Raw genomic sequence first — 56,176 nt, 5'->3', positions numbered from 1 at the left:
CATCCTACACAAGCCCGCGGCTTTTGGCCTGGGATCGTGCAAAGCAATGAAAACGCCGGCATTCGATGCTGGCGCCACAAGGGGGAGTAGACCACTGATCATCGGAAAAGTGCGAACAGTTGGTAATCATTCCTATCAAGCCGCAGTTGTCAGCCCGTTTGCCGGCGCCCGCTGGGTATCAGCGCGCCACCGCCTGGTTCGGTTTGTAGAACAGAAAATGCCTGGTCTGCGCCGTCCGGCGGTAGGCTTTGGCCCAGTCCGGGCGCACATTGCGATCATGGAAGTACAAGGCACCCCCGGTACGGTCTTTCAACTGCTGGTTGAGCGCCTTGCGCGCAATCTCCTTGGCAATGTCGTAGCGTTGCGCTTCTTCGACCTGGTCCGGGCGCCCGTCGCACCACCAGGAGAACTGGCAGGCCTTGCTTTCAACACCCTGCTTGACCACGCCACAGATGGTATCCGGGAAGCCATCGTGGCCCAGGCGGTTGAGCACGACGTTGGCCACGGCGGCCATGTCTTCGGCGTCGGCACCCTTGGCTTCCCAGTAGATGGTGCGGGCCAGGCAGGTGATGCTGTCATCCAGCGGCGCCTGGCCGGCCGGGTCCACTGCCTGCGCTTCGCCCGGCGTGAGGGTCTCGGCCTTTTTCGGGGGTGGTGTGTCATTCACCACTTTTTCCTCGAGCACCTCGGCCTTGTCCTCGGCGACGGCAGCCTTGGCCGGGGCGGCCGCGTGCAAGGGGCCTGCGAGCAGGGCCGAAACCAGGCCGATCACCATCCACGAAAAGCGCATGATGCAAGCTCCCGAACTGTGGGCTGGTTCACAGTCTAGCCAAGCGCAAGCATCAGCACCAAAGGCAGGGTGGCGGCGGCCAACACGGTCTGCAGGGCGATGATGGTGGCCATCAGCGGTGCGTTACCGCCCATTTGCCGAGCCATCACATAGGAAGACGACGCAGTCGGCAGTGCCTGGAACAGCACCGCCACCACCGCTGCCTGGCCACCCAGGCCAAGCAGGCGACACAAGCCCCAGGTGGTCAGCGGCATGACCAGGAACTTGAATGCCGACGCCGCCATCAGCGGGCGCACCTGCTGGCCCAGGCGGGCACCACCCAGGGCTGCGCCGACGCACAGCAGGCCCAGCGGCAGTGCGGCCTGGCCCAGGGCCTTGACCGTGGGTTCGATACCCGCTGGCAAGCCCAGCCCGCTGACGCGCAGCAGCAAGCCGCCAGCGCAACCGACGATCAAGGGGTTGGCGAAAATGGCCCGCAGCACCGTGGCCGGCGAGCTATGGCGGGCGCTGAAGCGGGCGAACACCAGCACGCAAAGCAGGTTGACCAGTGGCACGATGGCGGCGTTGGCCACCGCTGCCAGGGCGATACCGGCGCTGCCATAGATACCCGCTGCAAGGGTGGCGCCGATGTAGTTGTTGAAGCGGATGCCGCCCTGGAACACCGAGGTGAAGTCGGCACCGTCGTGGCTCATTGCGCCCTGGTACAGCATCAGCAGCACAGCCCCGGCCAGGGTCGAGAGCATCAGCACGCCGACCATGCCCAGCACCGGTACGCCATCGAGGTTGGCAGTGGCCAGGCCGTGGAGGAACAGCGACGGCAGCAGTACGTAATAGCTCAGGCGCTCGGCGCCGGGCCAGAAGTTATCGGCGAGGAAGCCGCGCAGGCGCAGGAAAGTGCCCAGGGCAATCAGCAGAATGATCGGTAGCAGGGTGGTCAGCAGCAGGTGGAGCATGATCGACGTTCCGTGGTCGGGTACGGGGCACAGACTACTGGTGCGGATCGATCTGTAAAAACGTTGTTTTCTGCACTGACCATTGAGGAAAAATGCATGTTTGCTCTGGGGGCGCTGTGCGCCCCTTTCGCGACACAAGGCCGCTCCCACAGGTTTGCCACTGCCTCCAAATGCAACGCGTTCGCTGTGGGAGCGGCCTTGTGTCGCGAAAGGGCCGCGCAGCGGCCCCGGCAATCTCAAGCCTCCAGCGCAGTCTTCAGCACCGCGCTCAAATGCCGCCGCTGGCTCTTCTCGTGCTCCAGCAACACCACCCGCCGGGTCAGCTGTGGGTCGCCAAACGGCAGGCATGTGGCCGGTGGCAAGCGTTGCAGGTCGTCATCGGCCATGGGGATGATCGCCACACCCAGGCCCATCACCGCCATGCGCGCCAGCGCTTCCTGGCTGTCCAGCTCCATCTGCTCGCTCACCTGCAAATGCTGCCGACGCAGTTCCTGTTCGATTTGTCGTCCGGCCCAGGCACGCTTGTCGAAACGCAGGAACGGCTGGCTGGCCAGCAACTGCGCCACGCTTTGCCCGGCCAGGTCGGGGCTGGCGATGGCCCAGAAGCGATCTTCGAACAACGGCGTGAAGTCCAGGCTTTGCGGGTAGGGGCTGACCGGCTCGGTGGTGATCGCCGCATCGAGTTCGCCGTCTTCCACCCGCCGTGCCAGTTCTGCCGACATGCCAGAGGCCACGCTGATGTGCAGCTGTGGGTGGTGCGCCTTGATCCACACCAGTGCCTTGGGCAGGCGTCGCGCCAGCACCGTGTGGATCGCCCCCAGGCGCAGGCGGCCGCGCAGGCTCGGGCCGCTGGCCAGGGCGTCGGCCAGTTCGTCATAGCTAGCCAGGATGGTCTCGGCGCGGGCCACCGCCAACTGGCCGGCTTCGGTCAGCGACACCTGCCTGCGGCTGCGGTCGAACAAGGTCACCTGCAGTTCGTCTTCGAGGGTCTTGATGTGCAGGCTCACCGCCGAAGGGGTGAGGCTGAGCAGGTCGGCGGCACGGGCGAAGGTGCCGTGGCGGGCGATGGTCACCAAGGTGCGCAGGGCTTTGAGGGACATGCGGTTGAGGTCCGGTTTCAAGCTGACAGGGCTGCATTGTCAGGCTCGGCCCTATCGCCGGCAAGCCAGCTCCCACAGGTACTCCGCCGGCGGTGGCCATTGTGGCAACCTGTGGGAGCTGGCTTGCCGGCGATAGGGCCGGAGCAGGCAGCACTGTTTCAACGTGCACCACGCCCATAGGCCTGGCTGATCCGGTCGATCACCATGGCCAGGGCGACGATCGCCAGCCCGGCCTCGACGCCCTGGCCGACATTCAGGGTCTGGATCCCCGACAGCACATCCTCGCCCAGCCCGCGGGCCCCGATCATCGAAGCCACCACCACCATCGACAGGGCCATCATCACCGACTGGTTGAGCCCGGCCATGATGCTCGGCAGCGCCAGCGGCAGGGCGATGCGCCGCAACCGCTGCCAGCGGCTGGCCCCCAGGCCATGGGCGGCTTGCAGCAGCGAAGGGTCGATCTGGCTCAGGCCCAGTTCGGTCAGCCGTACCAGCGGTGGCAGGGCATAGATCAGCGTGGCGAACACGGCGGGCACCTTGCCCAGGCCGAACAGCATCAGCACCGGGATCAGGTAAACGAAGGCCGGCAAGGTCTGCATCACATCCAGTACCGGCAACAGCAACCGCTTCGCCAGCGGCCGGGCAGCCAGCAGGATGCCCAGCGGCACGCCCACCAGCACGCAGAGGCCGGTACTGACCAACACCAACGCCATGGTCTGCAGCAGTTTGTCCCACAACCCGAGCATGCCGATCAGGGCCAGCAACGCCACCAGTACCGCGCTGCGCAGCACGCTGCGGCTGGCATGCCAGGCCAGCAGGCCGACCAGCAACAGCAGCAGCCACCATGGCAGCAGGCGCAGCAGGGTTTCCAGGCCGACCAGCAGTTGCAGCAACTGGTCCGAGACGCTGCGCAGGTGATCGCCGTAATGCAGCACCAGCCAGTCGACCAGCCGGTTGATGCTGCCGGCAAAGGAAAATTGCAGGGCTTGGGGGAAGCCGCCGCTCACAGGCTGGCCTCGACCTTGGCGGCAATGTCCGCAGGCAACCAGGCTTTCCACACCTTGCGGTTGTCGCGCAGGAAGGTGAGGGCAGCGTCACGGGGCGGCGTGCGCTTTTCGCTCATGTTGGCCAGTGCCTGGTTCAGTCGGTCGATGGGCAGGTCGACCCGCTCGAACGCGCTCACCAGCTCCGGGTAACCCTCGCGAAAGGCCTTGGATACGCCGATCGACAATTTGGCCGGCAGCGAACTGCTGCCCTTGGGGTCGGGGTTGCCGGCATCGGTGAGGGTGGCCCAGGCCTGGGCATCGAACGGTGGCTCTTGCAGGCGTATGAGTTTGTATCGCCCCATCAAAGGGGTCGGGTTCCAGTAGTAGAACAGCACCGGTTGGCCACGGCGGATGGCCGAGCCGATTTCGGCATCCATTGCAGCCCCGGAGCCGCTGCGGAAGTTGGTATAGAGATCATTAAGCCCGTAGGCCTTGAGTTTCTGGCTGTTGACGGTTTCGGATGTCCAGCCGCTGGGGCTATTCAGAAAACGCCCTTTGCCGGGTGACTCGGGGTCGCGGAACACCTGCGAATAACGCTGGAGGTCCTCGACGCTGCGCAGTTCCGGCGCCACGGGTTTCAGCTTGCGTGCGGCATCGCCCTCGATCACGTAGGCTGGCACCCACCAGCCTTCCTCGGCGTTCTTGACCGTGTCGCCCAACGCGAACACTTGGCCGGCCTGTTCTGCCTTGACCCAGGCGGGGCTGCGCCCGGCCCACTCCTCGGCGATTACTTGCAGGTCGTTGCGCGCCAGGGCCACTTCCATGCTGACGGTGCTGCCGGGCACGGTATCGGTGGTGTAGCCGTAGCCACGCTCCACGATCAACCGCAGGATCTCGGTGGTGAGGGCGCCGCTTTCCCAGCCTATGGCACCAAAGCGGATGGGCTCGCTGCGTTCTGCCGAGGCGGCGCTGTCGGTGCTGGCCAGGCCTACGGCGAGCAGCAGGCCGGCCAGCAACGTCGGGATCTTTTTCATGGGGCCTCTTGGAGTGGAGCTACTGAGTTGCCGCAAGTGTAGACGACCGGCTCCAGGCCCGGCAGGAAGGCCGCTGCACGCGATTGGCAGCGGCCTGCAGACGGCTCAGACGCGGAATTGGTCCATCAGCGCCTGTTGCTGGTTGGCCAGGCTGTTCAGCGACTGGCTGACCCGCGCCGACTCGTTGGCCTGCCCCGACAGCGACTCGGTGACATCCCGGATGGTTGCCACGTTGCTGTTGATTTCCTCCGCCACCGCGCTCTGTTCCTCGGCGGCCGAAGCGATCTGCAGGTTCATGTCGGTGATCACCGTCACTGCCTGGCCGATGCGCTGCAGCGCGGTGACGGCCTGGCCAACCTGCTGCACGCCGCCCTGGGCCTGGCGGTGGCTGTTGTCCATGGCCCCGACCACTTCGCGGGTGCCGTTCTGCAAGGCCTCGATAACCTGGCGGGTTTCTTCCACCGATTCCTGGGTCCGCTGGGCCAGGTTGCGCACCTCGTCCGCGACCACGGCAAAGCCACGGCCGGCTTCACCGGCGCGGGCTGCCTCGATGGCGGCGTTCAGCGCCAGCAGGTTGGTCTGTTCGGCGATCGAGCGGATCACCTCCAGCACCGAACCGATCTTCTCGCTGTTCTGCGCCAGGCCCTGTACCTCGGCCATGGCGTTGCTCATGTCGGCGGCCAGGGCATCGATGCTGTGGGTGGTGCGGTCGATCACCGCCAGGCCTTCGCGGGTGGCCTGGTCGGCGTCGCGGGCGGCCTGCGCGGCCTGGGCGGCGCTGCGGGCGACGTCCTGGGCGGTGGCACTCATCTCGTGCGAGGCAGTGGCCACCTGGTCGACCTGGCGGTACTGCTGCTCCATGCCAGCGCTGGTCTGGGTGGCAATTGCCGAAGACTGGTCGGCGGTGCCACGGGCTGCCTGCACCGAGCGTTTGACCTCGGCGATGGTCGGCTGCAGCTTGTCGAGGAAACGGTTGAACCAGCCGGCCAGTTCGCCCAGTTCGTCCTGCTTCTGATAGGTCAGGCGGCGGGTCAGGTCACCTTCGCCGCTGGCGATGTCCTTGAGCATGCTTGCCACGCCGAGGATCGGCCGGGTAACGCCACGGGCCATCAGCCACACCATCAGCAGGCCGGCAACCGCCGCCGCCAGGCCCAGGCCAAGTTCCAGCAGGGTGCCGCTGGTGTTCAGCGCGTCCAGTTCCTGTTTCAGCGCTTCGGCCGGCCCGGTCAGGGCGTTTTCCGGCACATCCAGCAGCACGCCCCAGGGCTGGGCATCCGGGATCGGCCGGAACGCGGCCAGCACTTTCAGGCGCTGCTGGTCGTGCACGATGGTCATCTTGCCGTCGGCCAGCTTGCGCACCAGTTCGGCACCTTTGGCGGTATCGACCTGGTCGAAGCGCTGGGCCAGCTTGCTGGCATCGGCGCTGTAGCCGGCCAGCAGGCCGACCGGGCTGAGAATGCCGACCGTGGTGCGGCCTTCGTACAGGCTGCGGCTGGCCTCCTGGCTCAGGGCCTGCAGGCTGTTGAGGTTGATGTCGATGGACAGGGTGGCGATCACCTTGCCGTCGACTGCCAGCGGGAAGACGATGCTGGTCATCAGCACCTGCTGGCCATCGATGTCGTAGAAGTAGGGCTCCACCACGCACACCTTGCCGGATGTGCGCGGGCACACCCACCAGGTATTGGCAGGCTGGCCGCTGGGGCCGATCTCGGTGTTGGCCATGTCATGTTCGGGCAGGGCCATGGCCGTCAGCTGGCCGACACGCGGCTGCGACCAGTACAGGGCGAAGCGCCCGGTTTCGTTGCTGCCCAGTTCGGCCTTGCCGACAAACAGGCTGTCCTTGTTGTCCAGGGCGTTGGGCTCGAATACCAGCGACAGGCCGAGCAGTTCGGGGTTGGCCTGCAGGGCGGCGCGCACCTGGCGGGTCATGTCCTCGCGCAGGTCGAAGGCATCGAGAAAGCGCTTTTCCGCCTGCTCGCGCAGGAACAGCACCTGGCGGGCGAAACCGGCGCCGTACTGGTAGGCGTCCATGAACTGGCGGCGGATGTTCAGCGCCTGCACCTCGCCCTGCGACTCGATGCGCGACTGCGCCGACTCGGTCAGCATCTGCATGCTGCTGGCCTTGACCAGGTCCGAGCTGTGGTCCATGCGGTACAGCGACAGGCCGACGAGCAGGGTGACGATGCCGGCCAGGCAGAGACCGGCGAGCAGGGTGATCTTCCACTGGATGGAAAGTTGTCGCAAAGGCATGGGGTGGGTCCCTTGTAATAAGAGTGTGGCTGACGAATGTGTCGGCTGGCGCGGGCTTTTCTTTATTCAAACGTTCAATTTAATCCGCAGGTCGCGCGAGGCGTTGGTAATCCGCCGCAACATGGCGCTTTTGACATCTGCTGCCCACTGCTTCACAGTGCGCGCTTTTTTTCTGTCGCAATGAGGTAAGCCAACCATGAATGCAGTGATCGCCGCGGTCGGCATCATGCTGATACTCAGCCTGTCCCGCGTGCACGTGGTCATCGCCCTGATCATCGGGGCCCTGGCCGGTGGGCTGGTGGGCGGCCTGGGTATCGAGGGTACGCTCAAGGCCTTCAACGGCGGCCTCGGCGGCGGGGCCACGGTGGCCCTGTCCTATGCACTGCTGGGCGCCTTTGCCGTGGCCATCGCCAAGTCCGGCCTGGCCCATGCCCTGGCCGACCGCGCCCTGGCCATGATCGACCGCCAGGGCCATGCCAATGGCGGCAAGGTCAAATGGTTGCTGGTCGGCCTGATGCTGGTGGTGGCGGTGTCGTCGCAGAACATCCTGCCTATCCACATTGCCTTCATCCCCTTGCTGGTGCCGCCGCTGCTGTACGTGCTGACCCGCCTGCGCATCGACCGCCGGCTGATCGCCTGCGTGATCACCTTCGGCCTGATCACCCCGTACATGTTCCTGCCGGTGGGCTTTGGCAACATCTTCCTCAACGAAATCCTGCTGGCCAACGTTGCCCGCGCGGGTGTAGACGTGAGTGGCGTGAATGTCACCCACGCCATGGCCATCCCGGCGGCCGGCATGCTGGCCGGCCTGTTGCTGGCGGTATTCATCAGTTACCGCAAGAAGCGTGACTACGACCTGGCGCGCATCGAGCAGGTGGAGCAGGTGAGCGTGCAGTACAACCCGCTGACCCTGCTGGTGGCCGGGTTGGCGATTGCCTCGGCGTTCATCATCCAGTTGTGGCTGGATTCGATGATTATCGGCGCGATGGTCGGCTTCCTGATCTTTTCGCTGTCGGGCATCGTGCGCTGGAAGGACACTGACGACCTGTTCACCGAAGGCATGAAGATGATGGCCATGATCGGCTTCATCATGATTGCCGCCTCGGGCTTTGCCGATGTGATGAAGGCCACCGGTGAGGTGAACAGCCTGGTGGAAACCTCGGCGCAGTGGATCGACCACAGCAAGGGCATCGGTGCCTTGCTGATGCTGCTGGTGGGCCTGCTGGTGACCATGGGCATCGGCTCGTCGTTCTCCACCGTGCCGATCCTGGCCGCGATCTTCGTGCCGCTGTGCGTGCAGTTGGGCTTCGACCCGCTGGTCACCGTGTGCATCGTTGGTACCGCCGGTGCGCTGGGCGACGCCGGCTCGCCTGCCTCGGACTCGACCCTGGGCCCGACCTCGGGGTTGAACGTGGATGGCCAGCACCACCATATCTGGGACACCGTGGTGCCCACCTTCATCCACTACAACCTGCCACTGCTGGCGTTCGGCTGGCTGGCGGCGATGACGCTGTAGGGGGAGGGCGTCAGCCCTTGTCGGGCGGCGGCGAGATGCGGTTGAGCACGGTGCTGCCGTCCTTGCTGCGGGTCAGGTAGACCGGCAGCACCTTGGGCAGGTTGTTGACCAGGCGCCCCACCTCGCGGGTGTTGTAGATGCCGCTGATGCGGATGCGGCCGGTACTGGCGTCGGCCAGCAGCAGCGGCGCATCGAGGTATCGGTTGATTATCGGCAGGGCCTGTTCCAGGCTCAGGTTGTCGAGCACCAGCTTGCCGTCGCGCCAGGCCAGGCTGTTGCCGTAGTCGTTGCTCTGCTCCAGTTGCGGCTCGAAGTCGCCCTTGTGATAACTGGCCTGCATCCCCGGGCCCAGGCGGTAGCCACCGGCGCTGCCGTCGCTGGATACCAGCACCGAACCTTCCACCAGGGTGACCTTGACCTGGTCCTGGTACTTCCACACGTTGAACTGGGTGCCGGTAACGCGGGTCTGGCCACTACCGGCATGCACGATGAACGGGTGGCTGCTGTCGTGTTGCACCTTGAAGAACGCCTCGCCACGCTTGAGCGTGACCTGGCGCTGGTCCTTGTAGTTGAGGTAGGTGAGCTCGGTGTTGAGGTTGAGCTGCACCGTGCTGCCGTCGCTCAGCTGCACGGTCTGCATGTGCGCACCGGCTTCGAAGTGCTGGTAGTGGTTGGGCAGCCAGCCTTGTTCCCAGCCCACCCAGCCGGCCAGCGGCAGCACCGCCAGGGCGATCGCGGCAGCGGATGCCAGCGGCCGCCAGTTGCGCGGGCGTGCGGCCTTTTGCATGGGCGGGTTGAAGTCGATGACGGTTGCATTGCGCGGCAGCAGGTCGGCGGTTTGCCAGATTTCCAGCATCGCCTGGTATTCCTCGGCATGCCGCGGGTCGGCCGCCAGCCAGCGAGCGAACGCCTCGCGCTCTGTCACCGTGCAATCTTCGGCGTGCAGGCGCATGCACCAGTGCGCGGCGGCGTCGGTGATGGCATCGTCTGGGCTGGGATTGAGGCGGTCGTGGTTCATTGCGGCTCCGGGTTTTGCGCATTCTACCCTTGCTGGAGGGCTCCCGAGAACCGAGGTAATGGCGAATGACTATCAGTTGTGCCGGTTTTCGTCGGATTGGTGATGGTTTTCCAGCGTTTGAGAACCCTTCGCGCAGGTAAATTCAGGCTGAAATCGTTGGGGCTGCTGCGCAGCCCTTTCGCGACACAAGGCCGCTCCCACAGGTACAGCGCTGCCCGATGGGTTGGTGCGATACCTGTGGGAGCGGCCTTGTGTCGCGAAAGGGGCGCATAGCGCCCCCAGCGGCTCATCAGAACTGTGCCGCCTCCAAACCATACAGGCTGCCACTACCCGCCCGGATACCGGCCTCCAGCCCCAACCCCCGCGGCAAGACCCGCTGGAAGAAGAACTCTGCACACGCAAGTTTGGCCCCATGAAACGCGGCATCCTCGTCACGCCTGGCCAATGCCACCGCCGCCATCCGCGCCCACATGTAGGCATACGCAGTCAGCCCGAACAGCTGCAAATATTCCACCGCCACCGCGCTGACCAGGTTGGCATCCTCGCCGGCCCGCGCCCGCAGCCAGGCGCTGGTGGCCTCAAGCCGCGCCAGGCTCGCTTGCAGGGCATCACGGTGCAATGGCGCATCCACGCTGAAGGCCCGCACCTCGGCGGCAAAGCTGGCCAGCGCCCGGCCACCGTCAGCCAGCACCTTGCGCCCGAGCAGGTCGAGGGCCTGGATGCCATTGGTGCCTTCATAGATCTGCGCAATGCGTACGTCGCGCACCCGCTGCTCCTGGCCCCATTCGCGGATGTAGCCATGGCCGCCGTACACCTGCTGGCCGAGTACGCAGCTTTCCAGGCCGTTGTCGGTGAAGAACGCCTTGGCCACCGGCGTCAGCAACGCCACCAGGCGCTGCGCATGTTCGCGCTCGCCAGCGTCTTCAGCGTAGCGCGCCAGGTCCAGTTGCTGGCCGACGTAGGCGGCAAACGCCCGCCCACCTTCGGTGAGGGTGCGCATGGTCAGCAGCATGCGCCGCACATCGCCGTGGTGAATGATCGGGTCGGCAGCCTTGTCCTGTGCCTGCGGGCCGCTGGCGGCGCGGCTTTGCAGGCGTTCGTTGGCGTAGCGGGCGGCGCTCTGGTAGGACGCCTCGGCACAGCCGATGCCCTGGATGCCGATGGACAGGCGCTCGTAGTTCATCATGGTGAACATCGCCGCCAGGCCCTTGTTCGGCTCGCCCACCAGGTAACCGACGGCACTGTCGAAGTTCATCACGCAGGTGGCCGAGGCCTTGATGCCCATCTTGTGTTCGATCGAGCCGCAATGGGCGGCGTTGCGCGTCCCCAGGCGGCCATCGGCCTCGACCAGGTACTTGGGCACCAGGAACAGCGAGATGCCCTTGGCACCGGTGGGTGCATCCGGCAGCTTGGCCAGCACCAGGTGGACGATGTTCTCGGTCAGGTCCTGTTCGCCGCCGGTAATGAAGATCTTGCTGCCGCTGATGCGATAGCTGCCGTCTGCCTGGGGTTCGGCGCGGCTGCGGATCAGCCCCAGGTCGGTGCCGGCATGGGGTTCGGTGAGGCACATGGTGCCGGCCCAGCGGCCCTCGTACAGGGGCGGCAGGTAGGTGGCCTTGAGCGTTTCGCTGGCGTGGGCGTCGATCGCCAGGCAACTGCCGGCGCTCAACGCCGAATACAGGCTGAAGCTGCAGTCGGCGGCATAGAGCATTTCCTCGAACAGCACCCCGAGCATTTTCGGCATGCCCATGCCGCCATGTTCGGGGTTGCCGCCCAGGCCGACCCAACCGCCTTCGCGGTAGGTGTGCCAGGCCTCGCGGAAGCCGTCAGGGGTGGTGACTTCGCCTGCGGCGAAGCGCACGCCTTGCTCGTCACCGTTGCGGCTGAGCGGGGCAATCAGCTGGCCGGTGACTTTGGCTGCTTCCTCGAGGATGGCATCGGCGGTATCGGCGTCGATGCGCTCGGCCAGGGCTGGCAGGCGGGCCCACAGGGCCGGGGCGTTGAACACATCATGCAGGACGAAGCGCATGTCGCGCAGGGGGGCTGTGTAGGTGGTCATCGGGGGCTCTTGGAATAATGGAAACATCGGCTGGCCTCCTTGCGGGCACGCCCGCTCCCACAGGTCAAGCACAGGGTTCGAGGCCGGTGCGGTCCCTGTGGGAGCGGGCATGCCCGCGAAGAGGCCACCACTGGATCAGAGGGCTTTGGCCCGGTCGCGCAGCACGTACTTCTGGATCTTGCCGGTGGAGGTCTTGGGCAGTTCGCCAAACACCACGGTCTTTGGCACCTTGAACCCGGCCAGGTGTTCGCGGCACCAGCTGGTGATGTCGGCTTCGCGGGTGTCTTCGCGGCCCGGCTTGAGGGCAATGAAGGCGCACGGGGTTTCCCCCCATTTTTCATCCGGACGCGCCACCACCGCGGCTTCCAGTACCGCCGGATGCTTGTACAGGGCATCCTCGACCTCGATGGTGGAGATGTTCTCACCACCGGAAATGATGATGTCCTTGAGCCGGTCCTTGATCTCGACATAGCCGTCGGCGTGCCACACGGCCAGGTCACCTGTGTGGAACCAGCCGCCACGGAAGGCTTCGACGGTGGCTTCGGGGTTCTTCAGGTAGCCCTTCATCACCGTATTGCCGCGCATGAAGATTTCGCCAAGGGTATTGCCGTCGCGCGGCACCGGCTCGAGGGTTTGCGGGTCGGCGACCATCAGGCCGTCGAGGGTCGGGTAGCGCACGCCCTGGCGGGACTTGATCCGCGCGCGCTCTTCCAGCGCCAGTTCATCCCATTCGTCATGCCAGGCACACACGGTCACCGGGCCGTAGACCTCGGTCAGGCCGTAGGTGTGGGTGACCCGGATGCCCATCTCTTCCACGGCGCCGATGACCTTGGCGGGGGGCGCGGCGCCGGCGACCATGGCCTGCACCGGGTGCTCGATGGCCGCCTTGGCCGCCTCGGGCATGTTGACCAGGGCGTTGAGTACGATCGGCGCGCCGCACAGGTGGCTGACCCGGTGCTCGCGGATCAGGGTCAGGATCTTCTGCGGGTCGACCCGGCGCAGGAACACATGGGTGCCTGCCAGCGCGGTGATGGTCCATGGGTAGCACCAGCCGTTGCAGTGGAACATCGGCAGGGTCCACAGGTACACCGGGCGATGGCCCATGCCCCAGACCATCTGGTTGCCCAGGGCGTTCAGGTAAGCGCCACGGTGGTGGTAGACCACGCCCTTGGGGTTGCCGGTGGTGCCGGAGGTGTAGTTGAGCGAGATCGCCTGCCACTCGTCATCGGGCCACTCCCAGGCAAAGTCCGGGTCGCCCTCGGCGAGGAACGCCTCATAATCCAGTTCGCTGACCGCACGGCCTTCGCCATACTCCGGGTCATCTACATCCACCACCAATGGCGGGTGCTCGAGCAAGGCCAGGGCCGCCTCGATGACAGTGTGGAACTCGCGGTCGGTGATCAGCACCTTGGCCTCGCCATGCTGCAGCATGAAGGCGATGGCTTCGGCATCCAGGCGGACGTTCAGGGTGTTGAGCACGGCGCCGGTCATGGGCACGCCAAAATGGGCTTCGAGCATGGCCGGAATGTTGGGCAGCATCACCGCCACGGTGTCGCCACGACCGATACCCCGGCCCACCAGGGCGCTGGCCAGGCGCCGGCAGCGTTGGTAGGTCTGCTGCCAGTTGCGGCGGATGGCACCATGCACTACCGCCGGATAGTCGCCGTATACGGCAGCGGTGCGTTCGATGAAACTCAGCGGGGTGAGCGCGACATGGTTGACGGCAGCGGGCATCAGGCCCTGGGCATAGATCGACATGCGGTAATCCTGTAGGGGAGGCAGGCACAACCTGTGCGCTTGACCCCCGGTGGCTGATTGTTAGCTCTGTTCAGGGTGCAGGGACGCGGGCGGTGGGCCGCTCCCCCTTGTCGCAGTTTTACGCGAGTCGCTATGGTATTAGGAATATCGACTATAGCAATATAGTAAAACTACTATAACAACGAGCCGCCTACCGTGGACAAAACAGCCTATCCCTTGCTCGCCAAGGACCCACAACCCAGCCTGATGCTGGCTGGCGACGCCAGGCCGTTGGCACTCAACCCGGCACTGCAGGCCTGGGTCGATGAAGGCCCGGCACTGGCCAGCTGGCTGCCGGGCAACTGCACCGCCCTGGTGCGCGCCTGCCTGCGCCAGCGCCGGGCGATCGCCGATGTCGAGGTGCAAGTGGGCGAACGCATCGTGCTGTGGAGCTTCATCCCTGACGACCAGGGCCAGCAGGTGCTGGCGCGTTGCCGCGACGCCAGTGACGAGCGCCATGGCGCACGCGAGGCCAGCCGCGCCCGGCGTCTGTACCGGCTGATCATCGAGAACACCACCGACCTGATCTCCCGGCACAGCCCTGACGGCCGTTTCCTCGATGCCTCGCCGGCGGCATTCCGCCTGCTTGGCCTGTGGCCCGAGCAACTGCGCGGCATGGCCGTGCATACCTTGCTGCACCCACGCGAGCGCCGCCAGGTGCTGCGCCAGGCCGCCGCCGCCCTGGACCAGGACGGCTACCACACCATGACCTGCCGGGTGCGCCAGGCCGCAGGCGGCTACCGCTGGTTCGAAATCGCCAGCCGGGCCATCCGCGAAACCTACACCGGCGCCGTGGTGGAGGTGGTCAGCGTGTCTCGCGACATCACCCTGCGCATCGAAGCCCAGGAAAGCCTGGCGCACAGTGCCCGGTTGGCCACCTTGGGCGAGCTGGCTTCGGGCATCGCCCACGAGATCAACCAGCCGTTGGCTGCAGTGGTCAACTACGCCAACGCCAGCCAGCGCTACCTGCAGGGCCTGGAGCGCGACCCGCAGGCCCGCGAGCGGGTGGGGCAGGGCCTGCAGCGCATCAGCGAACAGGCCACCCATGCCGCCGAAGTGATCCGCCGCCTGCGCGCCTTCCTGCGCAAGGGGCCACGCCGCCTGCAGGCGCTGGACGTGGCCGAGGTGGCCGGCGAAGCCATGCGCCTGTGCGCCTGGGAGGCCGCACGTGACCAGGTGGTGGTCGAGCTGCGCATGAGCGCGCAGCTGCCCTTGGTGTATGCCGACCGGGTACTGCTGGAGCAGGTGCTGTTGAACCTGCTGCGCAACGCCATCGATGCCAACCGCGAGCAGCATGGCGAGCGGCCGTCACGTATCCTGCTTGGCGCCGCGCGCGATGGCGATGGCGTGCTGGTCGAGGTGGCCGACCAGGGCCCGGGCGTGGCGCCCGAGCGCCTGGATGAAATATTCACGCCGTTCACCACCAGCAAGGCCGACGGCCTGGGTCTTGGCCTGAGCATGAGCCGCAGCCTGATCGAGGGCTTTGGCGGCAACCTGTGGGCGCGAGCCGGTGACAATGGTGGTCTGGTACTGTGCTGCCGCCTGGCGGTCAGCAGGGGATAAGGGGAGATGGCGGTGCAAGCGAAAGTGTATGTGGTGGATGACGACCAGGGTATGCGCGACTCGACGGTGTGGCTGCTGCAGTCGGTGGGCTTGCAGGCCTTGCCGTTCGCCGGTGGGCAGGCGTTTCTCGACGCCTGCGTCGACGATGGGCCGGCTTGCGTGCTGCTGGATGTGCGCATGCCCGGGCTGGGCGGGTTGGCGGTGCAGCAGGCGATGCGCGAGCGTGGCCTTGGGTTGCCGGTGATCTTCGTCAGCGGCCATGCCGATGTGCCGATCGTGGTGCGGGCATTCAAGGCCGGCGCCTGCGACTTCATCGAAAAGCCCTACAACGACCAGTTGCTGCTCGACAGCGTACAGGCCGCGCTTGAGAACGCCGGGCGGGCACGCCAGGACGACCAGGCGCTCGCCCAGGTGCAGGCGCGCATCGACGGCCTGACCCCGCGCGAGCGTGACGTGTTCGTGCCGTTGGCCCAAGGGTTGAGCAACCGCGAGATTGCCGAGCAGCTGGGCGTGAGCGTGAAGACGGTGGACCTGTACCGGGGGCGAGTGATGAAGCGGTTGCAGGCCGATAGCCTGGCGGAGTTGGTGGGCATGGCCATAGCCTGCGGGGCGGTGGAGGCATTGGGCCTGCGATTGCGGCAGTGACAGCAGTCACAGTTCCCTGTGGGAGCGGGCGTGCCCGCGAAGCAGGCACCGCGGAGGATGGCACGGGCTTCGCCCGTGTTCGCGGGCATGCCCGCTCCCACAAGGGCGCGCAGGTTTTCAGGTGTGCTTAAGCAATTCATGAAATTTTACATAGCAACCTAATCAAAGCTTTGACATTCACTGCCTAGGCAGTAATATTTTTACACAATTACTCGAGCAGCCTCCGATGGCCCATTTCTCCCCCGAAAACTTCCAGACCTGCGCCATCGGCATGCTGCTTGGCCGTGCGGCGATCCTCAAGGACCGCATTCTCGACTGGCACCTCGAATCGGAAGGCGTCACCGCCGCGCAGTTCAAGGTGCTGATCATCGTCACCCAGTACCAGGTGAACACCCCGGCCGAACTGTGCCGTTACCTGGGCCTGGACAGCGGCTCGATGACCCGCATGCTCGACCGCCTCGAGCAGAAGGAGCTGATCGTGCGCAACCGCTGCGCCGACGACCGCCGCCAGGTGCGTCTGGCCCTTACCGCCGATGGCCAGCGCCTGGCTGACCGCCTGCCGGAAATCGGCGCGGCGGCCATGAACGAGTTGTGCGGCGCGCTGGCAGCCGAAGAGCTCCAGACCCTGGAAGGCCTGCTGGCCAAGGTCCTGCTCGCTGCCGGCGACCCGTTGACGATCCGCCGCTTCGGCGATCGTTGATCCCTGTCACGAATTATCCAAGGTATTGTCATGGCCACTCCCGCAGACACCCCGACTCCCTCCGCCGCGCCCGAACCGTCGCGCAAGCGCAAGGCCTGGCTGCTTGGCCTGCTATTGCTGCTGATCCTTGCCGGCGCCGGTGCCTGGGCCTGGTACAGCCTGGTCGGGCGCTGGCACGAAAGCACCGACGATGCCTACGTCAACGGCAACGTGGTGGAGATCACCCCGCTGGTCACCGGCACCGTCACCAGCATCGGTGCCGATGACGGCGACCTGGTCCACGCCGGCCAGGTACTGCTGCAATTCGACCCGGCCGACAGCCAGGTGGCTTTGCAGTCTGCCGAAGCCAGGCTGGCGCGCAGCGTGCGCCAGGTGCGCGGGTTGTACAGCAACGTCGACGCGCTCAAGGCCCAGCTGGAAACCCGCCAGGCCGAACTGCGCAAGGCCCGGCAGGACTTCAATCGGCGCAAGGTGCTGGCCGACAGCGGTGCGATTGCTGCCGAAGAGTTGTCCCATGCCCGCGATGACCTGAGCGTGGCCGAGGCCGCCGTCAACAGTGCGCGCCAGCAGCTCAGCACCAGCGCCGCGCTGGTCGACGACACCGTGGTGTCCTCGCACCCCGAGGTGATGGCCGCCGCCGCCGACCTGCGCCAGGCCTACCTCGACCACGCCCGCACCACCCTTGTGGCACCGGTCACCGGCTATGTTGCCAAGCGTACCGTGCAGCTGGGCCAGCGCCTGCAACCGGGCACCGCGACCATGGCAGTGATCCCGCTGGACCAGGTGTGGATCGACGCCAACTTCAAGGAAACCCAGCTGCGCGACATGCGTATCGGCCAGCCGGTGCAGATCAGCGCCGACCTGTACGGCAGCGAAGTCAGGTACAGCGGCACGGTCGACAGCCTAGGCGCCGGCACCGGCAGCGCCTTTGCCCTGTTGCCTGCGCAGAATGCCACCGGTAACTGGATCAAGATCGTCCAGCGCGTGCCGGTGCGCATCCACCTCAGCCCCGACCAGCTCAAGGACCACCCACTGCGTATCGGCCTGTCCACCGTGGTCGAGGTCGACCTGCACGACCAGAGCGGCCCGGCCTTGGCCCAGCAGCCACCACAGCAGGCCAGCTACACCACCCAGGTGTATGACCGCCAGCTGGTCGAAGCCGACAACCTGATTGCCCGGTTGATCCACGAAAACAGCGCAACCGGCAAGACGGCCCAGCGATGAGCAACAACGCTGCTGCCCAGTTCACGCCGCCGAGCCTGCTGCTGACCACCATCGGCCTGTCACTGGCGACGTTCATGCAGGTGCTCGACACCACCATCGCCAACGTGGCCTTGCCGACTATTTCCGGCAACCTGGGGGTGAGCTACGAGCAGGGCACCTGGGTCATCACCTCGTTCGCGGTGAGCAACGCCATCGCCTTGCCGCTGACCGGCTGGCTCAGCCGGCGGTTTGGCGAGGTGAAGCTGTTCATCTGGGCCACGCTGCTGTTCGTGCTGGCCTCGTTCCTGTGCGGTATTGCCCAGTCGATGCCGGAGCTGGTCGGTTTTCGCGTGCTGCAGGGCGTGGTGGCCGGGCCGTTGTACCCGATGACCCAGACCTTGCTGATCGCGGTCTACCCGCCGGCCAAGCGCGGCATGGCCCTGGCGCTGCTGGCGATGGTCACGGTGGTGGCGCCGATTGCCGGGCCGATTCTCGGGGGCTGGATCACCGACAGCTACAGCTGGCCGTGGATCTTCTTCATCAACGTGCCCATCGGCCTGTTCGCCGCCGCCGTGGTGCGCCAGCAGATGCGCACCCGGCCGGTGGTCACCAGCCGCCAGCCGATGGACTACATCGGCCTGCTGACGCTGGTCATCGGCGTTGGTGCGTTGCAGGTGGTGTTGGACAAAGGCAATGACCTGGACTGGTTCGAGTCGTCGTTCATCATTGTCGGCAGCCTGATCTCGCTGGTGTTCCTGGCGGTGTTCGTGATCTGGGAACTGACCGACCGTCACCCGGTGGTCAACCTGCGCCTGTTCGCGCACCGCAACTTCCGCGTCGGCACCATCGTGCTGGTGGGGGGCTATGCCGGGTTCTTCGGCATCAACCTGATCCTGCCGCAGTGGCTGCAGACGCAGATGGGCTACACCGCTACCTGGGCCGGCCTGGCGGTGGCGCCGATCGGCCTGTTGCCGGTGCTGATGTCGCCGTTCGTGGGCAAGTACGCGCACCGCTTCGACCTGCGTGTGCTGGCCGGGCTGGCGTTCCTGGCGATCGGCAGCAGCTGCTACATGCGTGCCGGGTTCACCAGCGAGGTGGACTTCCAGCATGTGGCGCTGGTGCAGCTGTTCATGGGCATTGGCGTGGCGCTGTTCTTTATGCCGACCTTGAGCATCCTGCTGTCCGACCTGCCACCGCAGCAGATTGCCGATGGCTCGGGCCTGGCAACTTTCCTGCGTACCTTGGGCGGCAGTTTCGCAGCGTCGCTGACCACCTGGATCTGGATTCGCCGGGCGGACCAGCACCATGCCTACCTGAGCGAGCACATCAGCCAGTTCGACCCGGCCACGCGGCATACCCTCGAGCAGCTGGGTGGGGCCAGCCCGCAGAGCTATGCGCAGCTGGAGCAGATACTCAACGGGCAGGCGTACATGATGTCGACGGTGGACTACTTCACCCTGATGACCTGGGTGTTTGCCGGGTTGATCCTGCTGGTGTGGTTTGCCAAACCGCCCTTTACAGCCAAGGCCGGGCCGGCGTCGGCAGGGCATTGAGCCGGGCCAGAACAAGGCCCGGGCTCTAGCCCTTGCCAAATGCCATGTCAGGCACTCGCTGCTGTGTACCAGGGCCGCTGCATGCGCAGCACCAACCGGTCTATTTGCGGCACCAGCAGGTTGCCGGCCAGCACGGCGAAGCAGAGGCCATCGGCATACAGCCCGAATTCGCGAATCAGCTCGGTCAGCGTGCCGACGGTGACGCCGAAGAGAATGCGACCGGCGCGGGTATCGGGGCTGGTTACCGGATCGGTGGCGATGAAGAAGGCGGTGAAGAGATAGCCGCCTAGGCTGAGGTTATACACGGCTTCCTGAAAGCTGTGGCCGGCAGCCATGCACAGCAATACCGTGCTCGCTATCATCGCCAGCGGAATCTCGACCCGGATCACCCGCAGCGAAGCCAGCAGCAAACCGCCGGCAATGTAGCCGAACCCCGACAGGTTGTGGGTGACATGGGTGAACTCGTTCTGCGCCAGCTGAGTGGCGCCAGCGAACGCATCGAGATCCAGGCGCGGCACCAACTGTAGCTGTTGCAGCAGAACTGCCTTGGCATCCAGGGCTGCGGTCCAGGGGGCATGGTTCGATGGCGCGGGGTACAACTGCTGGTAAAAGCAGATGGCAACGATCCCCAGGCCAACCATGGCAGGGTTGAGGCGGTTGCGACCAAGGCCTCCACTGGCGTGCTTGCACAGTGCGAGCGCGGCAAAGCTGGCCAGGGCGATCATCCATAACGGCACCATCAGCGGCAATGCCCGCGCCAGTATCAGGCCCAGCACCAGCCAGCTGAGGTCGCTCAAACCCTCGCGTACGGCATGCCCGCGCAGGCGCAGCAGGGCGGCTTCGAAGCCCAGGGCGAACAGCACGCACCAGAAGGCCTGCAACCAGACCACGACGCCGAATTGCCAGGCATACAGGCCGGTGCCCGGCAGCAGGCACAGGACGACCAGCAGCATCACCGTGCGCAGCCGTTGCGGGGTGGGGTGGCGTACCAGGCTCATGCGCGGACCTCCGTCTTGCTCTGGCGGAAGCGTTCGCGCAGCGGGATATTGCTTGGGCAGATGCTGCTGCAGCTGCCGCATTCGATGCAGGCGTCCAGGCGCAGTTCCTGCAGGCTGGCCTTGTCCTGGCGTTCGGCGGCAGCATAGAGGTCCAGCGGCCTGAGCGACATCGGGCAGACATCCACGCAGCGCGTGCAGCGAATGCAACTGCTGGCGGGGCGAGCCGCTGGCAGGTAGCGCTCGGCGCCGAATATCAGGCAGCTGCTGGTCTTGCTGACGAAGGCGTTGGCGTCTGGTAGTGGCTGGCCCATCATCGGGCCGCCGACCTGGGTCAGCTGCCCAGTGGGGGACGCGCCAGCAATCGCGCGCAGTTCACTGACCGGGTAACCCACTGGCACCCGCACATTGCCTGGACGCTCGCAGTCACCGGTCAGCGTCAGCACGCGGCTGGTCAGTGGTTCGCCATGGAAGACGGCCCGGCCCAGTGCGTAGAGCGTTGCGACATTCAGCGCCAGCACGCCGATATCGGCAGGCCGGCTCCCCGGGGCCAGATTGCGGCCACTGAGGCTCTTGATCATCAGTGGTTGCCCACCTGCCGGGTAACGCTCCGGAAGTGGACAAATCTCGACCCGGGTACGCGCCTGGCGAGCGGCGGCACGTAGCGTGGCCATCGCTTCCGGCTTGTTGGTTTCTATGCCGAAACGGGTTGCCGTTATTCCAAGCAGTGCGGCGACATAGTCGGCGGCCTCGATCAACGCTTCGGCATTCTCGCGCATGAGGCGGTCATCGCAGGTAAGGAACGGCTCGCACTCGGCACCGTTGATCAGCAGCAGGTCGGGCTGCCGGGCGCCGGCCAGCTTGAGGGCTGTCGGGAAACCCGCACCACCCAGGCCGACTATGCCCATCTGCAATGCACGCTCGACCAGCGCATCTGGCGTTTGCGGCAGGCCCGGTGCCGGGCGTTCGATGCACTCATCCAGGCCATCTGCGTTCAGGATGACGGCCATGACCGGCTCGGCCGAGTCGGCCGCGAAGACGTGATCGATCCGTTCCACGGTGCCGGAGGTACTGGCATGCACCCAAGCGGTGGTGTTGTCGCCAATACCGATCACTTCGCCCTTGCGCACATGCTGCCCCGGCTGCACGCAAGGCTGGACAAACCGCCGACCCCGCCCGAGCGGGATCGCCAGCTGGATCTTTCCGACCGCGACCGGGGCAACTGGCGTGGCGTTGGACAGTTCCTTGTATCCCCTGAGCTCGATCCCTCCGTGCCAACTACGCTGAGAAGACGAGGCGATTGCCAGCAGACGGCGCCAGAAAGGCTTCTGTTGCGGCTGACGCTGGGCGCGGATGCGGCTCTGCAGGCGTTCGACGCTCTGCAACGAATGGCTAGACATTGACTGTCCTCCAATTTTTGGGCAAAGGACGCCCCTATGCGCTTATGCACATGATGGTTTTGTAAATTCCGGGACGTTAAGCGGAAAGGGAGGGGGGATGATTGATCACCCGCGCAGATAAGAGTGCTCGAGGAGGATTTTGTTCGGTTTTTGACCAGGTTTGCTGATGAACGGTAGGCCAATTGCCATCTCGCAATTCTGGTGAAATAACCTGTGCCGCGAACGGGCGGCCAGAGTCGGCGAGGTGTCGAATGATGCGCGCGAGTCTGCTGGTCATGCTGGTGACGCTGCTGTGTGGCTGCGGCGAAAGGATCGAACGCTTTGGCGGGCCGACCATGGGCAGCACTTATTCGGTCCAGTACGTACCCACCGCGCAGGCGCCCGCCGCGCAGCAGGTAAAGAGTGAAGTCGAGATGATTCTCGAGGCGCTCGACAAGCAGTTTTCCAACTGGCGCGGCGACTCCGTGGTTTCCCGCTTCAACGCTCTGCCGGCCGGCGCCTGTCAGGCAGTGCCGGAAGAGATGCAGCACTTGCTGGCGTACGGTGTTTCTCTGTTCCGCGAAAGCGGCGGGGCCTTCGACCTGACGGTTTTGCCATTGATGAACCTCTGGGGCTTTGGCCCGCAGTCACGAGGCAGGCAAGTGCCAGATTCCAGCACGCTGGCGCGTGAGCAGGCACGGGTAGGCCTGCAGCATTTGCACCTGCATGGAGAAAAGCTGTGCAAGGATGTGGCGGCCCAGTTGGATTTCGACAGCATGCTCGCCGGTTATGCAGTGGACCGGGTTGGTGACAGGCTTACGGCGTTGGGTATCCAGGCCTATCTGGTCGAGATCACCGGCGAACTCAAGGGGGTCGGCCGCAAGCCGGATGGCGCGCCCTGGCGTATTGCCCTCGAAGTACCAAGTGGCGAGGGCGAGCAGCAAGTGGAGCGCGCCATCGCCCTGGATGGCTACGGTGTTGCCACCGCCGGCGATTACCGCAACTATTTCGAGGAAGGTGGCCAGCGCTATTCGCATACCTTCGATCCACGTGTCGGCAAGCCGGTCAAGCACGCGCTGGCGGCAGTGTCGGTGGTCGACCCTTCCGTGCTGCGTGCCGATGCCCTGGATACGCTGTTGATGGTGCTCGGCCCGGAGGAAGGCTATGCCTTCGCCGAGCGGCATGAAATAGCTGCCTATTTCATCATGCACCAGGGGCTGGGTTTCGTTGCGCGGGCGACACCGCGATTCGAGACGTTGTTTCCCCGGCAGGGCAAGCCCAGGCAGTAAAAGGAAAGGTCATTCCCACGCGCAGCCTTTTCCCCTATTGTCGAAGCTCCCTTTCCAAACGATTGGCAGATCCATGGAGAAAGTCCTCGTCATCACCGGTGCCAGCCGCGGCATCGGCGCCGCCACGGCACTGCTGGCCGCCCGCCAGGGCTATCGCATCTGCATCAACTATCACACCGACGATCAAGCCGCCGATGACATCCTTGAACAGGTCCGCGCCTTGGGCGCCGAGGCTATCGCCGTACGCGCCGACGCCAGTGTCGAGGATGAGGTCATCCGGCTGTTCCAGCGCGTGGACGAAGAACTCGGCCCGGTCACCGCACTGGTCAACAACGCAGGTACCATCGGCCAGCAAAGCCGGGTCGAGGACATGTCCGAATTCCGTCTGCTCAAGGTCATGAAGACCAATGTCGTCGGCCCCATGCTCTGTACCAAGCACGCACTGCTGCGCATGGCGCGCCGGCACGGCGGGCAGGGCGGGGCCATCGTCAACGTGTCGTCGGTGGCCGCACGCCTGGGCTCGCCCAACGAATACGTGGACTATGCCGCTTCCAAGGGCGCCCTCGACACCTTCACCATTGGCCTGGCAAAGGAAGTGGCAGGCGAGGGTGTGCGGGTCAATGGTGTGCGGCCAGGCTACATCCATACCGGGTTCCACGCGCTGTCGGGCGACCCCGACCGGGTAAGCAAGCTCGAGCCCGGCTTGCCCATGGGCCGCGGCGGGCGCCCCGAGGAAGTGGCCGAGGCCATCCTCTGGCTGCTCTCGGACAAAGCCTCGTACTCCACCGGCAGCTTCATCGACCTGGGCGGCGGGCGCTGAGCGCGCCGCTCAATCCTCCAGCAGCGCGCGTATTCGGTCGGCCAGCACTGCCAGCTCGAACGGTTTGGTCAGTACCTGAGTACCTTGCAGCAACTGGCCGTCACTGAGCGCCGCACTTTCGTCGTAGCCGGTGATGAACAGCACCCTGAGGCCGGGGTGGCGCTCGCGGCAACGTTCAGCCAACTGGCGGCCATTCAGGCCGCCGGGCAGGCCGATATCGCTCAACAGCAGGTCTGGCCGCTCGCCATCTTGCAGGTAAGCGAGGGCGGCCGGGCCGTTCTCGAATGCATCGACCCGATAACCCAGTTCTTCCAGCACCTCGCAGACGACCACGCGCAAGGCGGCGTGGTCTTCGACCAGCAGGATACGCTGCGTGGCGCTGCTGCTTTTTTCCAGCAATGTGCGCGCTGGCCTGGAAGCGGGGGCTGCGGGGGGCTGGTGGTGGCGGGGAAGCAGCAGCTCGATGCGGGTGCCTTCGCCAAGTGTCGACAACACCCGTAGCTGCCCGCCCGACTGGCGTACGAAACCGTAGGCCATCGACAAGCCCAGGCCGGTGCCCTGGCCCATCGGCTTGGTGGTAAAGAACGGGTCGACGGCGCGTTCGGCCACCTCCGCCGACATGCCGTTGCCGTTGTCGCTGATGCACAGCCGTACGTATTCACCAGCTGGCAGTTCCAGTGCACGGGCTTGCTGGTCGTCGAGCTGCAGGTTGTCACCGAGGATATCGATCACGCCGCCGGCGGGCATGGCATCGCGGGCATTGATGCACACGTTGAGCAGGGCGCTTTCCAGTTGCGGCGGGTCGATGAAGGTCGGCCACAGCTGGCAGGGGAAATGGCTGGTCAGGGTGATGGAGGGGCCGATGGTGCGGCGCAACAGCTCTTCCATGCCGCTCACCAGCGTGGCCACCTGCGTGGAGCAGGGCTGCAGGGTCTGCTGACGGGAAAATGCCAGCAGCCGGTGTACCAGCGAAGAGGCCCGCTGCGCCGAGTCGCTGGACAGCTTCAGCAACGGCTCCAGGGCGTCGAAACGGGATTGCTCCAGGCGTTGGCGCATCAGCTCCTGGGCACTGAGGATGCCGCCCAGCAGGTTGTTGAAGTCGTGGGCGATGCCGCCACTGAGCTGGCCGATCGCTTCCATCTTCTGTGCCTGGCGCAGGGCCGCCTCGGCCTTGGCCTGTTCTGCCAGTGCCGTGTTGACTCGTTGTTCCAGCTCCTCGTTCAGGCGCCGCAGGGCCTCCTCTGCCCGTCGGCGTGCGGTGACGTCCTTGAACAGTACCGCCACCTGGCGCTTTTCGGCAGGCTCTACGCGGAAGGTGGTCACCGACAACACATGGCCGGTGGCGACCAGCTCCTGCTCGAAATGCAGCGGCTCGCCCGTGCGCAGCACCGCGCCATAACGAGCGACCCAATCGTCGGCCTCATCGGGCACCATCTCGCGCAGTTTCTGCCCGACCACGTTGGGGATGCCGGCGTGCTTGGCATAGGCCGCATTGGCCAGCACATGCACATAGTCGCTCAGCGGGCCGTGCGGGCCATCGAAGAACTCGATGATGCAGAAGCCTTCGTCCATGGTGTCGAACAGCGAGCGGTAGAAGTTATGGTCGTGTTGCTGATGGCTTGCCAGGCGGGCTTCCAGCAGCGCGTTCTGTTGCTGCAGGGCTTCGACTTGTTGGCGCAGTGAAAGCAGGTCGCGGGAGGGCATGCCGACGTCCGACAGTGGATGAAGCCCAGACTTTAGCGTGTTCGGCAACAGGCGAATAGCCAGTCAACGCGGGTGTGGCGCAATGCCCAGCAGCCGCTCGATCCGTTCGCCAAGGGTGCTCAGGTCGAAGGGTTTGTGCAGCAGTTCGGTGCGCCTGTCGGGCCGGGCAAAGTGCATCGTATCGGCAGCGTCGTAGCCGGTAATCAGCAATACCGGGGCATGCTCCACAAGGTTTTGGTAGGCCTCTGCGAGCTGATAACCGTCAACCCGCCCAGGCAGGCCGACATCGGTAATCAGCAAGTCCGGTGGCGGCCCTTCCTTCAACGATTCAAGCGCCGGGTGGCCGCCCTCGAATGCCTGCACCTGGTGGCCCAGCTCCGTCAGCACTTCGACCAGCACCAGGCGCAAGGCCGGTTGGTCTTCCACCAGCATGATCCGGCACCCGCGCGCCTGCAGGGGCGCGGTGGCGGATGTTGCTGGCTCGTCGTGGCAGGTTGCGGGAGCGCTCCGGTCCCGGGGCAGGTACAGGTGAACGCAAGTGCCTTGCCCGATGACGCTGTCGATCAGCAGCTGGCCCCCGGACTGGCGAACAAAGCCATAGACCATGGACAATCCCAGGCCAGTGCCCTGGCCCAGTGGCTTGGTGGTGAAGAAGGGTTCGAGGGCGCGTTGCAGCACCTCACTGGACATGCCCACGCCAGTGTCCTCGACTCGAATGTGCAGGTAGTGGCCTGGCGGCAGGTCCAAGCGCTTGGCGTCGGCCGCTTCGAGATCGGCGTTTTCGCAGCCGATCCGCAAGGTGCCGCCCAGCGGCATGGCGTCACGTGCGTTGATGCACAGGTTGAGCAGGGCGTTCTCCAGCTGTTGCGGGTCGATGCGGATCGACCATTGTGCAGCCAGCGTGCGGTCCTGGAAGTCGATGTGACGGCCGGTCGAGCTGCGGATCAGGTCATGCATGTCGGCAACCAGTCGCTGCACGTCCACCGCCTGTGGCATCAGCGTCTGCTGACGCGAAAAGGCCAGTAACCGCTGCACCAGGGCTGAGGCGCGCAGTGCGTTGCTACGGCCGAGCTCAAGCATGCGGGCGGTGTCGGCAAGGCGTTGCTGGCTCAGGCGTTGCTCTGCCAGCTCCAGTGCGCCAAGCAGGCTACCCAGCAAATTGTTGAAGTCGTGGGCGATGCCACCGGTCAACTGGCCGACCGCCTCCATTTTCTGCGAGTGACGCAGGGCTTCTTCGGCCTGGCGCAGGCGCTCCTGCTCGGCCGTGCGCTTGGTGATGTCATAGGCAAACAGATACCCGCCCTGGACTTGCTGTTGCGCATCGTGCAACGGGTGGTAGCGAATCTCGTAGTGGCGGGGGGCGTCGGGCGGGCCGAGGGTGATGGTGTCGATGAAGGCTTCGCCGGCCAGCACGCGTGGCCACACCGGTGCCAGGCGGCCCATGATGTCAGGCTGGTTGATCAGGAACTGTGGCACGTAATCGCCGATCTGCGGCACGAAGCCACGGTAACGCTCGAAGGTTTCCCGGGCCATGCGGTTGATCGCTATCAGGCGCATGCTGCGGTCGGCAGCAAACACGTTGGCCAGGCTGTTGTCGAGCAGCTCGCCCAGCAGCTGGATATGGGCCTGTACCGTGTCGTCGCGCTTGGCCAGGCGAGCTTCCAGTTCTGCGACACGCGCTTGCAGCTGTGCCAATGAAGGGAGCGAATCTGCTTGCATGGCGAGGGCCCGGTGAGCGTATCGGGCAACTATAGTCGCCCACCGGGGCAGCAGCCATCAGAACGAGCGGATGATCCGCCCCAGGGTTTCCATGGCCTGTTCGGCATCCTCGTGCCAGGGGCTGCCGTAGTTCAGGCGGATGCAGTTGCCGAAGCGCCGGGTGGGCGAGAAGATCGGCCCGGGGGCGATGCTGATGCCTTGGGCCAGGGCCATGTGGAACAACTTGAGGGCGTCCATCTGTTCGGGCAGCTCCAGCCACAGGAAGTAGCCGCCGGACGGTTGGCTGACCCGCGTCTGCGCCGGGAAATGCCGGGCAATGGCCGCCAGCATGTTGGCCTGCTGGCCTTCCAGGGCATAGCGCAGTTTGCGCAGGTGGCGGTCGTAGCCACCGTGCTGCAGGTAGTCGGCGATGGCCGCCTGGGCCGGCATCGAGGCGCACAGCGAGGTCATCAGCTTGAGCCGTTCGATCTTCTGCGCAAAGCGCCCGGCTGCCACCCAGCCGATGCGGTAGCCGGGTGCCAGGCTCTTGGCGAACGAGCCGCAGTGCATCACCAGGCCCTGGGTGTCGAAGGCCTTGGCCGGTTTGGGTGCCTGTTGCGAGTAGTACAGTTCGGCGTACACATCGTCTTCGATCAATGGCACCTGATGACGCGCCAGCAGCTCTACCAGTGCCTGCTTTTTCGCTTCCGGCATGCTGGCACCCACCGGGTTCTGGAAGTTGGTCATGCACCACACGGCCTTGACCGGGTGCTTCTCCAGCGTTTGCGCCAGCACACCCAGGTCCATGCCTTCACGCGGGTGCACAGGGATTTCCACGGCCTTGAGCTTGAGCCGCTCCAGTACCTGCAGGCAGGCATAGAAGGCGGGGGCTTCGATGGCCACCAGGTCGCCGGGCTGGGTGACGGCCTGCAGGCACAGGTTCAAGGCTTCCAGCGCGCCGTTGGTGATCAGCAGCTCCTCCATCGGCAGCATCAGCCCGCCGACCATGTAGCGCAGGGCAATCTGCCTGCGCAGCTGCGGGTTGCCGGGTGACAGGTCGGTCACCACCATGCGCGGGTCCATGCTGCGGCTGGCGCTGGCCAGCGAGCGCGCCAGGCGTTGCAGCGGAAACAGCTCGGGGCTGGGGAAGGCCGAGCCGAACGGCACGGTGTTTGGGTCCTTGATCGAGTCGAGGATCGAGAACACCAGCGCGCTGACGTCGACGTCGGTGGATTCGCTGACCGGCTGCAAGGCCTGCGGCTCGCTGAACTGGCGCGGGGCGTGGGCGTTGACGAAATAGCCCGAGCGCGGCCGGGCACGGATCAACCCGCGCCGCTCCAGCAGGTAGTAGGCCTGGAACACCGTGGACGGGCTGACCCCGTGGGTCTGGCTGGCATAGCGCACCGAGGGTACGCGCTGGCCGGGGCCCAGCACCCCGGAGCGGATCAGTTCGGCGATGTCGTCGGCAAAGCGTTCGTAGCGTTTCATTCTGGCCTTCTGTCGAAGCCTGGCAGGCAAGGTGGAATCAGTGTAAGGGATCAACGGTTCATCGGTGCGACGAAGCGGCTGTGGGCCACGCTGCGGATGCTGGGGTCGTCGCGCTCGCTGATTTCAAAGCTCAGCGTCTGCGAGCTGCTGGCCGGGCGCTCGGCGAGCATCGCCACCGACACCGGCAGTTCACTCATTTCACCGGCCGGGATCATGAATGAGGTCTTGCCTTGCAGGCTGAAGCCGTCGGCGTCCAGCAGGCGCAGCTCGTAGTGCCGGGTGCTTTCGGTCTTGTTGATGACCTTGAGCAGGTAGATGTTCTCGATCTGGCCCTGGGCATTCTCGCGGAACAGGCCGCGGTCCTTGATCACGTCCAGCGACACCATCGGGCGCAGCTGCAAGGCCACCACCAGCGCCGCGATCATCACCCCCAGCGCGGCAGCGTAGCCCAGCAGGCGCGGGCGCAGCCAATGGGTGGTGCCACCTTGCAGGCTGCGTTCGGACTTGTAGCCGATCAGGCCACGGGCGTAGCCCATCTTGTCCATTACCCCGTCACAGGCATCGATGCATGCCGCGCAACCGATGCACGCCATTTGCAGGCCATCGCGGATATCGATGCCGGTGGGGCATACCTGCACGCACAAGGTGCAGTCGATGCAGTCGCCCAGGCCCTGGGCGCGGAGGTCACTGCCTTTCTTGCGCGGGCCACGGGCTTCACCGCGACGCGGATCATAGGCGACCGCCAGGGTGTCCTTGTCGAACATCACGCTCTGGAAGCGCGCATAGGGGCACATGTGCAGGCACACCGCTTCGCGCAGTAGGCCGGCATTGACGTAGGTGGCGGCGGTGAAGAACAGCACCCAGAACAGCGCCACGCCGCCCAGTTGCAAGGTGAACAGTTCTGCCGCCAGGGGGCGGATCGGGGTGAAGTAGCCGACGAAGGTCAGCCCGGTGAGCACGCCAATGCCCAACCACAGGCTGTGCTTCAGCGTGCGACGAGCCAGTTTGTTCAGGCTCCAGGGCGCGGCGGCCAGCTTGATGCGCTGGTTGCGGTCGCCCTCGGTGACCTTTTCGCACCACATGAACAGCCAGGTCCAGGTGCTTTGCGGGCAACTGTAGCCGCACCACACGCGGCCGGCATACACGGTGATGGCGAACAGGCCGAAGGCGCAGATGATCAGCAGCGCCGACAGCAGGATGAAGTCCTGCGGCCAGAAGGTGGCGCCGAAGATGTGGAACTTGCTGTTGCCAAGGTCCCACAGCACGGCCTGGCGGCCGTTCCAGTTCAGCCAGGCGGTGCCGAAGAACAGTACGAACAGGGCGCCGGCGAAGCCGATGCGCAGGTTGCGGTACAGCCCGGTGAAGCTGCGGGTATGGATACCATTGTCGGCGCGTCGCGGCAGGGGGCTGGCTGGGGCGGTGGCGATCTCTGTGAAAGGGATTCTATCGTTCATGGCTCGGTGCTCATCAGGCCTCGATCAGGCATGAGCACTATGGCCCTGAGGCTGTTATCAGCACAGGCTCAGATTTTGCGATAAAAACCGTATCAGATTTCCGGGCGGGCCCCGCCAGGCCTCAGATTACCGAGCCTGGAGTGCTGGCCTTCAGATGCCTGCGGCTATCCACCGCACCCGCCACGGTCAGTGCATCGGCCTCGGCTTCAGTGATGGGCACACGCTGGCCGGCGAGCAAGGCCACGGACATGCGCAGCTGTTCGTCGGTGACGATTTCGATGGACGGGCCATCACCCTCGATGCGCAGGTCTTCGCTGATGAGGGTGCAGCGGCGGGTGGTTTCATCGATTTCAACGGGCATGGGGTGGTCCTCCTGGGGGTGGTTACAGGGTGGACCACAGGGGGACGGCGGTTTCTGCATCAGGAAGCTGAGCGGCACTTTGCGCTGTGTTCATAGGTCAGTCTTTGTAGATGGCAGGCCCGGCTTCTTCGCGGGTAAACCCGCTCCCACAGGGATCGGAACACCTGTGGGGGCGGGTTTACCCGCGAAGAGGCCGGCCCTGACAACACAATGCTAAGCATGGAACAACGCAATGGACCTCATCTGGCAAGCAATCCAGGCCGAATTTGCCGATATCACCGACCAGCGCGAGGTCACGCGAATCCTCGTACGCCTGCTGATGGCAGCCCTGCTCGGCGCCGTGCTGGGCTTCGAGCGTGAGCACAAGGGCAAGGCCGCCGGGGTGCGTACGCATATGCTGGTTTCGCTGGGCGCCGCGCTGTTCGTGCTGGCACCGAGCATGGCCGGGGCCGATGAGCAGGCGCTGAGCCGGGTGATCCAGGGCATTGTCGCCGGTATCGGTTTTCTGGGTGCGGGCACCATTCTCAAGGGCAACGGCCAGGACGCCAGCCATGTGAAGGGCCTGACCACTGCCGCCGGGTTGTGGATGACCGCCGCCATCGGTACGGCAGCCGGTATGGGCCGCGAAGCCACGGCGTTGATCAGCACGATACTGGCCCTGCTGGTGCTGGGCACGATGCCGTTGCTGGTGGACAAGCTCGAGGGGCAGGATGAGGGAAAGCAGGAGGAGGAAGAGGGCAGGAAGCACTGAGGGGAGCCGAAGCTCCCCCCAAAGCGTTGTTGCCTGCTCTTTTTTTATTATTGGGACCGGCCTTTTGTTGTTTTTGTCAGCCTGTCCTGTTGTTGCGGGCGACCCCCATGCGGGGTCAAGAGCAAACGTATTTTTTTGAGCGCTGACCTGCCTTCATCATTGCTGATCCGAACCTGGCTGCCGCTACCTGAAGGTAGTTTTATTGTTCTGTGCCAGACCGCGGGGCGTACCCCTGAAAAGCGTGTCGACTCCAAAAAAATCTGCTTGCTACGCCTCTGCCGTGTTGTTCTTGTTATGTCAGAGCCGTTACCTGTTGTTTTTATTGGGTGTCACATTCTTTTTGTTGTTGTACCAGAGATATAGCAGGGTGCGTGCCAACTTTTTAAAACCCTTTTAAATCAAGCGTTTGGCGATTTTTGTCGAAATCGACCGGCCTGAAATTCTGCCGATTTGTTTCCCTGTTACCCGATTTTTTGCTGCAAAACGTGGGGGCGGTAACACTCACCCACACCAATGTGACACCCGTATGACTTATTGCGCGCTACGCGCCCGCGCTACCCGCGACCCGTTGTCGCGGCCCAGCACGCTGCTGATGCGGCGGCCGGCGGTGATCAGCCGCTCAAGGTCAATGCCGGTTTCAATGCCCAGCCCTTGCAGCAGGTACACCACGTCTTCACTGGCGATATTGCCGGTAGCACCTTTGGCATAGGGGCAGCCGCCCAGCCCGGCCACCGAACTGTCGAACACGCTGATGCCTTCGAGCAGGCTGGCATACACATTGGCCAGGGCCTGGCCATAGGTATCGTGGAAGTGACCGGCCAGTTGCTCGCGCGGTACCTGTGCCGCGACCACCTCGAACAGGCGTCGGGTTTCGCCGGCGGTACCGGTGCCGATGGTGTCGCCCAGCGATACCTCGTAGCAGCCCATGTCGTGCAGGGCACGGGCTACCGGGGCGACCTGCTCGGCGCTGACCTTGCCTTCATAGGGGCAGCCGAGCACGCACGACACATAGCCGCGCACGCGCACACCGTGGTTGCGCGCGGCTTCCATGATCGGCTCGAAGCGCTTGAGGCTGTCGCTGATCGAGCAGTTGATGTTGCGTTGCGAGAAGGCTTCGGAAGCGGCCGCGAACACCGCCACCTCCTTCACGCCGGCGGCCAGGGCGTCCTCGAAACCGCGCAAGTTGGGGGCCAGCGCTGCATAGGTGACCCCCGGGCGCTGGTGGATGCCGGCGAACACTTCGGCGGAGCCGGCCATCTGCGGCACCCACTTGGGCGAGACGAAACTGCCCACTTCGATATAGGCCAGGCCCGCTTCGGTGAGATCGTCCACCAGGCGCACCTTGTCGGCGACGCTGATGGGCTGGGCTTCGTTCTGCAGGCCGTCGCGGGGGCCTACTTCGACCAGGCGGACGTGTTTGGGCAAAGGCATGGCGGGTTTCCTGTGGCGTTCAGCGGTTGTCTTTGTTGTTCAGGGTGGCGGCCAGGGCTTGTTCGCAGCGCTCCTGGGCGGTGTCCAGCTCCAGCTGCATCTGGTGGATGTCGAGCATCTGCTGTTCCAGCTGGGCGCGGCGCTCGGCGATTTTCGCCAGCATGCTGTTGAGCTGCTTGAGGTTGCCGCTGGAGGGGTCGTACAGCTCGATCAGCTCACGGCATTCGGCCAGCGAAAAGCCGATGCGCTTGCCGCGCAGGATGAGCTTCAGGCTGACCTTGTCACGCGCCGAATAGATACGCTCCAGGCCGCGGCGCTCGGGGCTCAGCAGGCCCTGTTCCTCATAGAAGCGGATGGCGCGGGTGGTGATGTCCAGTTCGCGGGACAGGTCGGAAATGCTGTAGGTCTGGGTGCTCATGCTGGGGCTCGGCGTGGGGTATGCGGGTATCCTGAGGGTAGGTTGACGTATACGTCAAGCAGGGGCGCGAGATGGGTGCTGCCTGTGCCGGCCTCTTCGCGGGTAAACCCGCTCCCACAGGAAGTGCACAGGTCTTGAGGGCTGCGCAGTCACTGTGGGAGCGGGCAAGCCCGCGAAGAGGCCAGCACGGGCGAAAAAATTACTCAGACAAACCCGACCTGCGATACCCATTCGGTGTCTGTCCACTCAACCGCTTGAACCACCGGGCAAAATAGGTGGGGTCGGTAAACCCCAGGCTATCCGACAACTGCCCGATGCTCATCCGCGTATAGATCAGGTTGCGCCGCGCCTCCAGCAGCAAGCGCTGGTGCACCACCTGCAGCGCGGTCTGCCCACTCAGCGCCCGGCACAGCTGGTTCAACTGCAAACTCGGAATATTCAGCCGCGCGGCAAAGTCCTCCACCGACAGGTGCTCACGGTAATGCGCCTCGACCAGGCGCAGGTACTGCCCCAGCAACTGGCGGTCACGTTCATCGCGGTTGCGCGGTGCCTGACCCAGCTGCTGGCGGCGGCTGATCCACACCATCAGCGCCGTCACCAGCGCCTCGAGCAGTGCCGCCCGCGCCGGGGCATTGCCCTGGTATTCCTGCTGCAGGGTTTCGATCAGGCTGCGCAAGCGCACCCGGTCCCGACCAAGCGGGTAACACGCCGCCTTCGCCAGCACCGCCAGCGGCGCGCCCAGGCGCTGCTCCAGGTCGGCCACCAGTGCCGTGCCAAAGGTCAGCACATGCCCCTGGATATCGGCGCTGAAGCGAAAGCCGTGCACGGTCATCGGCGGCACTACCTGGATTGCCGCTTCGCTGATGATGCTGCGCACCCCCTCGACCTCCACCTCGGCTCGGCCGCGTTGCACATACAGCAACTGGAACAGCTCGGCGTGCTGGTGCGGCTTGATTTCCCAATGGTGCAAACGGCTACGCGCCGGGATCGACTCGCAGTGCAGCAGGTCGGTGCCGGGCCAGGCCTGGTTTTCGCCATACAGCTTGAACAAGGGGACGCCGGGGAGGGTGGATTTCATGCGTGCTGGCCTGTCCGTTAATCGAACGTTTTTTGTAAAAGTGCAGGTTATGCATGGAATAGCACACTTCAATGGCTGTTTTTGCCAGTAAAAATGCAAGGGCAAACCCTAACAGCAGATGCCGCTCCACTGCCAGTCCAGGGCCGGCGTCGTCCGTACAGAGACAACAACAATGAAAACTCAGGTTGCAATTATTGGTGCAGGTCCATCTGGCCTGCTGCTGGGCCAACTGCTGCACAAGGCCGGTATCGATACGCTCATCGTCGAACGCCAGACGCCCGAATACGTGCTTGGCCGCATCCGTGCCGGGGTGCTGGAGCAAGGCACGGTCGACCTGCTGCGTGAAGCCGGTGTGGCCGAGCGCATGGACCGTGAAGGCCTGGTACACGAGGGGGTCGAACTGCTGGTCGGCGGGCGCCGCCAACGCCTGGACCTCAAGGCCCTGACCGGTGGCAAGACAGTGATGGTATACGGCCAGACCGAAGTCACCCGTGACCTGATGCAGGCACGTGAAGCCAGCGGCGCGCCGATCATCTATTCGGCAAGCAATGTCCAGCCGCACGAACTCAAGGGCGAACGGCCCTACCTGACTTATGAAAAAGACGGCCAGGTGCACCGGGTGGACTGCGACTACATTGCCGGCTGTGACGGTTTTCACGGTGTCTCGCGGCAGAGCATCCCCGAGGGCATCCTCAAGCAGTACGAGCGGGTCTACCCGTTTGGCTGGCTGGGCATGCTGTCAGACACGCCACCGGTCAACCACGAACTGATCTACGCCCACCACGAACGCGGTTTCGTGTTGTGCAGCCAGCGTTCGCACACCCGTAGCCGCTACTACCTGCAGGTTCCGTTGGAAGAGCAGGTAGAGGCGTGGTCCGACGAGCGCTTCTGGGAGGAGTTGAAGGCACGCTTGCCCGAAGACGTGGCTGCGCGCCTGGTCACCGGCCCGGCCCTGGAAAAGAGCATCGCCCCGCTGCGCAGCCTGGTGGTCGAGCCGATGCAGTATGGCCACCTGTTCCTGGTCGGGGATGCTGCGCATATCGTCCCGCCGACCGGCGCCAAGGGCCTGAACCTGGCCGCATCGGACGTCAACTACCTGTACCGCATCCTGGTCAAGGTGTATCGCGAAGGGCGCACCGACCTGCTGCAGCAGTATTCGCCGCTGGCCCTGCGCCGGGTGTGGAAAGGCGAGCGATTCAGCTGGTTCATGACCCAGCTGCTGCATGACTTCGGCAGCCACAAGGACGCCTGGGACCAGAAGATGCAGGAGGCCGACCGCGAATATTTCCTGACCTCGCCGGCGGGGCTGGTGAACATTGCCGAGAACTATGTAGGGCTGCCGTTCGAAGAAGTGGCCTGAGGCCGTGTGCTGCCTGTCCTGGCCTCATCGCCGGCAAGCCAGCTCCCACAGGTACTGCGCAATGCTTGAGGTCGATGCAGTCGAGGTGTAGCTGGCTTGCGTGCGATACGCGCGAAGCCCGTGCCACTTTGAAAAAAAATACGACAGGGCTTGAAGTCAAGTTTGCGCATCACCGACAGTGCCTTGCTGAATAGGTAACGGCAGGAAGCACAACGATGACATTCTCCTCCCCCCTGATGGGCGCCTTGTGCCTGGTAGCTGCCAGTGGCTGGGCCTGTGCCGACCAGGTGCTGCCCGCACCACCGGAACTGGCCTCCGGCTACCGCACCGGCCTGCAGCCGGTGCATGCCGGCCGGCACATGGCCGCCGCCGCCAACCCGCTGGCCAGCGAGGCGGGGCGTGCGATGCTGCGTGCCGGTGGCAGCGCCATCGACGCGGCCATCGCCATGCAGATGGTGCTGACCCTGGTCGAACCGCAATCCAGCGGCATTGGTGGCGGGGCGTTCATCCTCTACTGGGATGGCCAGCGCGTACAGGCGTTCGATGGTCGCGAGGCAGCCCCGGCGGCGGTCACGGAAAACCTGTTCCTGCAAGCCGATGGTTCACCGATGCCGTTCAGGGCGGCGCAGATCGGCGGGCGTTCGGTGGGCGTACCGGGGGTTCTGCATGCCCTGAAGCTGGCCCATGAGCAGCACGGCAAGCTGCCTTGGCGCGACCTGTTCGCCCCGGCCATTGCTCTGGCCCGTAACGGTTTTGCGGTTTCCGAGCGCCTTCACACGCTGGTGGCGGGCGACCCGTTCATTCCCCATTCACCAGCCATGGCCCGTTACTTCCTGAATGAGCACGGCAAGCCGCTGGCGGTGGGGACTACCTTGCGCAACCCTGAGCTTGCGCAAACCTTCGAGCAGATTGCCGAGCGGGGCCCCGAGGTGTTCTACAGCGGCGAGATCGCCGAAGCCATCGCCGCCAAGGTGCGCAGCCATGCCAATGCCGGCTACCTGTCGTTGCAGGATATGCAGCAATACCGGGCCAGGGTGCGCGAGCCGCTGTGCGGCCCCTACAAGGCCTGGCGCATCTGTGGCATGCCACCGCCGTCGTCGGGTGGGGTGACGGTGCTACAGACCCTGGGCATCCTCGAAGCACTGCAGCGAGCGTCGCCACAGCGCGACCTTGCCGCCATGCGGCCGTTGCGCACTTCGTCCGTTGCCGGGTTGGAAGCCCCGCCGCTGGCCGTGCACCTGGTTGCCGAGGCCGAGCGCCTGGCCTATGCCGACCGCGCCCAGTACCTGGCCGACAGCGATTACGTGCCGGTGCCGCTCAAGGCCCTGACCGACCCCGCATACCTGGCCAGCCGCGCCGCGCAGGTCGGCGAGTACAGCATGAAACGCGCCCGCCCCGGTCAGCCGCAGGGGGCCGACCTGGCCCTGGCGCCTGACCGCTCGCCGCTGCGCATTTCCACCTCGCACCTCAGCGCGGTGGACGACCGCGGCCAGGCCCTGGCCATGACCACGTCGGTGGAAGCAGCGTTCGGCTCGCACCTTATGGTCAAGGGTTTCTTGCTCAACAACCACCTGACCGACTTCTCGTTCATCCCTCGGGAACAAGGCAAGCCCGTGGCCAATCGGTTGCAACCAGGGAAGCGGCCGCTGTCCGCCATGGCGCCGACCCTGGTGTTCTCGCAAGCCTCTGGCGAGCTGGTGGCCAGCCTGGGCTCGCCCGGTGGCTCGCAGATCATCGGCTACGTGAACAAGGCGCTGATCGGCCTGCTGGATTGGCAGCTCGACCCGCAGCAGGCCGCCGGCCTGCCCAACTTCGGCAGCCGCAATGCCGGCACCGAAGTAGAGGCGGGGTTGACCAGCCCGGCACTGATCCGGCAGTTGGCAGCCTGGGGGCATGAGGTGACGCCGATGACCATGACCAGTGGCACGCAGATCATCCAGCGCAGTGGCGAGGGTTGGTCGGGTGGTGCCGACCCTCGGCGCGAGGGCGAGGCTGTTGGCGACTAGCGGCCCGCGTTGCGGTGCAGCAGGTGGCGTGATAGAAGTCAGTCTTGCCATTCAGAAGTTGAATATCAAGATGTCCATCAGCGTGAAATCGAATAGGGCCCTGTTCGACCTCGACCTCCTGCGTGCCATTGTCGTGGTGGCCGATTGCGGCAGCTTCACCACGGCTGCTGCCCGCCTGCACTCCACCCAATCGACCATCAGCCAGAAGGTGCGCCGCCTGGAGGAAATGGTTGGCCACCGCCTGCTGGTGCGTGGCAATCGCGACGTGTTGCCGACCGACGCCGGGCAGACCCTGCTCGGCTATGCCCGGCACATGCTGGCCCTCAACGACCAGATGCTCGAAGCCTTGGCCGGGGCAATGGTCGGCGTGACCGTGCGCCTTGGCGTGCCTGAGGACTTCGTGGGTGGGCGTACCACCAATGCACTGTCGGCGTTCAGCCGGCTGCACCCGCAGGTGAAGCTGGAAGTGACCAGCGGCCTGTGCCGCGACCTCAGCCAGGCCTACGACAACGGTGAACTCGACCTGGTGTTGCTCAAGCAGCGGCGCAACAGCCGCGAAGGCGTGGCCTGCTGGCCCGAACGCCTGCAGTGGATCGACAGCGCGCGCGCGCCCGCCTTCGAGCTGGACCCGATCCCGCTGGTGACCTTCCCGCCCCGCGGCCTGTACCGCGACGACATGATCACCGCCATCGAAGGCATGGGCCGGCGTTGGCGAATCAGTTTCACCAGCTCCAGCCTCAGCGGCATCCAGGCCGCGGTCGCCGATGGCATGGGTATCAGCCTGCTGCCGCCACGGGCGGCGACTGGCGAGCACCGGGTGCTGGGGGCAGGGCAAGGGTTGCCGGAGGTCGACAGCTACGAAATCGTCATCGTCCACCGGCCGACGGCAGATGTGATGGTCAAGGCGTTGGCCGAGGTGATGACGCAACTGCTTGCGGGTGGCGGGATCTGACATGGTTTGGGGCCGCTTTGCGGCCCATCGCCGGCAAGCCGGCTCCCACAGGGTACGCGGACCACCTGCAAATCAGTTCCTGGCCTTGAGAACGGCGCGATCGGAATGGGGGCCTGGCTTGTCGGCGATAGAGCCGTGCGTGCATTTCAAGGCTGGCGCTCGGCCACCGCCCGCAATGTCCGCAACGTCACCACTGGCGCATCCACCACAAATCGGTTGGCCAGCCACCCCGGCACATCGCCCGCCGGGTCGGCCTGCAGTTGGTAGATCACCTCGGTCTCGCGCTCACCCAGCGGTTTCATCCGCCACTCACCGCTGAGGTGCTGCACGCGGATCAGCCCCTTTACCTTGGGTATCCTGCCTGGCTCGGCGCTGAGGTGGCGCAGCAGCGTGCCGTCGTCCAGGCGTTCGGTGGTGACCTTCAGCACGATGTCCCGCGGCATGGTCGGCCACGGCAGGTTGGTGGTCAGGTACACCCAGGTGTTTTCGCCCTGCACATCCAGCAGGCGCATTTCGGCGCAGGCGTACAGCCACTTGCAGGCTACCCGAAGGTTCTCCTGCAGGTCGGTGAGCGTGCGAACGCTGGCTTTCATGGTGCTGACACCACGGAATTGCTGGTAGGGCGAGTCGGGGGTGGCGCTCAGGTAAACGCGGATGCCTTCGCGGTCGTAGGCCAGGTTCCAGTCATCGGCGGCTGGGGTGGGGGGGCAGAGCAGCAGGGCGGCGAGCAGCAGGCAGCGGTTCATGGCTGGTACCGCGCGGGGGTGGGTGTTTCAGTATGCGCGGCAAACAGAAAGCCCGCCAGGTTGGCGGGCTTGAGGGCATCAGCCTGGGCTTAACGCTTGGGGTTCAGCGTCAGGTGCACATGACGGTTCACGTCCTTGTACAGCAGGTAGCTGAACTTGCCTGGGCCGCCGGCGTAGCAGGCTTGCGGGCAGAAGGCGCGCAGCCACATGAAGTCGCCGGCTTCCACTTCGACCCAGTCCTGGTTCAGGCGGTACACCGCCTTGCCTTCCAGCACGTACAGGCCGTGTTCCATCACGTGGGTCTCGGCGAACGGGATCACGCCGCCCGGCTGGAAGGTGACGATGTTCACGTGCATGTCGTGGCGCATGTCGGCCATGTCGACGAAGCGGGTGGTGACCCAGCGGCCTTCGGTGCCCGGCATTTCGATGACGGTGGCGTTGTCACGGTGGGTGACGAACGACTCGGGAACGTCCAGGCCTTCGACCTTCTGGTAGTGCTTGCGCAGCCAGTGGAAGGTGACGTTGGACTTGCTGTTGTTGCGCAGGCTCCACTCGGCGCCCGGGGCCAGGAAGGCGTAGCCGCCCGGTACCAGGGTGTGGTGCTTGCCTTCGACGGTGATGTCCAGTTCGCCTTCGACGATGAACACCACGGCTTCGGCGTTCGGGTCCAGCTCAGGGCGCTCGCTGCCGCCTTCCTGGGCCACTTCGACGATGTACTGGGAGAAGGTTTCGGCAAAACCGGTCAGCGGGCGGGCGATGACCCACATGCGCATCTTGTCCCAGAACGGCAGGTGGCTGGTGACGATGTCACGCATCACGCCCTTGGGGATGACGGCATAGGCTTCGGTGAACATGGCACGGTCAGTCAGCAGCTCGGTCTGAGCCGGGTGCCCACCGTGGGGGGCGAAGTACGAATGGTTCGACATGGACGATCTCGACTTGTTGTTCTCTCCCCATGCCGTGAACCGCACCGGCCGGTGCGGCGCAGGGGATGTGGCGACAGAATAGGGTCGAGTGTGTGCCATCCACAAATTAAATGTTGGAATACCCGGTATTTGTCGGCTGAATGCGAACCTGCCGGCCAGCGTGCCCTTCCGGCAAGCGGTCGCCCTGGCCGAACAGCTTGTGACGCAAGGTGCCTTCGGCATAGCTCAACGGGTAGCGCCCACGGCGTTGCAGCTCGGGCACCAGCAGCTCGACCACGTGGGCCAGGTCGTCCGGTTGCACTGCGTAGGTCAGGTTGAAGCCATCGATGCCGGTCTGGTCCAGCCAGCTTTCCAGTTGGTCGGCGACTTCGCTGGCAGTACCCACCAGTACCGGGCCACGGCCGCCCAGGCCAACGAACTCGGCAGCCTCGCGCACGGTCCAGCTGCGGTTCGGGTCGGCGGCGGTGAAGGCGGCCAGGGCTGCGCGGCCGGCATCGTTTTCGACGTATTCGATGGGCGCATCGGGGTCGAGGCCGGCAAAGTCGATGCCGGTCCAGCCTGACAACAGCGCCAGGGCGGCGTCCAGGTCGACATAACGGCGGTATTCGGCAAAGCGTGCCTCGGCCTCCTCCCGGGTGGGGGCAACGATCAACAGCGCCTGGGCATAGATCAGCACTTCTTCACGGCCACGCCCGGCGACCTCGCTGGCCTGGCGGATGCCGTCGGCGTAGCGGCGCAGGACCGTGGGCGTCGGCCCGCTGATGAACACGCATTCGGCGTGCCGCGCCGCGAACTGCTGGCCGCGCGCCGAAGCACCGGCCTGGAACAGCACCGGCGTGCGTTGGGGCGAAGGTTGGCACAGGTGCATGCCTGGCACCTGGAAGTGCTCGCCCACATGGCTGATAGGGTGCACCTTGGCGGGTTCGATGTAGCGCCCGCTGTCACGCTCCAGCACCACCGCATCGTCGTCCCAGCTTTTTTCCCATAGCTTGTACAGCACCTGCAGGTATTCCTCGGCCAGGTCATAGCGCTGGTCGTGGCCCAGCTGGCGCGCCAGGCCCAGGTTGCGCGCGGCGCTGTCGAGGTAGCCGGTGACGATGTTCCAGCCGACCCGGCCATTGCTCAGGTGGTCGAGCGTGGACATGCGCCGGGCGAAGGGATAGGGGTGTTCGTAGGTGAGCGAGAAGGTGACGCCGAAGCCCAGGTGCTCGGTCACCCCGGCCATGGCCGGCACCAGCAGCAGCGGGTCGTTGACCGGCACCTGCACGCCACCACGCAGGGCGGCTTCGGGGCCGCCCTGGTAAACGTCGTAGATGCCCAGTACATCGGCGATGAACAGGGCGTCGAACAGGCCGCGTTCGAGCAGTCGGGCCAGGTCGGTCCAATAGCTCAGGTGGTTGAAGGCCACGCTGGTGTTGCGCGGATGGCGCCACAGACCGGGGGACTGGTGGCTGGCGGCATTCATGCTGAAGGCGTTGAAGCGGATCGGGCGGGGCATGGTGGGCGCGCTCCGCTCAAGGCAGCACGGAAGCCGGGTAGACCGCGTCGGCCACCTGCAGCTTGCGTGGAATCAGGCCCAGGCCCTGGAAGGTATCGGCCAGCTTCTGTTGCTCGGCAACGATCTGCGGGGTAATGGCCACGGCATTGTAGTTGCGCCGCTCGCTGGCCACTTGCAGCACGTTGGCGTTGATCCCCAGTTGCGGGGCCAGCAATGCGGCGACTTCCGCAGGCTTGGTATTGGCCCACTGGCTGACTTTGCCCAGTTCGACGAAGAAGGTCTTCAGCAAGGCGCGATGCTGGTCGGCGAAGCTGGCGGTGGACAGATAGAAGGTGCGGTTGTTGGACAGACCGCTGCCGTCGCGCAGGTTCTTCAGGCCTGGCTGGCTCTCTGCCGCGGCAAGGAACGGGTCCCAAAGGGTCACGGCCTGGACGCTGCCCGATTGCAGGGCTGCCACGGCATCGGCGGCGTTGTTGACGTAGGCCGGGGTGATGTCCTGGTAGCTGAGGCCGGCCTGTTCCAGGGCAACGGCCAGTAGGTACTGGGCGTTCCAGCCGCGGCCGGTGGCCACGCGCTTGCCCTTGAGGTCTTGCACGCTGGTCAGGTGGTCCTGCTCGCGCACCACCAGGCCGATGCCGCGTGGGTAGGGTTGCTCGGCGGCCAGGTAAACCACCGGCTTGCCTGCGGCCTGGGCGAACACCGAGGGTGCGTCGGCGGCATGGCCGAGGTCGATGGCGCCGGTACTCAAGGCTTCTAGCAGCTGCGGACCGGCGGCGAACTCGTGCCAGCTGACTTTCACGCCTTGCGGCGCCAGGGCCTTCTCCAGGGCGCCGCTGCCCTTGAGGATGTTGATGCTGTTGAACTTCTGATAACCGATGCGCAGGGTCCTGGCCTCGTCGGCAAGGGCCTGGGACCAGGGCAACAGGGTACTGGCGACACTGGCCAGCAAGCCGCCGATCAACAGGCGGCGCAAGGGGGAGAAGGCACGGGCGGGCATGGGCATTGCTCCTTGATATTGGAAGGGAAGCGGTGTGCCCAGACTAAGGAGGTGGCGTTTGGCTTTCAATTTCAATATTCCAATTTGTTAGAACGTTTTGTTATTTTTATATCCTTTTGTTTTGTGATGAATGGTCCATTTCGACATTTTATTCACATTCGCTTGCTAGGCTCCCCCGGCATTTCCGAGGAGCCCTACATGTCGCACTTCCTGCGCAAGCGCAGCACTCGCATCGCCCTGGCCGCCAGCGCCGGCCTGCTCACGGCCACCCTGGGCTTCTTTGCCTGGCAGAGTTTCTACCCGGTGCAGGCTGCCTCCGGCTGGGGCGTCGAGGTGTTGCACCGCGACGTGACCAAGGCCGCATCTCTGTTGCCGCAAGCCGATGGCAGCCTGTTGGTCAGCCGCGAACTGGACGACGGCCGTGGCAGCATCCTCAGGATCACCGCCCAGGGCGATCGGGTGGTGGTCATCGACAACCTGTCCAAGCCCGACGGTATGGTGGCTGCGCAGGGAGGCTGGGTGTTCAGTCAGGAAGGCGGGTTTGCCCCGGTCAGCCTGGCCCGCGATGGCCTGGTCACGCGGCTGTTCGACGGCCAGAGCGTGCAGGGCCTGTGGAACGACGGCGAGCACCTTTACGCCATCGAGGACCGCAAGGGCGATGGCCGTTTGATGCGTTATGACTGGCGCAGCGGCCAGCTCGATGTGCTGCGCTCCGGCCTCACCGAAACCGAAGGCCTGACCCGCTGCAGCGACGGGCGTTTGCTGTATACCGAAAAGGCAAGCGGCAAGGTCCGTGCGCTGTCCGACGATGGCCGGGACCCGGTGGTGGTCGATGGCCTGCGCAACCCGACGTTCCTGTTCTGTGACCAGCGCGGCCTGTGGATCAGCGAAGACAACACCCACCGTGCCCGGCTGCTGCGCATCGGCGCCGATGGCGCGCGGCAGACCGTGCTGTCGTTCCTCAAGGCGCCGCAGTCGATCGTCGCCGATGGCAAGGGTGGCTACCTGCTGGCCGAAGGCGGGCGCAACCGTGTGCTGCACCTGACGCCGCCGCTGGAGCGCAATACCGCCCAGCGCGATTGACCCTGCGCCTGGCTGGGCAGGCTCAGTTTGTGGGTGGGCAGCAGCGGTGGGTGATGGCTACACGACCAACAGCGCGCTTCCCTGCATGGGCGCGCTCGCGGATAATCCCCCCATTCCAATAAACAGCCTGTGAGTGGGTATGAGTGATTCCGTAGTCGGCCTCGGCCAGCCTGAAACCGAAGGGGGGCGCAAGACGCGCAAGAACAACCCCGAGAAAACGCGCGAGGACATCCTTCAGGCCGCCATCAACGAGTTCGTCCAGCAAGGGCTGGCAGGTGCCCGTGTCGACGCCATCGCCGAGCGCACCGCCACCTCCAAGCGCATGATCTACTACTACTTCGGCAGCAAGGAGCAGCTGTACTGCGAGTGCCTTATCAAACTGTACGGCGACATCCGCAAGACCGAGCAAAGCCTGGAGCTGGAGTCGCTGCCGGCCGAGCAGGCGATCCGCCGGCTGGTGGAGTTCACCTTCGATCACCACGACCGCAACGTCGATTTCGTGCGGATCATCTGCACCGAAAACATCCACTACGGCGAGTACGTCAAGCAGTCACCGGCGATTCGCGAAATGAGCAGCCTGGTGCTCGAGGCCCTGGGCAACACCTTGCGTCGTGGGGTGCAGGAAGGTGTGTTCCGCGCCGGCATCGAGGTCATCGACCTGCACATGCTGATGAGCTCGTTCTGCTTCTACCGGGTGTCGAACCGCCACACCTTTGGCGAGATCTTCCAGATCGACCTGTCCGATGAGCAGGTCAAGCTGCGTCACAAGGCCATGATCTGTGATGCGGTGTTGCGGTACATCCAGATCGAGCATCGCCCCTGAAGGTTTTCCAGTGCCTGGGCTTGCTTCTTCGCGGGTAAACCCGCTCCCACAGGATCACTGCTGTCCCAAAGATTTGCACAGTACTTGTGGGAAGGGGTTTACCCGCGAAAGGGCCGGCCCAGGCGACACATCGATGAAGCCTTGATGCTCACTCGCCCAACCGCTGCTCACGCGACGGCGGGTAGCCAAAGTAAGCCGCATAGCATTTGCTGAAATGCGACACCGAAACAAACCCGCAAGCCACTGCCACTTCCATCACCGACAGGTCGGAATACTGCAACAGGCGCCGGCTCTTGGTGATGCGCAGCTCCATGTAGTAACGCCGCGGCGAAGTGCCAAGCTGGGCCTGGAACAGGCGGTCGATCTGCCGGCGCGAGCGCCCGCTGTAGGCGGCCAGCTGGTCGAGGCTGAGGGTTTCCTCGAGGTTGTTCTCCATCAGCTCGACGATGGTACGCAGGTGCAGGCTCATGGACTTCTTCGCGCCCGCGCCGACCTGGCGGTAGCGGGCGCCGGAGAACGACAGGATTTCCTCGACGCCTTCGGCCAGGCCGTCGCCATACAGCCGGCGCACCAGGCCGAGCATCAGCTCCATGGCGCCATTGGGGCTGGCAGCGCTGAGGCGGTCGCGGTCGAGGGTGAAGCTGGCCGGGGTAATCCGCGTCTGCGGGCTGCGCTCGGACAGGCTGGCGCGCTGTTCGGGGTGGATACTGCAGCCATAGTCGTCCAGCACCCCGGCGCGGCCGAGGAACCAGGCGCCGTTCCATAACCCGCCCAAGGCCATGCCCTGGGTCGCGCAATCGCTCAGCAGGCGGTCGAGCTCAGGGTACTTCAATGGCGTGCGCAGGCCGCCGCAGATCACCAGCAGGTCCAGCTCTTTCAGCGCCTCGGCGGATAACTCGGTGGCCACCAGCTCCAGCCCCAGGTCGCTGAGCACGCGGTCGCCTTCCAGCGACAATGGGGTGAACTGGAAGCTGTCGGCGCGCAGCAGGTTGGCCGTGACCAGCACGTCCATGGCCACGGTGAAGCTAGCCATCGAGAAGTGTTCGAGCAATACGAAATCGACCCGATAGGGGGCCTGGGCATTGGCGCTGGCGGACTTCAGCCGCAGCATGTTGCTGGTGCTGGTCTTCTTGCTGAACTGGCGTGGCGTGGGCACTCTGGACTCCGCTTCCTGGCTGGCCTGGAGAGTGTGGCGGCTGGCCTGGGGAAAGACAATCTCCCGGGTGGCCGTGTCGTATTCCAGGTCGTATTCAGGCAACCTGCCTGACGTGGCCGTTGGCGCTATGCTGATGTCCCGTCACTGAGGATGCCTTTGATGAAATCCGCTTTTGCCCTGCTGCTTTGCCTGATGCCGTTGCTGGCCAATGCCCTTGAACCGGGCGACAAGCTCGCCCCGTGGACGCTGCTCGACCAGCACGACCACGCCTACAGCCTCGACACCGGTACGCACATCCTGCTGGTGGCGCGCGACATGGACGGTGCCAAGCTGGTGAAGGCGGCGCTGGCCGACCAGCCCGAGGGTTATCTGGAGGCGCGCGATGCGGTGTTCGTTGCCGACATCCAGCGCATGCCAGCGCTGATCAGCAAGCTGTTCGCCATCCCCGCCATGCGCGATTACAACTACCGGGTTCTGCTCGACCGCGACGGGCGGGTGGCCAGCCGTTATCCCGGGCAGGATGGCCAGGTGCAGTGGTTGCAACTGGAGCAAGGTAAGCTGGTGAGCCAGCGTGCATTTGCCGATGCGCCGGCGTTGAAGGCGGCGCTGGAGACTGCACCGCGGCATTGAGAGCCGCTCCTGTAACGGGCCGCGGTGCCATGCCGCCAGCCAAATCAATCTGAACCCTGGGCCGCTTGTGCAACCCAACCCATTACATGCCAAATGGGAGAGCGCTCATGGAAATCGGAACGATCTGGATCATCATCGCGGCCTTTGTGATCATGCTGGAAATCTGGGCCATCTGGCACATCATCGGCAGTGACCGGCGCGCCGAGCGCAAGATGCTGTGGATCGTCTTCGTGGTCTACGCGCCATTCCCCGGCTTGCTGTTCTGGGCCTGGCGCGGGCCTAGGGCGGTGAAGGGCAGGGCGGTACTGCAGGAAAAATGATGGAAACGGCCTCAGGCGCGGGGCGCCTGAGGCCGTCGGTGTTCACTTGGGCAGGATTTCGAAGCGAATGGCGGACCCCAGCCCGTCCACCATCAGGCAGCCGTAGAACTTCACGGTCGACAGCACACTAAGATCCTTGAGCGCTTCATGAATGTAATCGTGAAGCAGCTTTTCGGCGTCGCGCCTGCGGTCTGCGAGTGTGGTGCTGTTGAGCGTGATGACCCCGAGCAAGGTAGTCTCTATGTGTTCAACGGTGTCCAGGCCAATTTTCTCGCGCAGGTGCAGGCGCGCCTTTGCCGCATCGTCTTCATCTCGTGCGTTTTTTGGCTTGATGGTGTAAGCCAGCTGAAAATGATTTTTGCTCATCGCTTTATCCTTCATACGTACAGGCCTCCATGCCGGGCCCTGCAATCTAGCGCCTGGCGGTCACCGCGCATACGAACGTGTGGTTCCACAAAGCCAGCGTGCTGTGCGAAACGTCCTACGCAGGCAAGCCCGCTTTCACGATGCATGCTTGACCTCGAGTTAACTCAAGGTTCGATACTTCGTCCCTCTTCCCATTGATCGAGGGCTTACCGTGAGCCATTCAACCGCGTTTCAGATGAGCAATCCCGAAGGCCTGTACGACCCCAGCGGCAATGCCTATTCCCATGTCGCCGAGGTTCGTGCCGACAGCCGCCTGCTGTTCATCGCCGGCCAGGGCGGGGAAGGCCGCAACGGGCAGCTGTCGTCCCAGTTCGCCGAGCAGGCGCGTCAGGCACTGGCCAACCTGGAGATTGCCCTGGCGTCGAAAGGCGCCAGCCTGGCCCATGTGTTCAAGCTGACCCTGCTGATCGTCGGGCATTCCGAAACGCGCCTGCGTGAGTGGGTAGCCGAGGCTGACAGGGCCTGGGGCCCCTGCATGAAGCCGACCTGCACGCTGATCCCGGTACCCCGGCTGGCGCTCGATGGCATGCTGGTAGAAATCGAGGCGATGGCTGCGGTATAGAGCCGGGCGATTCGGTGGTGGCGCCAGATAACCACTCTGTTGTATACCGGTGCTGGCAGCATGGCCGCTATAACAACAATTGATCTCAGAGGTGACCACACCATGAGCACCGGCACCACCACGCTCGCCGACCGCAAGGCCCGAAGCTGGGCCTGGCTAGCACTGTTCAGCCTGATGGCCTTCGCTGCCAACTCGGTGTTCTGCCGGCTCGCGCTGAAGGAAGGGGCCATCGACCCGGCATCTTTCACCATGGTGCGCCTGGCCAGTGGTGCACTGTTCCTGTTGCTGTTGATCCGCCTGCGCAAACCAGCGCTTGCCATGGGGGGTAGCTGGCGCGGCGGCCTGGCACTGTTTCTCTACGCATTCCTGTTTTCTGCGGCATACCTGCAACTGGGCGCAGGCGCGGGTGCGTTGCTGCTGTTCGGCGCGGTGCAGATCACCATGTTCGGCTTCGCCTGGTACAAAGGCGAACCCATCACCGCGCGGATGCTGCTGGGCATGCTGATCGCCTTCGCCGGCCTGCTGGTGCTGCTGTTGCCCGGTACCGCGGCACCACCCCTCGCCAGTGCCTTTGTGATGGCCCTGTCCGGCGTGGCCTGGGGCGTTTACACGCTGCTGGGCAAAGGCTCACCCAGGCCGCTGGCCGACACTGCTGGCAATTTCGCCCGGAGCCTGCCATGCCTGGTGCTGCTGGTGCCGATGCTGTTGCTGGGCGCCGGCTTGCACCTGAGCCCGCTCGGCTTGCTGTATGCGCTGGGTTCCGGAGTGCTGGCGTCGGGAGCAGGCTATGCCGTTTGGTACGGCGTGGTCAGGCAAGTCAGCGCGCAGCAGGCGGCGACCATGCAACTGAGCGTCCCGGTGATTGCGGCGTTGGGTGGTGTTGGCCTGATCGGCGAGCCATTGTCGTTGCGCTTGCTGGTGGCGTGCGTGGTGGTGCTGGGCGGTATCGCCCTGGCGCTGACGTCGCGGCGTTAAAAGAAACTGCGTTGCGCCTTGAGCGTGACCATGCTGTCGCAGTAGGTGTTGATGCCCGAGTACGCATCACACCCGCCACCACTGAGGTTGGAGTTGCTGTAGACCAGGTTCAGGTCGATGCCGAGCCAGGGCCGGGACAGCTCCAGTGACCAATCGGAAAAGGCATTCACCTGGCTGCCATCACCAATGGTGAATGGCGTACCCAGACGGTGATGGGCAAGCTTGACGCTCAGGTCGACGTCAAACAGCGGTAGTTGGCCGAAGTCTGCGAACAGCGTGCCGGTGCGGTTGTCGGGGTTCTTGCGCAGCGCGCCACCGAAACGGCTGCCCAGCACCGAAACACCGCCGTACAGGGCATAGCTGTCGGGGCCTGCGATGTTTGGCTGACTATAATGGATCAATCCCACCTCGTAGCCCAGGCTGCTGTCGAACTGGTGCTTGTAGCCCAGGTAACTATCCAGCCGCAGGGTGGAGTCGGGCGTCACACCCATGCTCGGGGCGTACTGGCCGAGGTACCAGCCACTGGGGTGGCTGAAGTCGAGGCCGCCGTGGAACGCACCGATGGCGCTGGGCGAAATCAGCCCCTGGGCCATGCTGCGTGAGGGTGTGGTGCCGAGCGTGAAGTCGAAGTCGCCCAGTTCGCGTTTGATCTGTTGGGCCAGCAGCCCGGGGCTGAACAGCAGTGCAGCACCCAGCAACAGAAGGGGCCTGGTCATGGTCTCCGTCCTGGAAGGCTTGCGGTTGAGCGGTAGAGCATACCTGTGCAGGTAACGGGAGGGAACCTCTGGGTGGCCCACTCAGCCTTTGGTCGAACGGTCGGCATCTGCAGCTTCGGTCACCACGGGCAGGTTGCCGGCACGCTGGATTACCCGCCGTTGCTGCTCGTAGTCGTCCAGCGACAGGCCACGGCGTTGCAAGGCTTCCAGTTGCAGTTGACGGGTTTCTTCGACGGTGTAGGGGCGCAGTTCGGGGTGGCTGGCACAGCCGCTGACGATCGCGATGGCAAGAACGGCAAGGGTGGTGGACAGCAGGCGGGCCAAGGTGTTCATCAGGTAGCTCCAGGGGCCAGAGGGCGGGTGGCGAGTCGATGGAGCTAGGTTATTCGGCCATGTCGTTCGGCAGAAATTGCCAGTCTCGATAGTGACTATCGATGGTTCCAGAGAACCGGAGGGTGCGATGGGGCAAGACGAGCAACCGCGTAAACGGGGCGTGCTGCAACCGATCGACCGGATCACCGAAGTCATCTTCGGCCTGTTGATGGCGATGACCTTCATCGGCTCGCTGAGCGTGGCCACGGCAGGGCGCGAAGACGCCCGGTTGATGCTGATTGCGGCGCTCGGCTGCAACCTGGCTTGGGGCCTGGCCGACGCGGTCATCTATCTGCTGCGCACCTGGACCGAACGCACCCGCAGCCGGACCTTGCTGGCCCGCCTGCAAGCCAGCGATATTACCCAGGGGCGCAGGCTGATTGCCGATGCGCTGCCAGAGCGCATCGGCCTGGCACTGGATGAAGACGGGCTGGAGATGCTGCGCGGACGGATGCTGCGTGATGCTGGGCGCCCGCTGCCGGCACGCCTGGGGCTGGATGATTTCAGGGCGGCCCTGGCCACGTTCCTGCTGGTGGTACTGGCAACCTTCCCGCTGGTCATTCCGTTCCTGCTGATCGACACCACCGGTACGGCCATCCGTGTATCGAACCTGGTCGCCCTGGCCATGCTGTTCCTGGCGGGCTGGCTGCTGGCACGCTATTCCGGTGGTCGCACCCTGTTGACCGGCGTGGTCCTGGCGGTTGTCGGGGTGTCACTGATCCTGGCGATCATCGCCCTGGGCGGCTGAGCATCAACCGCTCATTATTTGATGTCGCGGACGCGTTCACGGCCTTGTTGCTTGGTGTGGCGTTTGTCCTGTCGGCAGCCTCAATTACAGATCTCAACCCAGCCCTGAGATAGCTTCAAAAGCAGCAACCACCCTTACCTTTAAAGCGCGAAAAGTTTGCGCCCGCGCATCTGGCCAAAAGCATCGCCATTGCTACCCTTAATCCACGCGGTCTGACCTCATGGAGAGAAGCGATGCGCATCCCATTGTCAGCGGTCCTGTCGGTAATCCTGTATCTGAGCGCCCCGCCCAGCCTGGTGCTGGCAGAAGATGTACCGGCTCCGGACCCGGCACCACAAGCCGACACGGTCGCGACCAAGGACCCGGTGTTCACCCAGGAGCAACTGGACCAGATGCTCGCGCCCATCGCGCTGTACCCCGATGCGCTGCTGGCCCAGGTACTGATGGCTTCGACTTATCCGGGGCAGGTGAGCGAAGCGGTGACTTGGTCCAGGGCCAACCCCAAGGCCACCGGTGACGATGCGGTCAAAAAGGTGGCGAACCAGCCTTGGGATCCAAGCGTACAAGCGCTGGTGGCCTTCCCGCAGGTGCTGGCGACTCTGGGGCAGGACCCGGTCTGGGTGCAGCGCCTGGGCGACGCCTTCCTCGCGCAGCCCGACGATGTCATGGGCGGCGTGCAGCGCCTGCGCCACCAGGCCCAGGCCGCCGGTAACCTGCAGAGCAACCAGTACCAGAGCGTGACCGTGCAGACAGCACCGGCACCGGCCTCCAGCGGTAAAAGCGCGCAGGCCGTTACGACCAGCAGCCCGCCCACCACCATCATCATCGAGCCGTCCGACCCGCAAGTGGTGTACGTACCCACCTACAACCCGACCACCACCTACGGCACCTGGGCCTACCCGGCATCGCCGCCGGCGTACTACCCGCCACCGCCCATGTACTACCCCGGCTCCGCGCTGGTGGCGGGCCTGGCCTTCGGTACCGGTGTGGCAATCGTCGCCTCGCTGTGGGGTGACTGTGACTGGGGCAACAACGACATCGACATCGACGTAAATCGCTACAACAACATCAACGCCAACAATCGCATCACCAACAACCAGAACAAATGGCAGCACAACGCCGCCAACCGCGACGGCGTGCCGTACCGCGACTCTCGCAGCCGCCAGCAGTACGGTCGCCAGCTTGACGGTGCCACCCAGCGTACTGCCTTCCGCGGCGATGACGCCCAGCGCGCCCAGGCGCGGGACAAGGCCAGGGCGTCGATGGACCGGGCCGGCATCGAACGGCCGGCCACCAGCAACCGCCAGGCACGCCAGCAGATGCGCGAGGCGCAGGCGGGCAATTCGGTCGGCAACCGCATGCAGCCTCGTAGCGACAACCCGCGGGCAACTGACCGCCGACAGGAAACCCGCAACACCCAGGCTCGGCAGCAGAACAACCAGGTGAGCCCGCGCAGGCAGGGCGAAGGCCAGGGGCGGCAGCTGGCGCAAAACCGGCCTTCCAATACCGCCGGTCGGGCGCGTAACAATGCCTTCGACGGCGTGCGTTCACCCTCGCGCACCAGCGCGCAGGCCAGGCGTGGCCGCACCAGCCAGTCGTTCGCCCAGCGCCCGAGCGCATCGCGTGCCGCAGGGCACCAGATTTCCCGGCCCAGTGCGCCCGCACGCCGCGGGGGAGGTGGCCGTCGATGAACCGTCAATCGATAGCGGCACTGGTAATCGCAGCGGGTCTGGCCTGGTCGAGCCTGGCCGCTGCGCAGGACGCCTTCCCGACACCAGAAAAGGCTGTGGAATCCTTCGTTGCGGCGCTGGGTGAGGAGAAACCTGATGAAGGCCGCCTGGCCCGGTTACTGGGCGATGACTGGCGTACCTACATACCGCGCGGCGGTGTGCAACGCAGTGACGTGGACACGTTCCTTGAGCAGTATCGCGAGCAGCACAGCATCGATATGTCGGGGGCGAACAAGGCCATCCTCGCGGTGGGCAGTGATCACTGGACGTTGCCCATACCATTGACCAAAGGTGGCGAGGGTTGGCGTTTCGACCTCAAGGCCGGCGGCGCCGAAATCCGCGCCAGGCGCATCGGCCGCAACGAGCTGGGCGCCATGCAGTCGTTGCTGGCCTACCACGACGCGCAGATGGACTACGCCACCCAGGACCACAACGGCAACGGTGCGCTGGAATACGCGCAGAAGATATTCAGCGAGCCCGGCAAGCATGATGGGCTGTACTGGGATGACGATGGCGATGGCCAGGTCAGCCCGCTGGGCCCGCTGTTCGGCCAGGACGTGGTCGGCGATGCCTGGTATGGCTACCACTTCCGCATCCTCGATGCACAAGGCCCATCCGCCCCTGGCGGTGCGTACAGCTACCTGATCGGCAACCAGATGAGCCGTGGCTTCGCCATGGTTGCCTGGCCGGCCAGGTACGATGACAGCGGGGTGATGAGCTTCATGATCAGCCATGACGGCGAGGTGTTCGAGAAAGACCTCGGGCCGCACGGTGACAAGCTGGCCAAGGAGATGAAACGCTTCGACCCGGATGACAGCTGGAAGGTGGTGGATGTGCCGGCGGGAGATTGAGTGAGGCGCACCCGCCGTGGCCGGTTCAAGGTGCGGTTCGCGATTCAAGGTCCATATCAGCTGGCCAGCTCACCTTGGGTGCCAGGCGCAGGGCAAACTCGCACCAGAGCACATCGTTGTGATCCTTGGATGCCCCAGGTGGTGGCAGGGCTGAGGGGCCTTCCTGCATGTAGGTGCAGATGTAGGCCCAGGCATGCTGGTCGGCACCCATCGTACTCAGGTGAAAACGGTCGATGACGTTGTTTGTGCCCGGCGCGACGATGGACAGCATGACACCCCATTTGAAAATGACCCCACCGTTTGGCAGGGCGCCGGTTTGTGACCAGCGCTCGGCGCGGACTTGGGACCAGTCGTAACTGACCGGCACGACCTTGCCTTTGTCGAAGGGGTTCCACCATTGGCGTTTGAAGTTGTAGGCGTAGATCTTCTGGCGCGCACGGTTGAACCTGATGGGTTCGTCGCGAGGTGGAGAAATATCCATGCGAAGGCCTATAGTAACCAGCCAGCTAACCAGGAAGACTTCAGATATTGAGAGCAGCAGCGATTTAAAATTTCGGGGGTCGAGCGTAAGTGTCATCATGTAAAGGCTAAAGGCGAAAAATATGCACAAGAGGAAGGCGAAGGCTGAAATCAGTCCTCGTGATGATACGCTTTGTCGCGGAATCTCTAAGTAAGTCATGCATTGATGGTTAGGTATTTGATTGCCCATATATTTTTCTATGGAGTTGACTGTGTAAGGGGCGGGCAGGTCTTCCTTCCAGCCCGGGCAGGCAGGATTTAATATGGGTCGGGCCATTTTGTCAGGGGCTCCAAGCGGTGCATGTAGTTCTCTGCCATTATTATCTGTGCTCGAGCTGACTTGTAATCAGAACCAGGCCAATAAACAAGGCAAGTCCAGCTTCCATTGATAAGCGTTCAGTACAAAGCCTACGGCCACCGTACTGCTATCACTGATGACTGATTCACTTTCCCTCTGTTCCAACCTCAGGGGGCGGTTCTCGACTCCAGATCCATTTCCGTTGGCCACGCTACTCGGGGGGCCAAGCGCAGGGCGAACTCACACCAGAGAATATCGTCATGGTCTTTAGGTGTGCCGGGCGGGGGTAGTGCCGAGGGGCCTTCTTTCATGTAGGTGCAGATATAGGCCCACGTAAGCTCATCGGTACCCATCATACTCAGGTGGAAACGGTCGATAACATTGTTCGTGCCCGGTGCTACGATTGAAAGCATGACGCCCCATCTGACAATGAACCCACTTCTGGTTTGTGCCCACAATTCAGCTCGGACTTGCGACCAGTCGTAACTCACAGCTGCGATTTTGCCCTTGTCGAAAGGATTCCACCACTGGCGTATAAAGTTGTAGGCGTAGATTTTTTGGCGTAGGCGGTTGAATCTGATAGGTTCGTCGAGTGGTGGCGTAGTATCAATAAGAATTCCTGTGGCAACTCCCCAGATTATTAGTATGAGCTCAAGGGTCGAATATATTATGGATTCTGGATTTTTGAGGTCGAGTAGTGAGAGCATTAAATAAATATTGAGCGTGAGTGGAATGCATAGTATCACGGTAAGTATTGAGCTTGCACATCGCGGTGTAGTGCTTTGTCGGGCGATCTCTAAGTAGATGGCACACTGATGATTCGGTGCTTGTTTTTCCATGAGAGGTTCTACAGTAGGCGACTCACAAGGTGTGGGTAGGTCCTTTATCCAGCGTGGGCTAGGTGGATTTAATAGTGGGCGATTCATATTGTCAGAGGTCCTTGATTTTTATTTTATTTTCTTTGATCTCCAGGCGTGCATTACCTGCATCGTCATTTTTATTCGGGCGATAATCTAAGATGAATTTGATGTCGCGAATGTGGTGGTTGTCATGCAGCGGTAAGGAATATTGGGTGGTAAATACTCCTCGTTCGCTGTCGAATCTGCTCTGGTGTTGTTTGTCATTGCCAAGTGGAAAAATATTTACATCGCTGGGTTGTGCGATCGTTAGTACGGAGTTTGGTGCGCTCTCGCCTGAGAGGGTTATTGTGTTTTCGTGTAACCCGGATTGATAAAGGTTTAATTCCCAGCGGTAGTAAGATCGGTTGGTTTGATAGTTTGGTAAGGTAAAGTGGAAATCGAGCATGAAAACTGCAGGTACCGCGTGACCATCGCTAATGATCGTTCCCTCCGGCGCGGCAGTATCAAGATGAGCATTCGATGCCAAGCTAAGGTTGACTCTAGCATCTGCCTGGACACCAAGAGTTGCTGCATTGAGGGCTCCAATCGCAGCGTCAAGATGCTCGGCTTCGGACCACGCACGTTGCGCTGTTGGAATGCCCCATCTACAGCGCCTTGACCATAGCTCCGTAGGTGTTGACTCTTTCCGTTTTGCTATTGTGGCTAATGTGTATGTGGCCAGTACTAGCACTATCGTAATGCCAAGGGGGCCGAGCAGAGCGGCTTTTCCGAATGCCACAGCTACTCCAGAAAATGTCGATAGGAAAGCTGTTGCGCTGGCAATACGATATTTTGATGAGGCCGTGTTGTCGCCATTTTCAATTGTGCGGAAAGTTGCAAAGGCATACTGTGCTCCATCCATGAGGCCTGCCATAGCTGTGATAGCACCACCATACCTGGCTAATTTGCTTGCCAACGATGAGTTGGTGATTGTTCCAGGCCATTCTGGATTGGGACGTACCAGCGCTATGGTGAAACCTGCTGTTTCAACACTTGCCCCAAGTACCCCAAGCGATGATGACCAGATTGTTGCGAGCGCTTCCGGGTTGCTTGTATTTGTTTCATGCAGCGCTCGATAGTTCTTGCCCAGGCTGTCCTGCTGAAACCATATACTGCCCAAGGTAAGGAGCAGGCCTACGCTTCCGGTACTAGTCGCCGCATCCCGCATGCTGCGCATAGCATCACTCGCCATGTTTTGTGCGGCTATCGAGCTGATTTTCAAACCATCGGAACCCTGCGCACGCAGCGTACCCGCACCAATCGCAACATTGCGTACCAGCGCCCCGACGCCAGCGACTGCACCTTCGCGCAACTGCACCAGCCGCGCCTGCAAACTCTCGGCGCTTTCGAGCGTCCAGAGCATCACCTCGATCATCTGGCTACGGTTACCCGCTGCCGCAATATTGATCGCACCACTCAGCACCATGGCCCGCACCTTGCGGCCCAGTGGGTCACGGAACTGCTTGTCTACCTGCTGCAGAAACGCATCGGTCCGCGCCTCCAGGGCTTCATTGAGCAGGCTCATGTATTCGCCCACTGTCAGCGACACC

At 64.1% G+C, this 56,176-nt stretch carries 50 protein-coding genes and 2 pseudogenes; 21 read left to right on the top strand and 31 right to left on the bottom strand.

Annotation, left to right across the window (positions count from 1 at the left end):
- Positions 1 to 178: 178 nt before the first annotated feature.
- The 7 genes and pseudogenes from CAF92_RS24520 to CAF92_RS27910 form a co-directional block, all read right to left on the bottom strand.
- A complete protein-coding gene (locus tag CAF92_RS24520) occupies positions 179 to 790 on the bottom strand; it encodes a cell wall hydrolase (protein WP_046615405.1) in 612 nt (203 codons plus the stop codon).
- A 35-nt stretch (positions 791 to 825) separates the two neighbouring features.
- The gene (locus CAF92_RS24515; protein WP_085602188.1) at positions 826 to 1,743 is read right to left on the bottom strand and encodes an AEC family transporter; all 918 of its coding nucleotides are present in this window, start codon (positions 1,741 to 1,743) and stop codon (positions 826 to 828) included.
- Between the two features lie 236 nt (positions 1,744 to 1,979).
- The gene (locus CAF92_RS24510) at positions 1,980 to 2,843 is read right to left on the bottom strand and encodes a LysR family transcriptional regulator (protein ID WP_046615403.1); all 864 of its coding nucleotides are present in this window, start codon (positions 2,841 to 2,843) and stop codon (positions 1,980 to 1,982) included.
- Positions 2,844 to 3,001: 158 nt separating this feature from the next.
- Positions 3,002 to 3,850, bottom strand: a complete 849-nt coding sequence (locus CAF92_RS24505) for a proline/glycine betaine ABC transporter permease (RefSeq protein WP_085602187.1) — start codon at positions 3,848 to 3,850, stop codon at positions 3,002 to 3,004.
- Positions 3,847 to 4,863, bottom strand: a complete 1,017-nt coding sequence (locus CAF92_RS24500; RefSeq protein ID WP_085602186.1) for an ABC transporter substrate-binding protein — start codon at positions 4,861 to 4,863, stop codon at positions 3,847 to 3,849. Before CAF92_RS24500 ends, CAF92_RS24505 begins: the two co-directional genes overlap by 4 nt.
- A 105-nt stretch (positions 4,864 to 4,968) precedes the next feature.
- Positions 4,969 to 5,724 (bottom strand): methyl-accepting chemotaxis protein, encoded by a 756-nt coding sequence (locus CAF92_RS27915; protein WP_370464244.1) that lies wholly within the window; start codon positions 5,722 to 5,724, stop codon positions 4,969 to 4,971.
- A 102-nt stretch (positions 5,725 to 5,826) separates the two neighbouring features.
- A pseudogene (locus CAF92_RS27910) lies at positions 5,827 to 6,792 on the bottom strand (HAMP domain-containing protein); the annotation flags it as partial.
- A 517-nt stretch (positions 6,793 to 7,309) separates the two neighbouring features.
- Here CAF92_RS27910 and CAF92_RS24490 point away from each other — a divergent pair.
- The gene (locus CAF92_RS24490) at positions 7,310 to 8,629 is read left to right on the top strand and encodes a Na+/H+ antiporter family protein (RefSeq protein WP_085602184.1); all 1,320 of its coding nucleotides are present in this window, start codon (positions 7,310 to 7,312) and stop codon (positions 8,627 to 8,629) included.
- 10 nt (positions 8,630 to 8,639) lie between these two features.
- Here the strand turns inward: CAF92_RS24490 and CAF92_RS24485 are convergent, their stop codons facing one another.
- The 3 genes from CAF92_RS24485 to CAF92_RS24475 form a co-directional block, all read right to left on the bottom strand.
- Positions 8,640 to 9,647, bottom strand: a complete 1,008-nt coding sequence (locus CAF92_RS24485) for a FecR family protein (RefSeq protein ID WP_085602183.1) — start codon at positions 9,645 to 9,647, stop codon at positions 8,640 to 8,642.
- 289 nt (positions 9,648 to 9,936) lie between these two features.
- Positions 9,937 to 11,706, bottom strand: a complete 1,770-nt coding sequence (locus tag CAF92_RS24480; protein WP_085602182.1) for an acyl-CoA dehydrogenase C-terminal domain-containing protein — start codon at positions 11,704 to 11,706, stop codon at positions 9,937 to 9,939.
- Between the two features lie 135 nt (positions 11,707 to 11,841).
- Positions 11,842 to 13,464, bottom strand: a complete 1,623-nt coding sequence (locus tag CAF92_RS24475; protein WP_085602181.1) for an acyl-CoA synthetase — start codon at positions 13,462 to 13,464, stop codon at positions 11,842 to 11,844.
- 195 nt (positions 13,465 to 13,659) lie between these two features.
- Between CAF92_RS24475 and CAF92_RS24470 the strand changes: the two genes are divergently transcribed.
- The 5 genes from CAF92_RS24470 (at position 13,660) to CAF92_RS24450 (ending at position 19,167) form a co-directional block, all read left to right on the top strand.
- Positions 13,660 to 15,066: a sensor histidine kinase gene (locus CAF92_RS24470; RefSeq protein ID WP_085602180.1), complete on the top strand. Its 1,407-nt coding sequence runs from the start codon at positions 13,660 to 13,662 to the stop codon at positions 15,064 to 15,066.
- A gap of 6 nt (positions 15,067 to 15,072) precedes the next feature.
- Positions 15,073 to 15,711, top strand: coding sequence for a response regulator transcription factor (locus CAF92_RS24465; protein ID WP_085602179.1), 639 nt, complete (start codon positions 15,073 to 15,075; stop codon positions 15,709 to 15,711).
- 226 nt (positions 15,712 to 15,937) lie between these two features.
- The gene (locus CAF92_RS24460) at positions 15,938 to 16,411 is read left to right on the top strand and encodes a MarR family winged helix-turn-helix transcriptional regulator (RefSeq protein ID WP_085602178.1); all 474 of its coding nucleotides are present in this window, start codon (positions 15,938 to 15,940) and stop codon (positions 16,409 to 16,411) included.
- A 30-nt stretch (positions 16,412 to 16,441) separates the two neighbouring features.
- Positions 16,442 to 17,635 (top strand): HlyD family efflux transporter periplasmic adaptor subunit, encoded by a 1,194-nt coding sequence (locus tag CAF92_RS24455; protein ID WP_085602177.1) that lies wholly within the window; start codon positions 16,442 to 16,444, stop codon positions 17,633 to 17,635.
- Complete coding sequence (locus CAF92_RS24450) at positions 17,632 to 19,167, top strand: DHA2 family efflux MFS transporter permease subunit (RefSeq protein WP_025338877.1); 1,536 nt, start codon at positions 17,632 to 17,634, stop codon at positions 19,165 to 19,167. Before CAF92_RS24455 ends, CAF92_RS24450 begins: the two co-directional genes overlap by 4 nt.
- Positions 19,168 to 19,214: 47 nt before the next feature.
- Here the strand turns inward: CAF92_RS24450 and CAF92_RS24445 are convergent, their stop codons facing one another.
- Positions 19,215 to 20,165: an RnfABCDGE type electron transport complex subunit D gene (locus CAF92_RS24445; protein WP_085602176.1), complete on the bottom strand. Its 951-nt coding sequence runs from the start codon at positions 20,163 to 20,165 to the stop codon at positions 19,215 to 19,217.
- Positions 20,162 to 21,562 carry an electron transport complex subunit RsxC gene (gene rsxC, locus CAF92_RS24440; RefSeq protein WP_085602175.1) on the bottom strand — a complete coding sequence of 467 codons (1,401 nt, stop codon included), beginning with the start codon at positions 21,560 to 21,562 and terminating at the stop codon, positions 20,162 to 20,164. The genes CAF92_RS24445 and rsxC overlap by 4 nt, the downstream gene beginning before the upstream one ends.
- A gap of 251 nt (positions 21,563 to 21,813) precedes the next feature.
- Between rsxC and CAF92_RS24435 the strand changes: the two genes are divergently transcribed.
- Together CAF92_RS24435 and CAF92_RS24430 are read left to right on the top strand one after the other, a co-directional pair.
- Positions 21,814 to 22,830 (top strand): FAD:protein FMN transferase, encoded by a 1,017-nt coding sequence (locus tag CAF92_RS24435; protein WP_085602174.1) that lies wholly within the window; start codon positions 21,814 to 21,816, stop codon positions 22,828 to 22,830.
- A 73-nt stretch (positions 22,831 to 22,903) separates the two neighbouring features.
- Positions 22,904 to 23,650 carry an SDR family oxidoreductase gene (locus CAF92_RS24430; RefSeq protein ID WP_046615388.1) on the top strand — a complete coding sequence of 249 codons (747 nt, stop codon included), beginning with the start codon at positions 22,904 to 22,906 and terminating at the stop codon, positions 23,648 to 23,650.
- A gap of 9 nt (positions 23,651 to 23,659) precedes the next feature.
- Here CAF92_RS24430 and CAF92_RS24425 read toward each other — a convergent pair whose 3' ends face one another.
- From CAF92_RS24425 to CAF92_RS24405, 5 genes are all read right to left on the bottom strand, one after another.
- A complete protein-coding gene (locus CAF92_RS24425; RefSeq protein WP_085602173.1) occupies positions 23,660 to 25,354 on the bottom strand; it encodes a response regulator in 1,695 nt (564 codons plus the stop codon).
- 63 nt (positions 25,355 to 25,417) lie between these two features.
- Positions 25,418 to 27,073: a PAS domain-containing sensor histidine kinase gene (locus CAF92_RS24420; RefSeq protein ID WP_085602172.1), complete on the bottom strand. Its 1,656-nt coding sequence runs from the start codon at positions 27,071 to 27,073 to the stop codon at positions 25,418 to 25,420.
- A 57-nt stretch (positions 27,074 to 27,130) separates the two neighbouring features.
- Positions 27,131 to 28,540: a GntR family transcriptional regulator MpaR gene (gene mapR / locus CAF92_RS24415; RefSeq protein ID WP_085602171.1), complete on the bottom strand. Its 1,410-nt coding sequence runs from the start codon at positions 28,538 to 28,540 to the stop codon at positions 27,131 to 27,133.
- Between the two features lie 50 nt (positions 28,541 to 28,590).
- Complete coding sequence (gene ccoG / locus CAF92_RS24410; protein ID WP_085602170.1) at positions 28,591 to 29,994, bottom strand: cytochrome c oxidase accessory protein CcoG; 1,404 nt, start codon at positions 29,992 to 29,994, stop codon at positions 28,591 to 28,593.
- 121 nt (positions 29,995 to 30,115) lie between these two features.
- Positions 30,116 to 30,355: a DUF3203 family protein gene (locus CAF92_RS24405; protein WP_046615383.1), complete on the bottom strand. Its 240-nt coding sequence runs from the start codon at positions 30,353 to 30,355 to the stop codon at positions 30,116 to 30,118.
- Between the two features lie 232 nt (positions 30,356 to 30,587).
- On the opposite strand from CAF92_RS24405, the gene CAF92_RS24400 reads away from it, so the two are divergent.
- Positions 30,588 to 31,106 carry an MgtC/SapB family protein gene (locus CAF92_RS24400; protein WP_046615382.1) on the top strand — a complete coding sequence of 173 codons (519 nt, stop codon included), beginning with the start codon at positions 30,588 to 30,590 and terminating at the stop codon, positions 31,104 to 31,106.
- A gap of 531 nt (positions 31,107 to 31,637) precedes the next feature.
- On the opposite strand, the gene CAF92_RS24395 is transcribed toward CAF92_RS24400, so the two are convergent.
- From CAF92_RS24395 to CAF92_RS24385, 3 genes are all read right to left on the bottom strand, one after another.
- Positions 31,638 to 32,537, bottom strand: a complete 900-nt coding sequence (locus CAF92_RS24395) for a hydroxymethylglutaryl-CoA lyase (protein ID WP_046615381.1) — start codon at positions 32,535 to 32,537, stop codon at positions 31,638 to 31,640.
- 19 nt (positions 32,538 to 32,556) lie between these two features.
- A complete protein-coding gene (locus CAF92_RS24390; RefSeq protein WP_013972930.1) occupies positions 32,557 to 32,955 on the bottom strand; it encodes a MerR family DNA-binding transcriptional regulator in 399 nt (132 codons plus the stop codon).
- Between the two features lie 199 nt (positions 32,956 to 33,154).
- Positions 33,155 to 34,033: a helix-turn-helix domain-containing protein gene (locus CAF92_RS24385; RefSeq protein WP_085602169.1), complete on the bottom strand. Its 879-nt coding sequence runs from the start codon at positions 34,031 to 34,033 to the stop codon at positions 33,155 to 33,157.
- 172 nt (positions 34,034 to 34,205) lie between these two features.
- On the opposite strand from CAF92_RS24385, the gene pobA reads away from it, so the two are divergent.
- From pobA to CAF92_RS24370, 3 genes are all read left to right on the top strand, one after another.
- Positions 34,206 to 35,393 carry a 4-hydroxybenzoate 3-monooxygenase gene (gene pobA, locus CAF92_RS24380; protein WP_046615379.1) on the top strand — a complete coding sequence of 396 codons (1,188 nt, stop codon included), beginning with the start codon at positions 34,206 to 34,208 and terminating at the stop codon, positions 35,391 to 35,393.
- 215 nt (positions 35,394 to 35,608) lie between these two features.
- Positions 35,609 to 37,399: a gamma-glutamyltransferase gene (gene ggt / locus CAF92_RS24375; protein ID WP_085602168.1), complete on the top strand. Its 1,791-nt coding sequence runs from the start codon at positions 35,609 to 35,611 to the stop codon at positions 37,397 to 37,399.
- A gap of 70 nt (positions 37,400 to 37,469) precedes the next feature.
- Positions 37,470 to 38,351 carry a LysR substrate-binding domain-containing protein gene (locus CAF92_RS24370; RefSeq protein ID WP_085602167.1) on the top strand — a complete coding sequence of 294 codons (882 nt, stop codon included), beginning with the start codon at positions 37,470 to 37,472 and terminating at the stop codon, positions 38,349 to 38,351.
- Positions 38,352 to 38,497: 146 nt separating this feature from the next.
- On the opposite strand, the gene CAF92_RS24365 is transcribed toward CAF92_RS24370, so the two are convergent.
- From CAF92_RS24365 to CAF92_RS24350, 4 genes are all read right to left on the bottom strand, one after another.
- Positions 38,498 to 39,097 carry an START domain-containing protein gene (locus tag CAF92_RS24365; protein WP_046615376.1) on the bottom strand — a complete coding sequence of 200 codons (600 nt, stop codon included), beginning with the start codon at positions 39,095 to 39,097 and terminating at the stop codon, positions 38,498 to 38,500.
- 89 nt (positions 39,098 to 39,186) lie between these two features.
- On the bottom strand, positions 39,187 to 40,023 hold the full coding sequence (locus tag CAF92_RS24360; RefSeq protein ID WP_085602166.1) for a bifunctional allantoicase/(S)-ureidoglycine aminohydrolase: 837 nt from the start codon (positions 40,021 to 40,023) through the stop codon (positions 39,187 to 39,189).
- A 106-nt stretch (positions 40,024 to 40,129) separates the two neighbouring features.
- Positions 40,130 to 41,521 carry an LLM class flavin-dependent oxidoreductase gene (locus CAF92_RS24355; protein WP_046615375.1) on the bottom strand — a complete coding sequence of 464 codons (1,392 nt, stop codon included), beginning with the start codon at positions 41,519 to 41,521 and terminating at the stop codon, positions 40,130 to 40,132.
- 16 nt (positions 41,522 to 41,537) lie between these two features.
- Positions 41,538 to 42,518 carry an aliphatic sulfonate ABC transporter substrate-binding protein gene (locus CAF92_RS24350; RefSeq protein ID WP_085602165.1) on the bottom strand — a complete coding sequence of 327 codons (981 nt, stop codon included), beginning with the start codon at positions 42,516 to 42,518 and terminating at the stop codon, positions 41,538 to 41,540.
- Positions 42,519 to 42,716: 198 nt separating this feature from the next.
- On the opposite strand from CAF92_RS24350, the gene CAF92_RS24345 reads away from it, so the two are divergent.
- Together CAF92_RS24345 and CAF92_RS24340 are read left to right on the top strand one after the other, a co-directional pair.
- Complete coding sequence (locus tag CAF92_RS24345; RefSeq protein WP_085602164.1) at positions 42,717 to 43,601, top strand: hypothetical protein; 885 nt, start codon at positions 42,717 to 42,719, stop codon at positions 43,599 to 43,601.
- A gap of 139 nt (positions 43,602 to 43,740) precedes the next feature.
- The gene (locus tag CAF92_RS24340) at positions 43,741 to 44,424 is read left to right on the top strand and encodes a TetR/AcrR family transcriptional regulator (protein WP_046615372.1); all 684 of its coding nucleotides are present in this window, start codon (positions 43,741 to 43,743) and stop codon (positions 44,422 to 44,424) included.
- A gap of 148 nt (positions 44,425 to 44,572) precedes the next feature.
- Here the strand turns inward: CAF92_RS24340 and CAF92_RS24335 are convergent, their stop codons facing one another.
- Entirely contained in the window at positions 44,573 to 45,580 is a 1,008-nt protein-coding gene (locus tag CAF92_RS24335; RefSeq protein WP_085602163.1) for a GlxA family transcriptional regulator, read from the bottom strand.
- A 159-nt stretch (positions 45,581 to 45,739) separates the two neighbouring features.
- Between CAF92_RS24335 and CAF92_RS24330 the strand changes: the two genes are divergently transcribed.
- Together CAF92_RS24330 and CAF92_RS24325 are read left to right on the top strand one after the other, a co-directional pair.
- Complete coding sequence (locus tag CAF92_RS24330; RefSeq protein ID WP_085602162.1) at positions 45,740 to 46,210, top strand: FAD/FMN-containing dehydrogenase; 471 nt, start codon at positions 45,740 to 45,742, stop codon at positions 46,208 to 46,210.
- Positions 46,211 to 46,317: 107 nt separating this feature from the next.
- Positions 46,318 to 46,530, top strand: coding sequence for a PLDc N-terminal domain-containing protein (locus CAF92_RS24325; protein ID WP_046615369.1), 213 nt, complete (start codon positions 46,318 to 46,320; stop codon positions 46,528 to 46,530).
- A gap of 42 nt (positions 46,531 to 46,572) precedes the next feature.
- Here the strand turns inward: CAF92_RS24325 and CAF92_RS24320 are convergent, their stop codons facing one another.
- On the bottom strand, positions 46,573 to 46,896 hold the full coding sequence (locus CAF92_RS24320) for a hypothetical protein (protein WP_085602161.1): 324 nt from the start codon (positions 46,894 to 46,896) through the stop codon (positions 46,573 to 46,575).
- Positions 46,897 to 47,107: 211 nt separating this feature from the next.
- Between CAF92_RS24320 and CAF92_RS24315 the strand changes: the two genes are divergently transcribed.
- Entirely contained in the window at positions 47,108 to 47,518 is a 411-nt protein-coding gene (locus CAF92_RS24315; protein WP_085602160.1) for a RidA family protein, read from the top strand.
- Between the two features lie 102 nt (positions 47,519 to 47,620).
- Positions 47,621 to 48,493 carry a DMT family transporter gene (locus CAF92_RS24310; RefSeq protein ID WP_085602159.1) on the top strand — a complete coding sequence of 291 codons (873 nt, stop codon included), beginning with the start codon at positions 47,621 to 47,623 and terminating at the stop codon, positions 48,491 to 48,493.
- Here CAF92_RS24310 and CAF92_RS24305 read toward each other — a convergent pair.
- A complete protein-coding gene (locus CAF92_RS24305) occupies positions 48,490 to 49,209 on the bottom strand; it encodes a TorF family putative porin (RefSeq protein ID WP_085602158.1) in 720 nt (239 codons plus the stop codon). The two genes, CAF92_RS24310 and CAF92_RS24305, sit on opposite strands and share 4 nt — an antisense overlap.
- Positions 49,210 to 49,290: 81 nt before the next feature.
- The gene (locus CAF92_RS24300) at positions 49,291 to 49,542 is read right to left on the bottom strand and encodes a hypothetical protein (protein WP_046615364.1); all 252 of its coding nucleotides are present in this window, start codon (positions 49,540 to 49,542) and stop codon (positions 49,291 to 49,293) included.
- Between the two features lie 127 nt (positions 49,543 to 49,669).
- Here CAF92_RS24300 and CAF92_RS24295 point away from each other — a divergent pair, with 127 nt between their 5' ends.
- The 3 genes from CAF92_RS24295 (at position 49,670) to CAF92_RS24285 (ending at position 52,910) form a co-directional block, all read left to right on the top strand.
- The gene (locus CAF92_RS24295) at positions 49,670 to 50,329 is read left to right on the top strand and encodes a VIT1/CCC1 transporter family protein (protein ID WP_085602157.1); all 660 of its coding nucleotides are present in this window, start codon (positions 49,670 to 49,672) and stop codon (positions 50,327 to 50,329) included.
- A 233-nt stretch (positions 50,330 to 50,562) separates the two neighbouring features.
- Positions 50,563 to 52,020 carry a DUF3300 domain-containing protein gene (locus CAF92_RS24290; RefSeq protein WP_085602156.1) on the top strand — a complete coding sequence of 486 codons (1,458 nt, stop codon included), beginning with the start codon at positions 50,563 to 50,565 and terminating at the stop codon, positions 52,018 to 52,020.
- Positions 52,017 to 52,910 (top strand): DUF2950 domain-containing protein, encoded by an 894-nt coding sequence (locus CAF92_RS24285; RefSeq protein ID WP_085602155.1) that lies wholly within the window; start codon positions 52,017 to 52,019, stop codon positions 52,908 to 52,910. Before CAF92_RS24290 ends, CAF92_RS24285 begins: the two co-directional genes overlap by 4 nt.
- 25 nt (positions 52,911 to 52,935) lie before the next feature.
- On the opposite strand, the gene CAF92_RS27705 is transcribed toward CAF92_RS24285, so the two are convergent.
- The 3 genes and pseudogenes from CAF92_RS27705 to CAF92_RS27235 all read right to left on the bottom strand — a co-directional run.
- Positions 52,936 to 53,706 (bottom strand): DUF6708 domain-containing protein, encoded by a 771-nt coding sequence (locus tag CAF92_RS27705; protein WP_256573799.1) that lies wholly within the window; start codon positions 53,704 to 53,706, stop codon positions 52,936 to 52,938.
- Positions 53,707 to 53,894: 188 nt separating this feature from the next.
- Positions 53,895 to 54,566, bottom strand: a complete 672-nt coding sequence (locus CAF92_RS24275; protein ID WP_256573798.1) for a DUF6708 domain-containing protein — start codon at positions 54,564 to 54,566, stop codon at positions 53,895 to 53,897.
- 91 nt (positions 54,567 to 54,657) lie between these two features.
- Positions 54,658 to 56,176: pseudogene (locus tag CAF92_RS27235) on the bottom strand (hypothetical protein); the annotation flags it as partial.

Source organism: Pseudomonas sp. B10(2017) (assembly GCF_002113295.1).
In the GTDB taxonomy this organism is placed as follows: domain Bacteria; phylum Pseudomonadota; class Gammaproteobacteria; order Pseudomonadales; family Pseudomonadaceae; genus Aquipseudomonas; species Aquipseudomonas pudica.
Note: the sequence above shows the minus strand (reverse complement) of the source record. Positions and strands in the feature narration are given on the sequence as shown.

Coding starts and splice junctions, on each gene's coding strand:
- CAF92_RS24310 (WP_085602159.1), top strand. CDS start 47,621: ATGAGCACCGGCACCACCACGCTCGCCGACCGCAAGGCCCGAAGCTGG.
- CAF92_RS24350 (WP_085602165.1), bottom strand. CDS start 42,518: ATGCCCGCCCGTGCCTTCTCCCCCTTGCGCCGCCTGTTGATCGGCGGC.
- rsxC (WP_085602175.1), bottom strand. CDS start 21,562: ATGTCTAGCCATTCGTTGCAGAGCGTCGAACGCCTGCAGAGCCGCATC.
- CAF92_RS24385 (WP_085602169.1), bottom strand. CDS start 34,033: ATGAAATCCACCCTCCCCGGCGTCCCCTTGTTCAAGCTGTATGGCGAA.
- CAF92_RS24275 (WP_256573798.1), bottom strand. CDS start 54,566: ATGGAAAAACAAGCACCGAATCATCAGTGTGCCATCTACTTAGAGATC.
- CAF92_RS24490 (WP_085602184.1), top strand. CDS start 7,310: ATGAATGCAGTGATCGCCGCGGTCGGCATCATGCTGATACTCAGCCTG.
- CAF92_RS27705 (WP_256573799.1), bottom strand. CDS start 53,706: ATGGCCCGACCCATATTAAATCCTGCCTGCCCGGGCTGGAAGGAAGAC.
- CAF92_RS24460 (WP_085602178.1), top strand. CDS start 15,938: ATGGCCCATTTCTCCCCCGAAAACTTCCAGACCTGCGCCATCGGCATG.
- CAF92_RS24420 (WP_085602172.1), bottom strand. CDS start 27,073: ATGCAAGCAGATTCGCTCCCTTCATTGGCACAGCTGCAAGCGCGTGTC.
- CAF92_RS24510 (WP_046615403.1), bottom strand. CDS start 2,843: ATGTCCCTCAAAGCCCTGCGCACCTTGGTGACCATCGCCCGCCACGGC.
- CAF92_RS24400 (WP_046615382.1), top strand. CDS start 30,588: ATGGACCTCATCTGGCAAGCAATCCAGGCCGAATTTGCCGATATCACC.
- CAF92_RS24340 (WP_046615372.1), top strand. CDS start 43,741: ATGAGTGATTCCGTAGTCGGCCTCGGCCAGCCTGAAACCGAAGGGGGG.
- CAF92_RS24485 (WP_085602183.1), bottom strand. CDS start 9,647: ATGAACCACGACCGCCTCAATCCCAGCCCAGACGATGCCATCACCGAC.
- CAF92_RS24515 (WP_085602188.1), bottom strand. CDS start 1,743: ATGCTCCACCTGCTGCTGACCACCCTGCTACCGATCATTCTGCTGATT.
- CAF92_RS24450 (WP_025338877.1), top strand. CDS start 17,632: ATGAGCAACAACGCTGCTGCCCAGTTCACGCCGCCGAGCCTGCTGCTG.
- CAF92_RS24305 (WP_085602158.1), bottom strand. CDS start 49,209: ATGACCAGGCCCCTTCTGTTGCTGGGTGCTGCACTGCTGTTCAGCCCC.
- CAF92_RS24295 (WP_085602157.1), top strand. CDS start 49,670: ATGGGGCAAGACGAGCAACCGCGTAAACGGGGCGTGCTGCAACCGATC.
- CAF92_RS24325 (WP_046615369.1), top strand. CDS start 46,318: ATGGAAATCGGAACGATCTGGATCATCATCGCGGCCTTTGTGATCATG.
- CAF92_RS24445 (WP_085602176.1), bottom strand. CDS start 20,165: ATGAGCCTGGTACGCCACCCCACCCCGCAACGGCTGCGCACGGTGATG.
- CAF92_RS24430 (WP_046615388.1), top strand. CDS start 22,904: ATGGAGAAAGTCCTCGTCATCACCGGTGCCAGCCGCGGCATCGGCGCC.
- CAF92_RS24320 (WP_085602161.1), bottom strand. CDS start 46,896: ATGAGCAAAAATCATTTTCAGCTGGCTTACACCATCAAGCCAAAAAAC.
- CAF92_RS24395 (WP_046615381.1), bottom strand. CDS start 32,537: ATGCCTTTGCCCAAACACGTCCGCCTGGTCGAAGTAGGCCCCCGCGAC.
- CAF92_RS24425 (WP_085602173.1), bottom strand. CDS start 25,354: ATGCCCTCCCGCGACCTGCTTTCACTGCGCCAACAAGTCGAAGCCCTG.
- CAF92_RS24355 (WP_046615375.1), bottom strand. CDS start 41,521: ATGCCCCGCCCGATCCGCTTCAACGCCTTCAGCATGAATGCCGCCAGC.
- CAF92_RS24290 (WP_085602156.1), top strand. CDS start 50,563: ATGCGCATCCCATTGTCAGCGGTCCTGTCGGTAATCCTGTATCTGAGC.
- ggt (WP_085602168.1), top strand. CDS start 35,609: ATGACATTCTCCTCCCCCCTGATGGGCGCCTTGTGCCTGGTAGCTGCC.
- CAF92_RS24330 (WP_085602162.1), top strand. CDS start 45,740: ATGAAATCCGCTTTTGCCCTGCTGCTTTGCCTGATGCCGTTGCTGGCC.
- CAF92_RS27915 (WP_370464244.1), bottom strand. CDS start 5,724: ATGGAGCAGCAGTACCGCCAGGTCGACCAGGTGGCCACTGCCTCGCAC.
- CAF92_RS24405 (WP_046615383.1), bottom strand. CDS start 30,355: ATGCCCGTTGAAATCGATGAAACCACCCGCCGCTGCACCCTCATCAGC.
- CAF92_RS24360 (WP_085602166.1), bottom strand. CDS start 40,023: ATGTCGAACCATTCGTACTTCGCCCCCCACGGTGGGCACCCGGCTCAG.
- CAF92_RS24520 (WP_046615405.1), bottom strand. CDS start 790: ATGCGCTTTTCGTGGATGGTGATCGGCCTGGTTTCGGCCCTGCTCGCA.
- CAF92_RS24370 (WP_085602167.1), top strand. CDS start 37,470: ATGTCCATCAGCGTGAAATCGAATAGGGCCCTGTTCGACCTCGACCTC.
- CAF92_RS24465 (WP_085602179.1), top strand. CDS start 15,073: ATGGCGGTGCAAGCGAAAGTGTATGTGGTGGATGACGACCAGGGTATG.
- ccoG (WP_085602170.1), bottom strand. CDS start 29,994: ATGAACGATAGAATCCCTTTCACAGAGATCGCCACCGCCCCAGCCAGC.
- CAF92_RS24365 (WP_046615376.1), bottom strand. CDS start 39,097: ATGAACCGCTGCCTGCTGCTCGCCGCCCTGCTGCTCTGCCCCCCCACC.
- pobA (WP_046615379.1), top strand. CDS start 34,206: ATGAAAACTCAGGTTGCAATTATTGGTGCAGGTCCATCTGGCCTGCTG.
- CAF92_RS24390 (WP_013972930.1), bottom strand. CDS start 32,955: ATGAGCACCCAGACCTACAGCATTTCCGACCTGTCCCGCGAACTGGAC.
- CAF92_RS24455 (WP_085602177.1), top strand. CDS start 16,442: ATGGCCACTCCCGCAGACACCCCGACTCCCTCCGCCGCGCCCGAACCG.
- CAF92_RS24475 (WP_085602181.1), bottom strand. CDS start 13,464: ATGTCGATCTATGCCCAGGGCCTGATGCCCGCTGCCGTCAACCATGTC.
- mapR (WP_085602171.1), bottom strand. CDS start 28,540: ATGAAACGCTACGAACGCTTTGCCGACGACATCGCCGAACTGATCCGC.
- CAF92_RS24500 (WP_085602186.1), bottom strand. CDS start 4,863: ATGAAAAAGATCCCGACGTTGCTGGCCGGCCTGCTGCTCGCCGTAGGC.
- CAF92_RS24285 (WP_085602155.1), top strand. CDS start 52,017: ATGAACCGTCAATCGATAGCGGCACTGGTAATCGCAGCGGGTCTGGCC.
- CAF92_RS24345 (WP_085602164.1), top strand. CDS start 42,717: ATGTCGCACTTCCTGCGCAAGCGCAGCACTCGCATCGCCCTGGCCGCC.
- CAF92_RS24435 (WP_085602174.1), top strand. CDS start 21,814: ATGATGCGCGCGAGTCTGCTGGTCATGCTGGTGACGCTGCTGTGTGGC.
- CAF92_RS24480 (WP_085602182.1), bottom strand. CDS start 11,706: ATGACCACCTACACAGCCCCCCTGCGCGACATGCGCTTCGTCCTGCAT.
- CAF92_RS24300 (WP_046615364.1), bottom strand. CDS start 49,542: ATGAACACCTTGGCCCGCCTGCTGTCCACCACCCTTGCCGTTCTTGCC.